Raw genomic sequence first — 57,092 nt, 5'->3', positions numbered from 1 at the left:
GATGATAAAGGCTGTGAGATTGCGCAAACTTTTACGATTAGCCAACCAACTGCTTTAGTGGTTACGCCAAGTCAAACCAATGTGATTTGCTATGGCGAAGCGAACGGCTCGGCCAAAGTGGAAGTTACAGGTGGAACAGCACCGTACACCTATACCTGGGACAATGGCGTTACATCAACAACGAATGAAGCAACCAATTTAGTTGCAGGTACTTATACGGTAACCATTACCGATGATAAAGGCTGTGAGATTGCTCATGCTTTTACGATTAGCCAACCAACTGCTTTAGAGGCAACACCAAGTCAAACCAATGTGATTTGCTATGGGGAAGCGAACGGATCGGCCAAAGTGGAAGTTACAGGTGGAACAGCACCGTACACCTACGCTTGGAATCAGGGCATTGCATCTACAACCAATGAGGCTACAGGCTTAACTGTAGGTACTTATACGGTAACCATTACCGATGATAAAGGCTGTGAGATTGCTCATGCTTTTACGATTAGCCAACCAACTGCTTTAGTTGTTCAACCAGCTCAAACCAATGTGATTTGCTATGGCGAAGCGAACGGCTCGGCCAAAGTGGAAGTTACAGGTGGAACAGCACCATACACCTACGCTTGGGATCAGGGCGTTGCATCAACAACAAATGAAGCAACCAATTTAGTTTCAGGTACTTATACGGTAACTATTACCGATGATAAAGGCTGTGAGATTGCTCATGCTTTTACGATTACCCAACCAACTGCTTTAGTGGTTACGCCAAGTCAAACCAATGTGATTTGCTATGGCGAAGCGAACGGCTCGGCCAAAGTGGAAGTTACAGGTGGAACAGCACCGTACACTTACGCTTGGAATCAGGGCGTTGCATCAACAACGAATGAAGCAACCAATTTAGTTGCAGGTACTTATACGGTAACCATTACCGATGATAAAGGCTGTGAGATTACTCAACCTTTTACGATAACCCAACCAACTGCTTTAGTGGTTACGCCAAGTCAAACCAATGTGATTTGCTATGGCGAAGCGAACGGCTCGGCCAAAGTGGAAGTCACAGGTGGAACAGCACCGTACACCTACGCTTGGAATCAGGGCGTTGCATCAACGACAAATGAAGCTACAGGCTTAGTTAAGGGAACCTATACGGTAACCATTACCGATGGCCATGGCTGTACAACAACGAAAGATTTTACGATTACCCAACCAACTGCTTTAGTGGTTACGCCAAGTCAAACCAATGTGGTTTGCTATGGCGAAGCGAACGGCTCGGCCAAAGTGGAAGTCACAGGTGGAACAGCACCGTACACCTACGCTTGGAATCAGGGCGTTGCATCAACGACAAATGAAGCTACAGGCTTAGTTAAGGGAACCTATACGGTAACCATTACCGATGGCCATGGCTGTACAACAACGAAAGATTTTACGATTACCCAACCTGCTAAGGTACTTTTGCCTCAGGTCGATACCCCTGTGGTGTATACCTATGGAGATACAGCGCTTCCTTTAACAGCAACAACACAAGGTGGAAATACACTCTTGTGGTATGCTGCTGCAACAGGAGGACAAGGAATGACCACTGCACCAACGCCAACGACAACGGCTATTGGTACTCAAACCTATTGGGTAAGTCAAATCACAACCGCAGGTTGTGAGAGCGACCGTCAACGCATTGACGTACAAATAAACAAAGCAACCCTAGAAGTAGTTGTACATCAAGGACAACGCAAAATGTATGGCAGTGCCGATGGAGTATTCACTTACCGTGTAACGGGCTTTAAGGCAGGAGATAATCATTCCTTACTGGCAGGGGCTTTAGCGCGACAAGCAGGGGAGTCGGTGGGGCTATATGCCATCACCCAAGGCACTTTAGCTGCAGGGATAAATTATGATATTCACTTTGTATCAGCGGATTATGAAATTACAGCAGCACCGTTGACTATTGTTCCGGATGCGGAACAAACCAAGGTGTACGGCAGTGCAAACCCAACCTATAGGTATACCATCTCTGGATTAACCCGCGGAGATACTCCAGCTGTGGTGACGGGCGTATTGAGCCGTCAAGGGGGAGAACATGTCGGACGCTATGGCTATCAGATGGGGACGCTTACTAGCACAGCGAATTATACTCTAACCCTTGCTCCAGCGCACTTTACAATTACCCCAGCTTCTGTTGAGGTAGTGGTCCATGCAGGACAGCGAAAAGCCTATGGCACTGCCGATCCAGTCTTGAGCTATGCGGCCACGGGATTAGTCAATGGCGATCGTGCGATTGCCGTATTCAGCGGTCGTTTAGAACGTGTGGCGGGAGAAGAGGTTGGCGTGTATGCCATTACACAAGGTACACTTCAAGCCAATGCCAACTATCAGTTGACGCGTTTTACAGGCAGTGATTTTGAAATTACTCCTGCAAAAATCACGGGACTCCAATTGAGAAATAAAACCTTTGCCTACGATGGAACCTCCAAATCCCTAGCGATAGAAGGCGACATACAAGCAGGAGCAACGGTTCGCTATACAGGAAATCATCAAGTGAATGTAGGCATTTACTCGGTTACCGCTACGGTTGATTACGGCAGTAATTACGAGGTATTAACGCTTAGTGCTACGCTTCAAATCACACAAGCGGAACAAGCTATTCACTTTGATTTGGCTTCTCCTCTTGTTTTAGAGGATACCGCATCGTTTGCGCTAAACGCCATTGCCTCTTCAGGATTAGCCGTGACCTATACCTATCAGTACATAGAACATGAACCCGTAACGATAAGCGCAGCCGGACAAGTGCAGGTACTCACCCCAGGTGTAGTAGAAATTACAGCCCATCAAAGCGGAAATGGCAATTATCGCGCGGCACCGTCGATCACGCGTACATTACTGGTGCAAAGCAAAGACAGCAGCATTTGGCTGTTAGAGGTAGATGGCGCCCGTTATGAAAAACCGTCAAGGAATACCCTAGTAGTTATCGGATGTGATGGCGCTAAAAGCGATGTTGTTGAAATAAAAATAACCACTCAACTAGGAGCTAAAGTACTTCCGTCTAATGTGATTGTATTGCCAACCCCAGATTACGGTAGGTATGAACAGGATATTGAGGTAATTTCAGCCGATGGAAAACACCGCCAGACCTATAAAGTGATTGTAGAGAAACGCCTGCCTTGGGAAGGGATTTTAATGCAGAAATACGACAATGTGGTCTTTGTCAACAACAACCCACAAACCAACGGAGGTTATAAGTTCTCCCGATATGAATGGTATAAAAACGGACAGAAAATCGCGGATGCGCAAGCCTTTTCAGCAGGACCTACCCTAGAAGATAAACTAGATCCTCAAGCGGAATATTACGCGGTACTGTACACGGCTAATGGCAAAGTATTGACTACTTGTCCGATGGGAATACAGCTGAAAAGCAAGAAGACCCTACGCGTGTATCCAAATCCGGTGCAAAAAACTCAATCGCTTTACGTTCAATTTGAAGAAGCGGTGGAGGAATTTAAAACAACAGAATACGCCGTATACAACACGGTAGGCCAATTTATAATGAAAGGCAACTTAAAAGAACCACTTTCTGTCCTTGACTTACCACTCAACCTGACGGTAGGAAGCTATGTTTTGGTACTCAAAATAGAAGGCAAACACCAATCAGTTCGATTTGTAGTGAAAGAATAATAAAAAAAACGAGGGTGGTCCAAAAGGCCACCCTCTTTCATTTTCATTTATTTTTACGTCTATCCTCCTACAGAAGGAACTCCCCCAATAAATGCCCAGGCAAGGCATTTATTGGGGGAGTTCCGCTCTTTGTGCGTACACCACTCCTGTGAGGAGATGATAACTAGAGGAGAATAGGCATAAAAAAAGCGCTTGAGATTGCTCAAGCGCTTTTAGTAAAAATTTGTGTGTTTGTATTGTGCTTAAAATTTGTATCCTACTGAAAGTTGGAATACACCGTTTTTAATTGATTTACCTTCTTTGTACACTTTATTGAAACCTAAATCATAACGCAAATCAGCAAATACACCCATTGGCAATTCATAACCTGCTCCAAGGTTTAAACCAAAATCTACTGTATTTACTCCATCTTTTACGTCAATTCCTCCAGCTTCAGCTTTAACAACAAATCCAATTTGTGGACCTGCTTGTACACTTAAACCTTCCATAACGTAATATTTTGCCATGATTGGAATATTGATATAGTCTAGGTCAAATTTTACATTGCCTTCCCCTTTGCCTTTTGCTCCTTGTGATGAGTATAAAATCTCAGGTTGAACTGCGAATTTTTCGTTGATAAAGATCTCTGCTAAAGCTCCCACGTGGAATCCCATTTTAGCTTTTGTATCATCAGCACCAGAAAGGTTAGCAACGTTTAAACCTGCTTTTGCTCCTAACTTAATGTCTGGTGTTTGTGCTAATGCAGCTCCACTGAAAGCGAAAATAGCCAATAGGCTCATTGTAATTTTTTTCATCTGTATTGTGTATTTATAAGGTTAAATAAGTGATAAATGTAGAGAATTAATTTTTAAATGAAAATAGGTATCCCTTTTATTTTGTATAATTTAGTAAAAAAGAATGTTAAATAATGGAATATAATCCTTTTCTTATTTTATATGCAAGAATAGGAGTGTATTAATTCTCTGTAAAGAGAATAGTGTAATGAAAAATAGGGGTTAACATCGCGTTTTACGGGTAAAGTAGCCTTTGATTCTGTGATTTTAGCAAAACTATAAGGGGGAGAACACCTGCCTTTTAATTTTTTAATAGCATCTTTGTAAACAAGAGAGTGAAAGCTATGCAGAAACAAGTTATCGCAGATAAAATCTGTCCGCTAGAATATGCCGTAAAAGCCATTAGTGGAAAATGGAAAGTTCCAATTATTTGGCGTATTAATGAAGGAGAAAAAAGACCAAGTGAGTTTTTGAGGGGAATTGCGACCGTAGATCGTCGTGTGCTCAATCAACAGCTCAAAGAACTAGAAGAAGCGAGTATTTTACACAAGGTACGCTTTGACGAAGTACCCCCTCGAGTGGAATATACCTTAACGCCACTGGGAATACAACTCGTTGAAGTGTTAAAACAACTCAACGCTTGGGGAGAACAACTACTGGATGAACATCAACCTGAGACAAAGAGCAATTTGTCAGCAAAGGAGTAAACGAGTAAAACTGAAATTCGAGTAGTTTTACTACTATTTACCTTCAATTTGACGATAATTACACCGAAAATAGTACGAAAAACTCAAGTAGAGTGTAATTTACATCAAAGAAAGTTATCGAAAGAATACTTATTTTTTGTTTTTATTGTGTTATATCTAATATTATGAGGATAGAGAAAGAATTATTTCATCTGTTTTTTTTATACTATTAAATTAAAACTAAAAAAGTCGAACCTTGTATTTTTTTCTTGTTTATTACGCAGATTGTTATTTCCTTTGTTGGGGAATTAAATAAATGAGTAGAAGTTCATTACTGCGTCGAATTGTCCTTTTTTTTAGTAAGGCAGAAAAGAGGATAAGGAAAAGCAAAAGGAGTGAATTTCAGGTTTTTAATTTAAAAGAAGAGAATAGGAGTTCTGTTTAATTGTTTGTTGTTTCGAAATAGTACCTTCTACTTTATAAGTTAAAAACAAGTACGAAAACAAGCTGTTTTTAGTACAAAAAAAAAGTTGTGAAAAAGAAAAAGCAGGATGTGTTGTTGTCCTGCTTTTTCTTTTTATTTTCGGGGTTTTATAACCTGCGATACTAAAATCTACGCCTCATGCCTTCATTTATTCAAACACAAACCATACAAGCTACTGCTCAAGAGATCAATTTGATTCAAGACTTTCTCCCATTGGCAGTGCCTTTCTGCGACACAACTCAAGGTGAAAATAAGGAACAAAACGAAGTGATCTGCCAATTGATTGAACAAAAACACTTCTATTTATTTTTTGTTGACGGACAACTCCACGGGTGTTTTGCCTTTTCTTCCCCCTCTTATGAAACCCAGTTAACTCAGGTGTACTATTTGCCTTCGGACCAGGAGCAAGAAGTGGGGATAGAAAACCTCCAACACCCAAAATCGCTATTCCGAATTGCCATTCAAGAAAAAGCAAGCGAGGCAGGTTTTAAGTACTTAACGGTTCTTACAACTCCTAAGCTGGCATCCTGGTATGCACCATGGGGAGCAAAACAGTCGAAAATACCTTCACCAAGCAAAAATACAGTTGCCTACTACTTAACGGTAATCAATCAACCTTGGGTGGATTTGCCCACCGCAGGATTGGTCTGTGTAAAAGAAAATCAATTGTTACTAGCCTTTAGTAAAAACAAACAAGCTTGGTATCTTCCAGGTGGTAAAATTGACGCGCAAGAAGATAGTCAAGAAGCCTTGAAACGCGAAATTGAAGAAGAGCTGTCTCTCGTTTTGCAACCGGATCGACTTTCGTACTTGACGCATATCGTTGCACCTGCTTATGGGGAAAAAAAGAATATCCTCATGCAACAAGATTGCTACAAATACGAATTGGACAATGACACCATCACCATCGCCAACGAAATTGGAGGCGTACAGTATTTTACCAAAGAAGAATATATCCAGCACCAAATTCCCGTGCCTGGCGTGTTGAAGGTATTTGAGTTTTTGTTTGGATAACAACCAGCTGAACCCTTTGTGTTGTTGATCCTTTTATTCTTCGTTCTTTCGTTTGGAAAAATCGCATGCTGCAGGGCTATAAAAATAATAATACTCTTTTTGTGAATTTTCTCTTTATAAAAAACTATTATTTGCGATTTTTTTGTACTTTTAACAGTATAAGTCAAGTGTTAATTTACTGTAATAAGTTTATTTATTTTAAATTATTTCAGTTATTAGGGAAATGTATCGTCTATAATTTTGTATTTTCCTTTATTTGCAAGGGTTTGAGTTAGTATGAAGTAAAAATATTAACATTTAATCTTATGGCCTTGATTTATACTTGTTTAATTATTAATAGGTGAAACTATGTTAGATGCAAACGACGTTATCGTAAGATTAAAGCAATTATTGGGTTTTAAAACAGATTTGGAGTTAGCCAATTTGTTGAACATCAAGCCCAATACATTATCCTCTTGGAAAGTAAGAGAGACTTTGCGTTATGACAAAGTAATTGAGGTTTGCAAGCAATACAAAATTGACTTGAATGAGTTGTTTTTAGTACATCCCAATACGGTTTATAAAGGAGCACTAGATGATCGCATTGTAAAAATGATTTCGGTCGATCACCAGATTGAGTATTTTATCAATTCAGAAAAATCCTTAGCTACTTCGCCAGTCTGTATTTTTCCAACAGAAGAAGAGGTCAGCATAGGATTTCAATTAGGAGTGGAAAATATGCATCCAACCATCAAGGTTAGTTCTTACGTCTTGTCAATGAAAATTGATGTAGCAGCAATAAAACCTTGGCACATTTATGTATTGGTGGTAGAAAATCGCGGTATTTTGTGCTATCGCTTTAAACGCATGATGGAGAGTGGTGAATTGCTGTTTGTTAGCGACAATGCCGCCTTTGAAAGTTTAACCCTACAAGCAGACGAAATTCGCGAGATCTTTGCAATTCGCGCAATCTTTTTACCTCATGTCAAAAATTTAGTAGAAGATTAAGGGGAATTGTTGTTTGTTGTTCGTTGTTCGTTGTTGGTTGTTGGTTGATTGTTGTTGGTGGTGAGAGGGTGAGGTGGTGAGATGATGAGAGGGTCTAACCGATTAACCTGTCTGTCACTCCTGTCCGTATGTCACCCCGACGGTAGGAGGGGTCGCATCCGTCAATCAACAATCAACGCTCGTCAATCAACACTCAACACTCGTCTTTCAAGGACTCGTAGGATGCGACCTCTCCTGCGTCGAGGTGACATGACGAGTGTGGGTACTGTGCGTGGGTGAGATGATGAGAGGGTTTAACCGATTAACCTGTCTGTCACTCCAGTCCGTATGTCACCCCGACGATAGGAGAAATCGTAGCGCAGCGAAGATTCATCGAACTCCAAATATTAACTTGGTGAGATAAATCGCATCCGTCAATCAACGCCAGTCAACCACTTGAAAAAAGGAGAGAAGAGAGAAGAAAAGAGTAAATTTTCTAAAGATTGAGAATCTCCACAAAAAAACGAAATAGTTATCGATTATCAGTTATCACTTATCGGTGGAAATCTTCTGAATAGCCAAATTGCTCTTTAATCGAAAGAATTACACAAAAAAGCAAAAATGGAGAGAAGATAGAAGAGAGAAGAGAGAGGTGGGAATTTTCTGAATATTGAGAATCTCTACGGTTTCACGATTTCACAACGCACAAACCTCCCAAAAAGGGAAAGAGGAGAGGAGTAAATTTTCTAAAGATTGAGAATCTCCACAAAAAAACGAAGAAGCAAAAAAACGAAAAAGCAAAAAAACGAAATAATTATCGATTATCAATTATCAATTATCGGTGGAAATCTTCTGAATAGCAAATTGCTCTTTAATCAGAAGAGTTAACAAAAAAGCAAAAAAGCAAAAAAACAAAAAAGCAAAACATTCTAAAGATTGAGAATCTCTACAAAAAAGCGAAGAAGCGAAAAAACAAAAAAGCAAAAAAACAGCTATCGATTAAAAATTTCTACTTTTTGAATTTTGCGTTTCAAGGAGTAGTAGCTCATTAAGAGTTGATCATACCAAAGGGCAAATAGCAAGAGTGCAGCTCCTAAGAAAAGGGTTTTGAATTGGAAGTGGAGATATAAGAATCCGCCAGCAACACAGCCGATAAAGAAGCAGCTAATAATGGCTAACATCAGGAAGATACTGCGAAACAGGCGAATGCGTTCTGATCGGTTTTTATAAAAGAACAGTTGAGAAAGTACAATTCCCAAATCAGTAAACAATCCCGTTAGATGGGTTGTTCGCACTACGGCACTGGAAACTCGGGTAACGAGGGAATTCTGTACGCCCATAGAAAACAGCAACACCAAAGCCGTAAAGGCACTGTATTTCAATAGAGCATTAGGAAAGGCTATATCAACCAAGCTCAAGCCAACCAATAACAAGACCTCTAATAAAATGGGAATCACATAAGAAACTTCAGGCTTGTGTTTGAGTACCCATTCCATAATCAAACTCGACACAAAAGAACCCAAGAGAAAGAAAAAAGTATAAAAAAGGTAGACAATTCCGCGGTTGTAATTTTCCTCTACTATTTCTTCAGCAAAAAAAGCAAAATGTCCCGTAACATTTGTCGTCAAAGTATGTAGCCCCAAAACCCCAACGCTATTGACAATCCCCGCCACACAGGAGAGTACAGACGCTAGTTTGAGGTTGTGTGAATACGCGCGATTTTTACCTTGGTGTCTAAGCATGATTCTTCATTTACACAAAGTTACGGAAAAAAGGAAAGAGTTGATTGTTGGTGGTGGTGGTTGGTTGATTGTTGTTGGTGGTGAGAGGGTGAGGTGGTGAGGTGGTGAGGTGGTGAGGTGGTGAGGTGGTGAGGTGGTGAGATGATGAGAGGGTCTAACCGATTAACCTGTCTGTCACTCCAGTCCGTATGTCACCCCGACGGTAGGAGGGGTCGCATCCGTCAATCAACGCTCGTCACTCAACACTCAACGCTCGTCAATCAACAATCAACACTCGTCTTTCAAGGACTCGTAGGATGCGACCTCTCCTGCGTCGAGGTGACATGACGAGTGTGGGTACTGTGCGTGGGTGAGATGATGAGAGGGTTTAACCGCTTAACCTGTCTGTCACTCCAGTCCGTATGTCACCCCGACGGTAGGAGGGGTCGCATCCGTCACTCAACGCTCGTCAACCACTTCAAAAAAGCAAAGAAGCAAAAAAACAAAAAACCAAATTCTTCTAAAGATTGAGAATCTCTACAACCAACAACCAACAACAAACAACAAACAACCGTCAACCCACAAAAAAGCAAAAAAACAAAAAAGCGAAAAAACAAAAAAGCGAAAAAACAAAAAAGCGAAAAAACAAAAAAGCGAAAAAACAAAAAAACCTATATTTACGTGCTTGTATTCACAGCGGAGGAGTAACGTATGAAATACAAGTATAATTTGTGCATTAAGCAGTCCTATGATACACCACTATGCAGTATAGACAAGACATTCAGGGATTACGTGCCTTAGCGGTACTCTTCGTTTTTATTTTTCACCTCCATCCGTCGGGGTTGGGGGGTGGATTTATAGGGGTAGATATCTTTTTTGTCATTTCGGGTTTTTTAGTGAGCAGTATCATCCTAGATAAAAAAGAAAAAGGAACCTTCAATCTCTTTGATTTTTACCTGGGGCGCATCAAGCGCATCATGCCTATTTTTCTGCTGTTTTTGGCGGCTGTTGGTTTTGCAGGTGCCATGCTCTACATTTGGGTAGATATACTCCATTTGCGCAGCAGTATGTTGATGGCAGGACTCTTTAACTCCAACAATTACTTTGCGCAGCTCGATACGTATTTTGGAGCATCAAATCAAGAAAATCCACTGCTACACACTTGGACACTTTCCATTGAAATGCAGTTTTACTTGCTTTTGCCTTTGTTTCTATTGTTTATCCGCAGGCAACTGCTGTTTCCCGTTTGTATGGCACTTGTGCTTGTGCTATTGGGGTATTCTTTTTATGCCAGTCTGTACCTCAATCAACAAAGTGAGATGTATTTCTCTTTGCTTGCGCGTATTCCCGAATTTTTAATCGGAACCATTTTTGCCCTTCGTGCAGCCACTATACAAGCGTGGATGGGCAACTACCAAAATAGCATGGCTTGGATAGCCTTAGGGGGTATTGTCATCTGTGGCATGGCATTTTCAGAACAAACGCTTTTTCCGGGGGTATGGGTGGTTATTCCCTGCCTGTGTACGGGAATCTTACTGCTTACTACATCTACCCAGGTCAATGCGTTGTTTAGTACCCGTTGGATGGTGCATGTGGGCGAATTGTCCTACGCTATTTACCTTTGGCATTGGGCCATCATGGCTTTTGTGCGGTATTACACCATGGAAACGACATTTTCGGTCTTGCAAATGATCGGCATTACCGCCCTGACGTATGCCTTGTCCTGGCTGTCCTATACCTATGTAGAAAAGAGGTACCGCACGTATTCAACCCGAGTGTTTCTACCGCGATTTGTCGGATTGGGCGTACTCTATCTAGTGGCAGGTGCGGGCATTTACCGCATCAATCAGTATGCATTTCCCATTCCCAAAGTATATGCGAGCCCCACTTTTGGCATGGAATCACACGATGATACCTATGTCAATGCAGGCCCCTATGGCGAAGTAACCCCAGCCTTAGATTCGATTGTGCTCATTGGCGATAGCCATGCCCTAGTATACAAGGCAATTTTAGATGAAATAGGAAAGAAGAATCACTTTTCCTTTTGGTCGGTGACCAATGATCGGTACCCTATTTTTCCCAATATCGCACGAGGTGATTTTGAAAGCGAATCAGACTATCAGCAATATATAGCACTCCGCCGTGCATTTGAACCCATTAAGAAAAAGAGTAAGCTCATTTTTGTTGCCAGTGCCTGGTTGGAAGAAGTTCCTTCTTTAGCAACTGCACTGACCGCTTTGGTTGAAGAGTTGACCCCAGATCAACGCCTCGTTATCTTGGGCGATTACCCCACCTTGGATCAAAACCCCATTCGCGCAACCCGCGATTTTATCTACGCAGAAGAGGACGACGATATCCAAGTGGTGGATTCCTCAGAACCCCAATACGTACTCGAAGCCATTAAAGCAAACCCCAATCAGGTGTTGTATTTTCAGTTTGATTTTAGTCAAGCTAAAACCCTCCCTTATTTCAACGATACACTGGGTTATTATGACGAAGGACACCTGAATGCGTTCGGCAGTAAAAAAATGGGAGCCCTCATGGAGGAGGAATTTATGACGTTCGTCAAGGAGAATGATTTGATTGATTAGAGGGTGAGAGGGTGTGGTGGTGAGGTGGTGAGGTGGTGAGAGGGTGAGGTGGTGAGAGGGTGAGAGGGTGAGAGGGTGAGAGGGTGAGGTGGTGAGGTGGTGAGGTGGTGAGGTGGTGAGGTGGTGAGGTGGTGAGGTGGTGAGGTGGTGAGGTGGTGAGGTGGTGAGGTGGTGAGGTGGTGAGGTGGTGAGGTGGTGAGGTGGTGAGAGGGCTAACCGATTTACCTGTCTGTCACTCCAGTCCGTATGTCACCCCGACGGTAGGAGGGGTCGCATCCGTCAATCAACGCCAGTCAATCATCCTAGCAACCAATTCCCCAATTCCCTTTCTTTTTTAAGGGGTAAAAAAGAACAAATCGCAGATTCATCGAACACTTATAAAAATAGCAACTAGGTGAGATAAAAACCCCTTCAACTAACCCAAATAAGGGTCAAATTAGCTTTCAAGACTGAAAATAAAAGAACTCGCTGCGCTCAAACACCTTTTATTTTTACAGTCTTTTCAACCATTTGACGCTCCTGATTTGGCTTGCGTTGGGTTTAGATCTTCATTTATCAACGATTATCAGTGATCAATTATCAGTGATCAGTATAAATTTTCTGAGTAATCAATCGTTCTTTAATCGATAATTTTCAGCCTCACCATCTCACCATCTCACCAAACAACCCACACCCGTCAACCAACGCTCGTCAACCAACGCTCGTCTTTCAAGGACTCGTAGGATGCGACCTATCTCATTAGGTTTATATTTTATTTTGGTATTCGATGAATCTTCGCTGCGCTACGATTTCTCCTGCGTCGAGGTGACATGACGAGTGTGGGTACTGTGCATGGGTGAGATGATGAGAGGGTCTAACCGATTAACCTGTCTGTCACTCCAGTCCGTATGTCACCCCGACGGTAGGAGGGGTCGCATCCGTCACTCAACGGGCGTCAATCACTTCAAAAAAGCGAAGAAGCAAAAAAGCAAAAAAGCAAAACCTTCTAAAGATTGAGAATCTCTACAACCAACAACAAACAACCAACAACAAACAAAAAAGCAACCAACAATAAAATAATATCAATTCTTTTCAATAAAATGCAGTAATACCGTTGTGGAGGCGTGTTTTTCTTTTGAAATTAAAGAGTTTTAACAATTATTTTACTTTAAGCTTTGTTTTTTGGCACAGAAGAGTACTCTTCTTTACGTAAAAATAATAAAATCAATGTTAGAGAAAGCGTTAAAAAATGTACCTTTGTAAGCTTAGGGAGTAGCCTAAGGCTAAAATACCTTACTTTTTTATCCAATCCCTATAAATAAGAAAGTAATAAAAAAATGGAAAAAGAAAATAAAATTGCAGTTGTAAGTCAGGGCTATGTTGGATTGCCTTTAGCGGTAGCATTCGCTAAACACGATCCTGTAGTGGAGTTTGATAGCAGTACCTTGTGTATTGAGTCTTTACAACAAGCACAAGACGAAGCCAAAGGAGCAAAGCAGTTCTTTCATTCTCTTGTTGCCGGTGTAAGGGTAAAACCCATCGTTGACGTACAGGCAATTTGTTCATTTCATATTCTTGCGACTCACAGCAATAACCCACATGCTTTTACGAGTAAAATTGCCAAAGTCACAAATAAGAGGAAGCGTACCTTATTTAATTTTAATACATTTAACCTCCAAGATTCGAGTTTGTCTTTTGGAATGGAGCATGTATGGAAGAGGAGTGTATGTTAGGTAATGAGAGATAATAAGCTTGTAAGAAATAAGATGAAAAGTATTACGAAGATTTGTTGTGTGGGTGCAGGTTATGTAGGAGGTCCTACTATGGCCGTTATTGCCCATAAAAACCCCCATATTCAAATCACGGTAGTGGACGTAAACGAGGCGCGTATCCAAGCCTGGAACCACCAAGACTTAGACCAGTTGCCTATTTATGAGCCTGGTTTAGATGCGGTGATTGCAGAAGCAAGAGGGCGCAATTTATTTTTTGATACCGACGTAGACAAAGCCATTGACGAGGCAGATATGATTTTCATTTCGGTCAATACCCCCACCAAAACCTATGGAAAAGGCAAGGGAATGGCCGCAGACTTAAAGTATATCGAACTTTGTGCCCGTCAAATTGCAAGAGTTGCCACAACCGATAAGATTGTCGTTGAAAAATCAACCCTACCCGTGCGTACCGCTCAGGCCATCAAGCGCATATTAGATCAAACAGGCAACGGCGTAGAATTTCAAATTTTATCCAACCCCGAATTTTTAGCAGAAGGAACGGCCATTGCAGATTTAATGCATCCCGATCGCGTGCTGATTGGCGGAGAAGAAACCGCTGCAGGAAAACAAGCCATCGAAGCGCTAGCAGCAATTTACGGAGCTTGGGTACCCCAGGAGCGCATCTTGCGCACCAACGTCTGGTCATCCGAACTCTCTAAACTAACAGCCAATGCCTTTTTAGCTCAACGCGTATCCTCCATCAACGCCATTTCGGAGCTCTGTGAAGTTTCTGGAGCAGACGTCAGTGAGGTGGCTCGTGCCATCGGTACCGATAGTCGCATTGGCAATAAGTTTCTCAAAGCCTCGGTAGGATTTGGAGGTTCGTGTTTTCAAAAAGACATTCTCAATTTAGTGTATATCGCCTCTTCTTACGGATTACAAGAAGTAGCCGACTATTGGGAGCAGGTCATTATCATGAACGATTACCAAAAGCGCCGTTTTGCAGAGCATATTGTCCTCACCTTATTCAATACCGTCAACGATAAAAAGATAGCCTTCTTAGGATGGGCCTTCAAAAAAGATACCAACGATACACGCGAATCCGCCGCTATTTACGTAGCCAATGATCTGATAGAAGAAGAAGCGCAAATTCACGTGTACGACCCCAAGGTAACGGGCATGCAAATGCTGTCTGATTTGGATTATTTAGCCACGCGCCAGCCCGAAGCCAACCGCCAACACCTAACGGCACACCAAGATCCGTATGACGCCCTAGCCGGAGCACACGGTATTGCGGTTTTGACCGAATGGGACGAGTTTATCACCTACGATTGGCAACGCATTTACGAACACATGCAAAAACCCGCTTTTGTATTCGACGGACGAAACATCCTCGATCGGGAAGCACTGGAACAAATAGGATTTGAAGTTTATACCATTGGTAGAGGAAAATAGGATTATGAAAAAAATATTAATTACAGGTGGAGCTGGATTTATTGGTTCCAACTTGACAGAGTACTTTTTAAATCAAGGATACTTTGTGCGTTGTTTAGATAATTTTGCAACAGGTTATCGACACAATATTGAGGAATTTATAAGCAACCCCAACTACGAACTACTAGAAGGAGATATTCGCGATTTGGCTACCTGCCAACAAGCGGTATCAGGTGTTGACTATGTACTACACCAAGCAGCTTTAGGTTCTGTACCTCGTTCAATTAACGATCCGATTACTTCCAATGAGGTAAACATCAACGGATTTTTGAATATGTTAGTGGCCGTACGCGACGGTGGAGTAAAGCGCATGGTCTATGCAGCGAGTTCATCTACCTATGGAGATTCGCCAGCACTGCCAAAAGTAGAGGATGTAATTGGTAAACCCCTATCTCCTTATGCCGTAACCAAATACGTAAACGAATTATACGCGGATGTATTTGCCAAAACCTATGGTATTGAAATTATCGGATTGCGTTATTTCAACGTATTCGGACGTCGTCAAAATACCAGAGGTGCTTATGCTGCGGTTATTCCGTTGTTTACCAAACAATTTATTCAACACGAAAGCCCAACGATTAACGGAACGGGAGAGAACTCTCGCGATTTTACCTATATCGACAACGTGATTCAGATGAATGAACGCGCCATGTTGACTACCAATAAAGAGGCTGTCAATACGGTTTACAATACAGCAGTTGGCGATCGTACCAATTTGAATCAATTGGTGGGGTATTTAAAAGAATTTTTAACGGAATACGACAGTGAAATTGCCACTATTGAAGTACAACACGGACCAAACCGCCAAGGGGATGTTGCTCATTCGCTAGCGGCTGTAGATAAAGCAAAAAACCTACTAGGCTATGAACCTACCCATGTAATCCGCGAAGGGCTAAAAGAAGCCGTAAAATGGTATTGGGAGCACAAAGAGATGCTATAGGTCAAACAGATAAAAAAGAAAAATAAAACAAGTACACAATACAACACTAAAAATTACATTATACATTTATGAGTACACAACATAAAATTGCAGTTATCGGATTAGGATACGTAGGATTGCCATTGGCTCGTTTATTCGCAACTAAATTTCCAACCGTAGGTTTTGATATCAACCAAGGGCGTATCGCTGAATTAAGAGAAGGAAAAGACAGTACACTAGAAGTGGCAAACGAAATTTTGCAAGCGGTGACTGTAACGACAAATCCCGTTTTAGCTAATGAAGCAAAAGGGTTGTACTGTTCGTATGATTTAGGAGATATTACCGATTGTAATGTATTTGTAGTAACGGTACCAACACCGGTTGACAAGCACAATCGCCCTGATTTGACGCCTTTGTATAAAGCTTCTGAAACCGTGGGGAAAGTATTGAAAAAAGGAGATATCGTCATCTATGAATCAACCGTATACCCAGGCGTAACGGAAGAGGAATGTGTACCTGTTTTAGAACGTGTTTCTGGATTAAAATTCAACGTTGACTTTTTTGGTGGATATTCACCAGAGCGCATCAACCCTGGAGACAAAGAGCACACCGTAGAAAAAATATTAAAAGTAACGGCAGGTAGTACACCCGAAATAGGCGTGGTGGTTAATGATATCTACAAAGCTGTGATTACCGCAGGTACCCACTTAGCACCAACCATCAAAGTAGCAGAAGCAGCTAAAGTAATTGAAAACTCACAACGCGATATCAACATTGCCTTTGTCAATGAGTTAGCAAAAATTTTCAACCTATTGGATATCGATACGCATGCCGTATTAGAAGCAGCAGGAACGAAATGGAACTTCTTGCCTTTCAAACCCGGATTAGTAGGTGGGCATTGTATTGGGGTAGATCCGTACTATTTAGCGCAAAAAGCCATGGAAAAGGGGTATCACCCCGAAATTATCTTGGCAGGTCGTCGTTTAAACGATTCGATGGGCGAGTATGTAGCGTCTCAAGTAATCAAAACCATGATTAAAAAGGGCATTGATGTAAGCAAAGCTGAAGTGTTGATGTTAGGAGTTACCTTCAAAGAAAACTGCCCAGACGTGCGCAACACCAAAATTGTAGACGTTATCGCGGCTTTAGAAGATTATGGCGTACAAGTAACAACGTATGATCCGTGGGCAAACCCAGCAGAGGTAAAACACGAATATGGCGTAGTGAGTCATACAACATTGCCACAAGCCAAATATGACGCAGTGGTATTAGGAGTAGCACACAAAGAACTCTTAGCTTTAGACATCGACAAGCTGAAGAAAGACACGGCTATTGTCTATGACGTAAAAGGATTGTTGAAAGCAGGGGTTGATAGTAGATTGTAAAAAGTTTAAATATGGATGCTAATTATAATTTAAAAGCAAAAATAAAGGGTGGACAAATACCTAGTGGTGTTGTTCAGGTTAGTGGAGCTAAGAATTCAGCAACGAAATTGTTAGCTGCTGCATTAATAAGTGATGAGGAGATTGTGTTACAAAATTATCCAACGGAATTAGTTGATGCAAATTATAAAATTGATTTTATTCAAAAATTAGGAGGTAAGATTGATAAATTATCGAAGGAAGAAGAGTTAATAATTAATTCAACTAATTTTGAAAATAGAGAGTTAGATAGTTATAATTATTTGTTTAGAACTACTTATTTGTTAGTTCCTGGATTATTAAAAAAATCTGGAGAGGCTATGATTCCTTATCCTGGGGGGTGTAAGATTGGTCATAGAGGGTACGATTTACATATAAGTGCATGGGAGAGTTTTGGTGCTATAGTAACCGAAAAAGAAAATTATATTCATGTTACTATAGATGGAAAATTGAAGGGAACTGAAATTGATTTTCCAATAAGTACAATAGGAGGGACTGAAACTGCATTAATTTGTGGTAGTATCGCTGAGGGAAAAACTATAATTAAGAATGCCTATATTTCTCCTGAAGTTAATGATTTAATCTCATTTTTAAAGATGATGGGAGTAAATATAAAAGTAATAGGATCAAGTTATATTGAAATTGAAGGGAAACAATATTTAAGAGGAGGGTGTTATAAGGTGATGCCTGATAGAATTGAGGCAATAACTTGGATTGTGTACGGAATTCTTAGTGGAGGAAGTATTCTTGTAAAAGATATACCTTTTAGTACATTAGAAATTCCTTTAATACATTTGAGAGAAATGGGGATTAGTATTTATAGAAATGATAATAATGTATATATAGATGGCAGTGTTATAGATAATGAGTCAATTCAACCATTTGAATTAGCTACGGGGACATATCCTGGTATTATCTCTGATATGCAACCTTTCTTTGTTTTATTAGCATTACACGCTTCTGGTAGGAGTAGAGTTTATGATTATAGGTACCCTGAAAGGATAAAATATTGTGAAGAGTTGTCTAAAATGTATAATAATTCTATTGTTGCAAAACATGGGGAAATTGTAATTTCAGGAAGTGTTGATGCTAAGCCAATTGCTAATAATGTGGTCTCTACAGATTTGAGAGGAAGTATGGCTTTATTAATTGGCGCATTATTAGCTAGTGGTGAATCTGAGATTAGTGGAATAGATATGGCTTTAAGAGGATATAATAAGCTAGAAGAAAAGTTAAAAGGATTAGGAGTTGTAATTGAATTAATTAATTAGTTTTGAAAACAAGAAGCTTTATAAAAGACTTTTTAAGTATTGGTGTCTCAAAATTATTGATAATTCTTTGTGGATTAATTTCTACCATTGTTATTGCAAGATATTTGGGGCCGATTAATAATGGAATTATTGCTACAATAGCTGTTTATCCATCTTTGTTTATGAGTTTTGGTTCTTTGGGTGTATCACAATCTGTTACATATCTTTTAGGACAAGAAATTTATTCAGAAAAAAAAATCAAAGAGGCTGTTATCCAAATTTGGTGTTTTACAAGTATTTTATCTTTAGTTATTTGTTATTTTTTAATTAAAGAATTTACGAGTATTGATAGCAAAGAGCTTTGGATACTATTAGGGATTTTACCTATTCCATTTACTTTATTTAATGTATATAATTCTGGTATCTATTTAGGAAAAAATAGAATAAAGGAATATAATAGGGTTTCATGGTTGCCGAGTTTTATAACTTTACTGTCTAATTTCGTATTAGTTTATTTTATGGAATTAGGTGTTACAGGGGTATTAATAAGTTTGATTATTGGACCTCTAACAATGTCTTTGATTTTGATATTTTACAATGGTTTTTTAGATAGCTTTAGTTTACGTATAGATAAAAAAATTCTTAGTCAAATGTTATCTTTAGGATTGATTTATGCTCTTTCTCTATTGCTTATTAATTTGAATTATAAGGTAGATGTAATTTTACTTGATAAATTGAGTACTCAAGAAGAGATTGGTCTATATTCAAAAGGTGTAGTAATAGCTGAATATCTGTGGCAAATACCTATGTTGTTTAGTACAATTGTTTTTGCAAGAAGTGCTGTTGCAAAGGACGGTCGAAGTTTTTCTATGAAAGTGGCAATGTTATTAAGATTATCATTTTTGTCAATTGGAATATTTTCACTTGTACTTTATTTTTTATCAAATGAGATTACTTCTATTCTTTTTGGAGAAGAGTTTTATAGGAGTGGGGATGTATTGAAAAGTCTTTTACCAGGAGTTTTGATTTTGACTGTTTTCAAAGTTATGAATATGGATTTAGCAGGAAAAGGAAAGCCTTGGATTGCTATTTATGCCATGTTGCCTGCGTTAATTATTAATGTGATTTTTAATTATATTTTAATTGGCGAGTATGGTGCGAAAGGATCCGCAATTGCTTCGACCATAAGTTATTCTACAGCTGGTATTATGTTTCTTTTTTTTTATAGTAAAACAGTAAAAATACCTATAAAAGAAATCATCAGGCCAAGAAAACAAGATTTTATGTATTTTAAAATATTATTCGAGTATGTTAAAAATTTTAAATTGTAATTTAAAGGAATACAATTCTTATAAAGTAGAAGCTTTTTGTAGAGTTGCTTATTTTATTGATTCTGAAGAAGATATAAAGAATATTTTCAATGTAGAGAAAGATGTTGTTATTATAGGGAGTGGTCATAATATTATTTTATCAAAAAAATATTATGATAGTGCATTTATTATAATGGCAAAAGAGTTTTCGAAAATAACAGAATTAAGTGGTGATAGATTACATGTTCAAGCAGGCGTATTTACAAAAGATCTTGCTGAGTATGCTCTAAAAAAATCATTATCTGGAGTAGAGGTTTTTTATGATATACCAAGCTCTATCGGAGGAGCAGTTGTTATGAACGCTGGCGCGAGTGGAGAAGAAATCTGTAATTTAGTTGAATTAGTTACTTGTTATAATGTCGATAAAGGAGAGTTTATTGAATTTGATAATAAGCAAAGTCAGTTTAGTTATAGAAATAGTTTCTTTCAACAAAATAAAAACCTTATAGTGCTATCTGCGGTATTGTGTTTATCTAAGGGAATTGAAGAAGAAATTAGTAAAAAAATGTCGGATATAAAAGAATTAAGGCATTCTAAACAACCAAAAGATTTTCCAAATGCAGGTAGTGTATTTAAAAGACCAGAAGGGAGGTTTGTTGGACCAATGTTAGATGAGTTGGAGTTAAAGGGATATACTATTGGAGGGGCTCAGGTTTCTAAAAAACATAGTGGATTCATCGTTAATATTGGTGATGCTGAAGGAAAAGATATTTTAAACTTGATTAGTTACATACAGAAATTGGTATACGAAAAGTTTGAGGTGATTTTGGAAGTTGAACAAAGAATTATATGAAAGTAGTTTATTTGATTTATAACGGTAGCAACGGGCTTGGAGGACATTTTAGAAGTTTGAAAGGATTATGTGTTAATTGGCCTATTGATTTTGAGTATTTTATATTTCAGTTTGGAAAGGTATCTTCCCCGGTTATAGAGAGTATTGAGAAGTCTAAATTCATCAAATCAACATTCTTAGCCTTATATGAAATCATTTATTTATCAAAATATGTAAAAAATAATGAAATTACTATCATACATTGTTATGATAGTATTTCTTTCTTTATAGGTAGAATAGTTAGTTTTTTTACAGGTGTAAAGCTATTGTATACAAAATGCGGAGGTCCAAATTTTGCATATACCCCTAAATGTAATTCTACAATATTGTTTTCATTAGAGAACTTTGATTATTTGCAAGATAATAATAAAGAGAAAATTGATTATTATCTTATTCCTAATAGAATAATTTTACCTAAATGTGATGATATCTTATTGCAAAAATTAAAAAGTGAAATTTCTTATAGTAAATCAAAAGAGTATGTTTTTAGAATAGGAAATATTAATAGTTATTATAAAGATTCGATTAGAGCTGCTTTTGAAGTAGCTAATAGTCGAAATTCGGAAAATTTTAAATCAGTTGTTGTTATAATTGGTAAAGAATATGATGATAGCTTAGTAAAAATTATTAATGATTTTGGAAATATAGAATATTATCATTTGAATGATGATGATTATACTGGCGAGGCAAGTAAATGTTTATTTGTTGCAGATATAGTTTTAGGAACAGGAAGAGGTGCTATGGAAGCAATAGGCTTAGATAAAGAGGTTTTTTTATACAGTTCAGTACTAAAGCAAGTGATTAAAGTATCAAATGAAAATTTTATGAATTGTTTATATTATAATTTCTCCGAAAGATATGAGCATCTCGAATTAGTAGGCTTAAACCAAGAAAATAATTTAGGCGATTATTATAAAGAGTATTGTGATGCGTTTATTGGAAATAAAAAAGTGTTATCACTTTATGAAAAAGTTATTTTAAGTGATAAAAAAAATAAGTTTTACTTAGTGGACTTTTTGAAAAACTACTATCGATATTTAAAATCAAATATACCTTTTAAAAAGCAAATAAGTAAATTTTTAGTATGGAGAAAGTAAAAAGGTATAATTTATTTTGGATTTTTTGTTCCTTGATGATTTATTCTTATATACCATCTATCATAGGCCTTAGTCCATTTTTTGTCACCGTTTTTTTTCAAGGTTTTGGTATTGTGCTTAGTCTAATTGTTATAAATTATGGAGTAAGAACAAATACATTCTTAGTAGACAAATATAGTAGATTATTATTTCTATTTTGGTTATTGTATTTTTTAAGAATGCTCTATTCCCTTTATTTCGATAAGACTTTAAAACATAGTGACTATTTGTATGAAGACATTAATAAGTATGTCACTTATAATTTCCAATTAGGATTACTTATCATGTCATTGTCTACCTATAAGATAAAGGACTTAGAACCATTATTATTATGGTTTTATAAGGTATTGTTTATATTTTGTTTTATTTCTTTATTTTTTAATTTAATGAAGGAAGATGCACAAAGTAGAGCTGATGCAAATTCTTATATTCCGACTTTACTTTATGGACAGTATGGTGCTTCTTTATTTTTATTATCAATTATTATAAAAATGAATAATACTGATAAAAAAGTACCTAATCTATTGCTAATAACAGGAATGGTCGTTGGTTTAATAACTGTTATAATTGCTGGTTCAAGATCAGGAATTTTAGCTGTATTGTTAGCATTTTTATTTTACTCAATTGTCAAAAAAGGTAACTCTATACTAAGCTTTTTATTTAAGATAGTTATATTGTTTTGTACATTGATTATATATTTCAATGTAAGTGCTTCAATTGAAGTTTTAGCATATTTTGCTCCAGAATTTGGGGATAGATTAGGTAAAGTTTTTTTAGCTCAACAAATAGATTTAGGACCTAGAGAAATTTTGTTTAATGATGCAGTAATACAATTTTTAGAAGCACCATTTTTTGGGAGTCATTTTGTTTTAACTTTTGGTATGGGAAAAGGATGGTATCCACATAATATTTTTTTAGAATCATTGATAAATGTAGGTGTTGTAGGTGTTGTTTTTTTGTTGTAGTTTTGATTAAAAGCTTATTTATTAGTTGGAAATTAGTTAAAAATAATAATAGTTATTTGTGGATTGGAGTCGTTTTTATTCAATTTTTATTATTTTCATTCTCTTCAATGCCAATTTTAAGACATCATTTGTTATTTGGTTTGATAAGTTTATTGTTGGTTATAAATAAAGATAAAAAAAAATTAAATGAATAGTATTATAGTTCATGCTTGGACACTGTTTAAGGTTGAGGATGAGTATTTTATACCTTATACACATTGGGTTTATCTTAATGAAATCGTCAAATATTATGATGAAGTTTGGCTAATGTCTCCTGTAAAAGTAGTAAAGGATTTAAATAAAGGGTTTATAAGCTTAAACGATTTTACTAATCTCTATATTAATGAATTACCCTATAGTAGTGGATACATTGATACAATTAAATATTTTCCTTTTTACTATAATGCCTATAAAAAATTATCTAAAACATGTAATAGAGTTTATACTAGATATCCAGGACCTTTTGGCTGGTTACAAATGTTTTTTTTTGAAAAAGAAAATAGAATTATTCATTATGTTGGAGATCCTGTAGATACGATTGTTAATAATCCCAATTTAAGTTCTTTAAAGAAGTCGTTGTACAGAATGTTTTTTAAACCTGAAGATTTTATGTTCAAATTAGCTTCAAAAAAAGCAACTGTTTATACTAATGGTCATCATATTGCTAAAAAATTGAGTAAAAAGGGGATAGTTGCAACTCCAATGATTTCTACAACGTTAAATAACGAGGATTTTTATTTTATAAATAAAACGTTAAATTTAAGTTCTCCAAAGTTTATTTATGTTGGTTATTTACGCAAAGCAAAAGGTGTAGACACTGTATTAAAGGCTTTTAATTTGATTCAAAAGAAGACAAATGGAGCAACTTTAACTATAGTTGGTACTGGTGAAAGTGAGAAAGAACTTAAGAAATTAGTCCAAGTGGAAGACATAAAAAATGTTGTTTTTACAGGTCATGTAGATCAACGAAAAGAATTAAATGAGTTATTAAGAGGACATGATGTTTTTGTTTTTGGTTCTTTATCAGAAGGTTCTCCGAGAGTTATACTTGAAGCAATGGCTAATGGGTTAGCTGTTGTTAGTACGCCTGTTGGTAGTTTACCTTCAACTTTTGTGGATAAAGAAGAAATCTTATTTGCAGAATTTAATAGTCCAAAAGATTTTGCAAATAAAATGAATGATATGTGTAATAATAAGTTTTATAATGAATTACGAGAGAATTCTTTTAATAAAGTAAAGACATATACAATAGAAAGTTTTTTAAAAAAAATATTTAAGAATGCATAAAGTTTCAATTATATATTCTTGGTTTGTAAGAAGTGTATTGTTTTTCTTTCCAAATATACCTGTCATTATGAGGTTTAGAGGATTTCTCTATTCCTTAATGATGAAAGAATGTGGGAGAAATTTTCAAGTAGCGGCAGATGTCTATTTTAGTACTTTAACTGGAATTAGGATTGGTGATAATGTTTATATTGCTCCCCGTAATACAATTATTGCATTAAACCTTGAGATTCAGAATGATGTAATTATTGGACCAAATTGTGTTATTTCTGGAGGTAATCATCAATATGATGGGCATTCATTTAGATTTGCTAAATCAAAAATTGATTCGGTTGTAATCGAGCAAGGTGCGTGGGTATCGGGTAATTGTACAATTGTTGCTGGATCTATTTTGCCAAAAGGATCTATTTTGGCAGGAGGGGCTGTGTTGACTAAAAAGTTTGATGTGCCTAATTCTATTTATGCAGGAGTACCTGCAAAATTTATAAAGAATCATATTTCATGAAAGTATCAATAATAACTCCAGTCTATAATGCAGAACGATTTCTAAGAGAAACTGCAGAATCCGTTATCAATCAAACATACCAAGATTGGGAATGGATTTTGGTAAACGATTGTTCAACTGATGATTCTTGGAGTATTATGCAAGAATTGGCCGATAAAGATAATCGTATCAAAATATTTTCAAATAGCGAGAATTTAAAGTCTGGAAAAACAAGAAACTTTGCGATAAAACAAGCAATAGGTAGGTATATTGCCTTTCTTGATGCGGATGATAAGTGGCATGTAGATAAACTTGCAATACAGATTCCGTTTATGATGCAAAATGATTATTATTTCTCTCATACATCTTATGGATATTTAGATGAATTGGGGAATAAGATAAAATCTACACTTCATGTTAGTAAAGAAGTTGATTATCAGCACTTGCTAAAACGTACGGAGATCAGTTGTTTGACAGCGGTATACGATGCAGAAAAAATAGGCAAGTTTTATATGTCTGAGCATGCAAGAAAACAAGATTATGCTTTGTGGTTATCAATTTTAAAAAGTGGTGTAAAATCTTACGGTATAGACAAAGAGTTAGCCTATTATAGACAGGTTAAAAACTCAGCGACAAGTAGTAAGCATAAACTTATTCTAAAGCATATTGATTTTTTAAAAGATACACAAGGTTTTGGAACTATTAAAGCCATGTATTATACAGGTTATTGGATGATTAATGGTTTTATACGTTATTTTATAAAATAAAAAATGGAATACATTCTACTAGTAGCAATACTATTTATTGCCGAATTAGTGTACTTTAAAATTGCAGATAAGTACAACATTATAGATAAACCCAATGAGCGAAGCTCGCATACCCAAATTACCTTAAGAGGAGGGGGCGTAGTTTTTTACTTCGGAGCTTTAGCCTTCTTTATCTATTCGGGGTTTGCGTATCCGTACTTCTTTTTGGGATTAACCGCTATTACGATTATTAGTTTTTTAGATGATATTTTTACCCTATCCAATAAAATACGCCTGCTGATTCATTTGATTTCGGTGCTCTTGATGTTTTATCAATGGGATTTATTTTCGCTGTCATGGATGTGGATTCTACCTGCGTTAATTGGCGTAATAGGAACAATCAACGCCTATAACTTCATGGACGGTATCAACGGAATTACCGCTTGGTATAGCATGGTTGTATTGGCTTTGTTAGCTTTGGTAAATACCGATGTACACTTTGTAGATGAAAACCTAATTATGTTTGTTATGCTAGGTGCTGCAGTATTTGCATTCTTTAACTTTAGAAATAAGGCAAAAGCTTTTGCAGGTGATGTAGGAAGTGTTTGTATGGCCTTTATTGTGGTATTCTTGTTAGGGCAGCTGATTATTACTACTGGAAATTTTATTTATATTCTCTTCTTAGTGGTTTATGGTATCGATACCGTTTGGACTATCGTTAGACGATTACTAAAAAAAGAAAATATCTTTCAGGCGCATCGTTCTCACTTATACCAATATTTGAGTAATGAAGCGGGCATCAATAAGTTATATGTTGCTTTTGCTTATGGAGTTATTCAATATCTAATCGGTACTTCCGTAATTTCATTAACGCAAGAATCAACAACGGTACAGATAGGAGTAAGTATTGGAATTTTAGTGGTATTAAGCGGTGGATATTTACTATTGAAGCGCAATATCATTCACAAATATGTAGAGCCTAAAAACTAGCGAAGTCTTTTATTTTTAAATAAGCAGATACAGATGAAAAAGATAATGATTTACGGAAAAGGAGGCCATGGTAAGGTTGTAGAAGATACAATCTATCAGATTAATCAAGCAATTGAGGTAGCTTATTTTGATGACACAAGTAATCCGTATCGTGCAGATTATGAACCAGAAGCCAAAGTAATTATTGGTATTGGAAATAATGAAGTACGCCAAAGAATCTCTACGGAAGTAAAACATGCCTTTGATACAGTTATTCACCCAACGGCTTATGTATCCCCTTCTGCTGAAATTGGAGAAGGCACAGTGGTATTAGCTAATGCTGTAGTACAAGCCAATGCGAAAGTAGGGAAACATTGTATCATCAATGCCAATGTAACAATCGATCACGATGCGATTATAGAAGATTTTGTATGTACGTATCCTGCATCATATGTAGCAGGATTTGCTCGTGTCACGGCCTTACAAACATTAAAACCAGGACAAGTGGTTTGGAAATCGGAAGTATTTTAGTAGAAAATATAAATAACAAAAAAAGGATTGTTCAGCGAACAATCCTTTTTTTGTTTACTTATCGGTGAACGGTTAACGGTTAACGGTTAACGGTTAACGGTTTGGGTTTTCTGAGTAGACATTTGTTCGCTAATCGAAAGAATTGAGGGTTGATTGTTGATGGTTGATTGTTGATTGTTGATGGTTGATTGTTGATTGTTGATGGTTGATGGTTGATTGACAAACAACGAACGACAAACAACGAACAACGAACAACAGTATGCACCCCAGCAAGTGCATGTTTCATAATATAATGTAAGGAAGTAAGTTTGCTTTAAATAATAAAGAGATGAGCAAACAAGAAATTATGTACTCTCATGTAGAGGATTGGCAAATAAGTGGATTAACACAATCCAAGTATTGTGAAAGTGTTGGAATTAAGTTAGCGACATTTAGTTATTGGGTAGTAAAGTTTAAGAGTGAAACAGAGCGAGAATGCTCAAGTAACTTTATAGCAATAGGTAAAACACCTAAAACAGAAGGTAAAGAATACGAAATTGTATACCCTAATGGAGTGAAACTTCATGTAGAAACAAAAGACTTAAGTGAACTCTATTCATTAGTAAACCTTGTGTAATGTTTAGTCTGAGTAGTAGTCATCAATTCTACTTGTATAAATCAGCTTGTGATATGCGCAAGAGTTTCGATAGTCTATGTGGTCTTGTTCAAAACGAGCTTAATCAAGTCGCTCATAATGGAAGTGTCTACGTGTTTATTAATCGTCGATGTAATCAGATGAAACTCTTACACTGGGAAACAGGTGGTTTTGTGTTATATCACAAGCGATTAGAACAAGGTACTTTTGCTTTTCCTATTCATAATCGGACTCAAATCAGTTGGAGTGATTTGGTACTTATGATTGAAGGAATACAAGTGATAAAAAGTAGTCAAAAAAGGCGGTTTTCCATGAGATAAAACAGCCTTAATTCTTGTATAAGTAAGGCTTTTGACGTATATTTACTTCATGGAAATAGACTTAGAAAACTTATCGAAACAAGAACTTTTGGCACTTATAAAACAGCAGTCAAAAACTATTTCCAAGCAAGAAAAAGTAAATACTAAGTTAGAGAAGAAAACTATTAGCTTAGAAGAAAAGACCTCTAAACTAGAAGAAAAAAATACAGAACTGGAATATCGTGTAAAGCTACTTGAGCGCATGAAGTTCGGTCAAAGCCGAGAACGTTTTGAGGATCCCAATCAAACTCAATTACCTTTAGATGTTGAACAAGCAGTCTTAGAGGAACAAGAAGAAGTAATCAAACAAGAGATTACCTACTCTCGTGAGAAAAAGAAACATCCAGGACGAGCTAAACTACCAGATCATTTACCCGTAGAAGAAATAGAAATACATCCTGAGGGAGATTTATCTGATATGATTTGCATTGGTAAAGAAACTACAGATGTGTTAGATTATGTTCCTGGTTACTTTAAAATCAAGCGTTACATCCGATATAAATACGCTACTAAAGGTAAAGACAACACTCAAATTAGTATTGGTGAGCTTCCTGAGCGAATTATAGATAAAGGAATCCCTTCAGAGGGATTATTATCCACAATACTTGTAGATAAATATGTTGACCACCTTCCTCTTTATAGACAAAAGCAACGCTTTTCCAGAGAAAACATCGATATAGCTTCTTCTACAATAGATGGTTGGGCGGCTCAAAGCATGGATGCTTTAAAGCCACTATACCAAAAGCTGGTGATGGACATCAAAAACGAAGGTTATCTCCAAGTTGATGAAACCACCATCAAAGTCTTAGATGAGAAAAAGAAAGACAAAACTCATCTTGGCTACTATTGGGTGTATCACGCACCTATATCCAAGCTTGTAATGTTTAATTACAGTCCTACTCGTAGCGGTAGTGCTGCACTGCCTATATTAAAAAACTTCAAAGGATATCTGCAAACTGATGGATTTAGCGGCTACCAAGCCTATGGAAATAAGTCAGATGTTACACATCTTGCTTGTTGGGCACATGCTCGACGTGAATTTGAAAAAGCTTTAGATAACGATAGAAAAAGGGCGCAGCATGTACTAGTAGAAATACAGAAGTTATATGCTATAGAGAGAAAAGCTCAAGAACAAAACTTAGCTCCTGATCAAATCAAAGAACTTCGTCTAGATGAAAGTTTACCAATCATCAACAAGCTTGGTAAATATATGATTGCTCAGATGAATCTTACCTTACCTCAAAGTAGAATAGGTAAAGCTTTTGCGTACTCTCAAAAAAGATGGAGTAATCTAAGTGATTACTTACACAATGGAAACTTGCAGATAGACAATAATCTTGTTGAAAATGTAATCAGACCTGTAGCAATTGGTCGTAAAAACTATCTCTTTGCCGGTTCTCATGATGCAGCACAAAGAGCAGCTATGGCCTATACGTTTTTTGCTAACTGCAAAAAGCATGACATTAATCCATATCAATGGCTAAAGTATGTTCTTGAAAATATTCAATCCATCAACCACAAGAATATCGCTGACTTATATCCTCATAATTACAAGAAACTTATCCTGGATAATGTAGAAGAATAATTAGATCTCACAAGATGTACTTGCTCGGGTGCATACGAACAACAAACTATTCCACCGGTTCCTTCAGTTGTTGTAAGGTAGTCACTACTTCCAGGATGTTGTGGATATCTGTGGAGGTGAGTAGTAGTTCATCTTCGTTGTCTGTACAGTGTTGTACATAGTAGTAGAACAGGTCGTTGATACTTTGAGCATAAGCTGCAAAATTGGCGTTTTGTTCATGGAGCATGTGCAATAAAGCCAAGTTGTGCTGATCATTCATCTGGGATGCTGGAAGGGCTGTACATGTAGTCATAAGCCATAGTTTTTAGAAAAATAGAAAACTCGTACGGTTTAGATGTCCTAACGTTTACATACTTTGTTTTACGCTTACGGTTGTTTCCAATACCGCCATCATGCCATACGAGTAAAATCCTTTCTTTTTATGAAAGTATGTAATTAAATAGGAGTTGTAAAATAAAGTGTTTTTATTCTGAATTACAAGTGTAAGTAATTGAAAATCTGTGTTTTATTTGTTTTGTGAACGAGATTTATAGTTTGTGTTTGTTTAGTAAACAGTTAGCTGTTATCACTTATCTGTTATGGGTTGAGATCTTCTGAATAGCAAAATTGTTCTCTAATCGAAAGAATTGAATAACGGGTGGTGAGATGATGAGATGGTTGTTGTTGAGATTTTCTGAGTAGGCATTTGTTCTTTAATCGAAAGAGTTACACAAAAAAACAACAATCAAAAAAACAAAAAAGCGAACAACAAAAAAACAAACAACAAAAAAGCAAATCGGAGATTCACCTCTCGCAGATAATCACATTAAACATTTCTCTCAACATTTTTCGGAAGCTTTTGCCGTATTTTTTTTCCAATTCATCAGGAGATAGGGGTGTTGTGATATGAAGCTTCGGATAGTTATGATCAAAGCGCTGTTCATAAAAATGTTCAACAATGTTGTAAATCACATCGCAAGGAGTGCCATAGTGTTTTGCGATAAACTCTTTGCCTAAATTATCCAAGCAAAGACTTTTGGCATTGTTTGCAAAGATGGGAGTGAAAATTTCATGGCCTTTGCACGAAAAATTTTGTGCCAATAGACGGCATACTTTGATGTCGTAATTTTTTTTGTATGGAAAAAAGGGTTGCGTTAAACGCATATAAGCCGTTTTTCCAATTCCTTCTTCGCCCATAAGTAAAAGCCCTTTATTGGGGTCTAGCTTAAAATGGGCCATGGTTTTCTGGTCTTCAATTGCGTAGGCAATAAGCATGTGATAAATGTTATATTGCTGTGGGGTGATGGTAAAATGATAACCAAAAAAAGATTTTCCGCGTTCAAGAATGAAAGCATGGCATTTGTCGAGATTGTATGTTTTTTCTCGACCTAAGAGTGTGTACGTATCCTTGAGTTGAAGTTTATAATTGCTCATAAAATTTATTTTTTTTAATGGGTTGGGTTTTTTCTTTATCTGTTTTTTGTTTTATATGTTTATATATGTGTACCACTTCTTGTTCGCTACTTGTACCACTACTTGTATCACTACTTGTATCACTACTTGTATCACTACTTGTATCACTACTTGTATCACTACTTGTATCACTACTTGTATACATAGTGGTACGAGTATTACTGCGTGTATCACTATTTTTAGTTTCGTCTAAAGGTATCCACCCGAGCAACGACATATTTCATAACCTAATGTAAGATAGTAAGTTTGTCTCAAATAATAAAGAGATGAGCAAACAAGAAATGATGTACTCTCATGTAGAGGATTACAAAGCAAGTGGATTAACCCAATCAAGATACTGTGAAAGCGTAGGAATTAAATTAGCAACATTTAGTTATTGGGTAATAAAGTATAAGAATGAAAATATTCAAAATTCATCGAGTAACTTTATCACTATAAATAAAGAGCATATTACTGAGAGCAAAGAATACGATATTATCTATCCTAATGGAGTGAAACTTCGTGTAGAAACGAAAGATTTAAATGAACTCTATTCATTAGTGAACCTTGTCTAATGTTTAGTCTGAGTAGTAGTCACCAATTCCATTTATATAAATCAGCTTGTGATATGCGTAAGAGTTTTGATAGTCTGTGTGGCATTGTTCAAAACGAGCTTAATCAAGTAGCTCACAATGGCAGTGTGTACGTCTTTATCAATCGTCGAGGTAATCAGATGAAACTTCTGCACTGGGAAACAGGAGGTTTTGTGTTATATCACAAGCGATTAGAACAAGGTACTTTTGCCTTTCCATCTCATAACAAGTCACAGATAAGTTGGAGTGATTTAGTACTTATGATAGAGGGAATTCAAGTGATAAAAAGTAGTCAAAAAAGACGATTTTCTATGAAGTAAAACCGTCTTAATTCTTGTATAAACAAGGCTTTTGACGTATATTTACTTCATGGAAATAGACTTAGAAAACTTATCGAAACAAGAACTTTTGGCACTTATAAAACAGCAGTCAAAAACTATTTCCAAGCAAGAGAAAGTAAATACTAAGTTAGAAAAGAAAGCTACTGAGTTAGAAGAAAAGACCTCTAAACTAGAAGAAAAAAATACGATACTGGAATATCGAGTAAAGCTACTTGAACGCATGAAGTTTGGTCAAAGCCGAGAACGTTTTGAGGATCCTAATCAAACTCAGTTACCTTTGGATGTTGAACAAGCAGTCTTAGAGGAACAAGAAGAAGTAATCAAACAAGAGATTACCTACACTCGTGAAAAGAAGAAACATCCAGGACGAGCGAAACTTCCTGATCATTTACCTGTAGAAGAAATAGAAATTCACCCAGAAGGGGATCTATCTGATAAGGTCTGCATTGGTAAAGAAATTACAGATGTGTTAGATTATGTTCCTGGTTACTTTAAAATCAAGCGTTACATCCGATATAAATACGCGACCAAAGACAAAGAAGATACCCAAATTAGTATTGGATTACTCCCAGAGCGAATTATAGATAAAGGAATAGCTTCAGAAGGACTTCTATCAACTATATTGGTTGACAAATATGTAGACCATCTTCCTCTATATAGACAAAAGCAACGCTTTTCAAGAGAGAATATCGATATTGCTTCCTCTACAATAGATGGTTGGGCAGCTCAAAGTATGGATGCTTTGAAGCCACTATACCAAAAGCTGGTGATGGACATCAAAAACGAAGGTTATCTTCAAGTTGATGAAACCACCATCAAAGTCTTAGATGAGAAAAAGAAAGATAAATCTCATCTTGGGTATTATTGGGTGTATCACGCACCTATATCCAAACTCGTGATGTTTAATTACAGTCCTACTCGTGCTAGTAGTGCTGCATTACCCATATTAGAAAACTTCAAAGGATACCTGCAAACTGATGGTTATAGCGGGTACAAAGCCTATGGAAATAAGTCAGATGTTACACATCTTGGCTGTTGGGCACACGCTCGTCGTGAATTTGAGAGAGCATTAGACAATGATAAAATAAGGGCTCAGCATGTACTCGTAGAAATACAGAAATTATATGCTGTAGAGAAAAAAGCAAAAGAACAAAACTTAGCTCCTGACCAAATCAAAGAACTTCGTCTAAAAGAGAGTTTACCTATTATCAATGAACTGGGTAAATATATGTTCGCTCAGATGAAACTTACATTACCTAAAAGTCAAATAGGTAAAGCTTTTGCTTACTCACAAACAAGATGGGATAACCTTAGTGCGTATTTATACAATGGAAACTTACAGATAGACAACAACCTTGTAGAAAATGTAATTAGACCTGTAGCCCTTGGACGTAAAAACTATCTCTTTGCTGGTTCTCATGATGCTGCGCAAAGAGCAGCTATGGCCTATACATTTTTCGCTAACTGTAAAAAACATGACGTTAATCCATACCAATGGTTAAAGTATGTTCTTGAAAATATTCAATCCATAAACCACAAGAATATCACAGATCTATATCCTCATAATTATAAGAAGTTAATTACAAACATTGTAGAATAATAGTTACTCCTCACAAGATGTACTTGCTCGGGTGCATACGTCTAAAGGAGTCATTATAACGTTACTCAATCCAAATTTTGAATTACTAGCTTGGTAGTGGATCAATTCCCACCGATGTAAATCGCGCATGCATTTGCTATATGTAGTGGTGCTACCAATTTTACTGCGATTCATTAGCTCGGATCGGTTAATACCAAAGCTAGAAGCAAAGTGGAGGTTGTTCCAGATTTGAAATAGAGAATAATATAGAGCAATATGCGAAGGAGTTGCCTCTGTATTTGTTCTGAAAAATTCTGATAAAGCATTTAAGTGCCTAATGTAATTTGCCATGGGCTACAAGGGTTTATGTTAATAATAATGTCAAAATTAGGATGTGTTTTTGTTATGTTAGTTTTAGTTAATGTTTGGTATATTCTTATTTTTTGTTTATTGTTTGTTAATTATATTTATTAATTAAGTGTTTGTTGATTATTTCATATTTTTAGCCGTTTTATCATTGTGATAAATAAGATGTAAATCCATAAATTGATTAATGAAAAATTTAAATGAAGCTTTAAGGAAAAAAGAAAGGATTATGAATCAATATGCTCCCCATTTTGTCATGAATGAGAGAAGTTTGATCATTAGCGCAGTGCAACTGAAAAATTTGCTAGTAGAAATGCAAGAAATTACGAGTAAGAATCAATTTCGATCTCGCAAAAAAGAAATTGTCTTCTACAGCAAAGACCTCATGGATAGCATAGCCCGTTATTTTTTTATCAATGAAATAGGCCTTTTGTGTAGCACGATGCCACTAGATCAGTCGCTAAAAACACTTTATCTCAATCAGAAATGGCAGTACTACTGTAGTTTTAAAAAGCAATATTACCAACAGTATAGCGCGTACTGCACTGAAAGTGAGGTGCTAGATTGGCAAGCAATCAAACATTATTTCCAAACCAATGATCTACAGTATGCATTTACCTTTTTTGATCCCGACCATGACTTTTTATTTTCTGCTTATTTTAAAGGGCTGCAACTTATTTTAGAACAATTAGAATACGCAATGTCTATTTCTTCAGTTTTAACCAATCACCAGCCTTTGCGGTGGACTAAATCTAAGGTAGACTTAAGCTTGTTGGTGTACGCCTTGTATGAGTTTAATAAAAATGATCAAGAAAAAGTATTGTTAATTGAATGGACAGATGCTTTTGAAAAACTATTTGATACCTCAATTAGCAAGAACTTCCATCAAACCTTAAGTGCTTTTCAGAAGCGAAAAAATATAGATCACACTATTATTTCTCAATTAGCCGACATTATTCAAACCAAATACATGGATATAGAAGTGTAAGGCAATGCATTTGTTTTCAGAAAAACCTGTTTAAAACTAAGGAGGTTCTAAACCTCCCTAGTTGTTTTGAATAATTCAGCTTGCTATTCTTCTTCTTCAGTAATTTGGCTTACCGCTGATAGGATACCTCCTGCAACTGCCATATAAGTTGCAATGGTGGTAGCAATAACGGGTAGGGCCACTGGAGCCGCGAGAATTCCTCCGCTAATAGCGACTAAACTTAAGCCAATGGTTCTTAGCGTTTTGAAGAACTTTGGTGTTGGTGCTTTGGCACGTCGAATGATTTGTTTCATAATTTCCCTCTTTTTATTAGATTAATAATTTCGTCTTCAGACGCTTCTTTAATAGTTAATTGTAGCAGTTGATCGGTGGGTATTGCTCCTGCGTGTTCTAATAACCGTTGCAGAGCTACCTTAGAACGATGTCCCCAAGTGGAGCTTATAATTCGACTAACGGGGGCAATGCATCCTTGTAATTCTAGTTGTACATTGTTGGCAGAATGAAAGAGAATGCCGTGGCGATTGGGCACCTTTTTAATTGCCATGTGATGCTTAAAATGTTCCGTATAACGCGGTTGTACAGGATAAGTTCCCTCAGGTATACAAGAGATATACGCCTTGTTTTGTAACCAGGGTAATTCTAGCGTAAAGCAGATGTTTTTATCATTAAACTGCAGTAGCCCATGGGTGGCATCAGAAAGGTAAACCCGGTGTAATGTTAATTTATTCATCGATTCATGTTTATTGATTATTGACTTCAAAGGTGAATGAATTGTAAAAAACAGAAAATAGGTAGGGGAATCGTTTGTCCTAATTTGTCCTAATTTGTCCTAATTTGGGATAAAAAAGGAGTAAATGTCCTCTTCTGGTTTACTATGCAAACAACTAGTGAACAACTAGAAAATAGGTCTGTCGTTTTCTTACCTTCAACCGCGTATTAACTTCGAGATATTAGCAAGGAATGGAACAGCGAAAACCAAAAAAAGCAAGAATGATTATTTATGCCGTTGATGTTGTAGAGATAACGGGTAAAAGCTATAAAACGGCCTTGAGACTTTTGATTGCCGTGCGGATTTTTTACGATAAACCACCTGGAACCTTTGTTTCATATCGAGAGTTTTGTGCTTTTATGGGGCTGGATGAACAAGAGGTATTGGAGATGCTAAATAAGTAAAATGAAAGCATAACGGAGAAAAAAATGCCTAAAAGAGCCTTAAATGAAAGTTTAAGGCTCTTTTATTTTGTCTAAACCCTTTGATATTCCTAGTGGTTGCTGAGCACTTTTTGTATGTACCATTAGATCTTCTTTATGGGTTTGTTTTGTCTTTCTTTTGGGTTTGTTTGGTAAAAGGCCCTCAAACCAAGCAAACACAAAGCATACCCAAAACAAACCTAAAAGGAACTATAAACTTGTTGTTGTTAGTGTGTTGATTAATAGCGTTTTGTGGTTTTTTGTGCTGGACAAAAGTGGAAGTTTGTGCCCATTTTAGGACAAAAGAGGAGGTTTATGCCCATTTTAGGACAAAAGTGGAGGTTTATGCCTATTTTAGGTCAAAAGTGGAAGTTTATGCCCATTTTAGAACAAAAGTGGAAGTTTTCACCTTTTTTAGGACAAAAGTGGACAAATACGGAAGGGGGTATTGTACGTGTTTTTTTGTTTTTTTAGTATTGCAATGAGAACATTAGTGAAGGTAGCTACGACGCATAATCTCAAAAATTAGTAGTAATCAAGTAAACGGTACAATCATGGGAAAAATGGATAATGGATTAACAGGTGGTTTTAGAGGAAAACTCGGAACACTTGTAGGAGCAAAGATGAACGGACAGTATATTGTTCGCAATGCACCCAAAAAAGGAGGAAGACAACCAACACTGGCTCAGTTGAATCATCGACAGAAATTTAGATTGGTTTCTAAATTTTTGCGTCCGATAAACAAAGTAATCAAGCGCTTTTTTGATCCAGATACGGAAGCTAAGTCTAAACTAAATGTCGCTTTAGCGTATCACCTGAAAGAAGCGGTGAAACAGGTGGAGGGGGAGTATGTGATCGACCTTGAAAAGGTAGTCATAACCAAAGGGATTCTCCTCACTATTTTTGTGGATCAGGTACTCTTAGAAAACAAAGAATTTACCATCACTTGGAGTGCAAACCCGTTGTTTAATAGAATAGGGGCAACAGACGCACTGACGCTTATTCTCTATCAAAAATCAACCAAATCTCTGTTTGTTTTTGAAAATGTAGCCAAACGAGATGCAATGGAATTTAAATTTCAATTACCAGGTAGTTTCGAAGATACTGGGTATGCACTCTGGGGGTTTATGTTAGATGAAGCAGGAGTTGAATGTAGTTCAAGTGTCTTTCTGGGAGAATATTAGATGGTTAACGGTTAACGGTGAACAGTTAACGGCTGATGAGTTAATTGGTTAGAAGGGTTAGTTGGTTAGAAGGGTTTCCGCTTAAACATTCTAACCCTTCTAATCGCTCTAACCCATCATTTAAAGTGAATAAAAAAATTGTTTAAAAATAAAAAGGCATGGCAAAATTAGAAAATGGAATTTTCGGGACGTTCAGTGGAAAAGTAGGGAATATAGTAGGGGTAAACATAGGAGGAAGGAACTATATAAGAGCTGCTCCTCGCAAATCTTCAAAAGAACCATCCGCTTCTCAGTTGAAATACCGCGAAAAGTTTAAGCTGATTTCGAGTTTTCTTCGTCCTTTTAATCCAATATTTACGCGTTATTTTGGAAATGATCAAGGCGTGAAGTCACGCGTAAATCAAGCTTTATCGTACCATATCAGAGAGGCAATGGTGGAACAAGATGAAAATTTTAGTATTGATATGGAAAAGGTGGTTTTGAGCAAAGGCACTCTTCCTCTGGTTAACGTGATTGATGTTCATACTGAAGACTGCTCAGTTACGTTAAATTGGACGCTTATTGAAGGTGCTAATTTCGGAAATGGGGATGATTTACTTACTGTGGTGGGGTACAATCTGCAAAATGGAAATCTTATGATACACGAAAAAGTGGCTACGAGAGACGCCTTAACAGCAAGCGTATTGTTGCCAATGATTTTTGAAATAAATGGGTTTGCAGTCTGGCTGTTTTTTACTAATAGGGAAGATACCGAATGTAGTACAAGTGTTGTGCTACTAGTAGATTAAAAGGGTTGATTGTTGTTTGTCGTTTGTCGTTTGTTGTTTGTTGTTCGTTGTTCGTTGTAGAGATTCTCAATCTTTAGAAAATTTACTCTTTTCTTCTTTATCTCATTAGGTTTAAATTTTATTTTGGTATTTGATGAATATATCTCACAGGGTTTATATTGGTTTTGGTGTTCGATGAATCTTCACTACGTTTCGATTTTCGTTACGCTACGATTTCTTCTTTCCTTTTTTGAAGTGATTGACGGATGCGATTTATCTCATTAGGTTTATATTTTATTTTTGTACTCGATGAATATATCTCACAGGGTTTATATTGGTTTTGGTGTTCGATGAATCTTCACTACGTTTCGATTTTCGCTGCGCTACGATGTATCCTTCGTCGAAATGACATGACAGGAATGATTGACGAGCGTTGATTGACGGATGCGATTTATCTCATTAGGTTTATATTTTATTTTTGTATTCGATGAATATATCTCACAGGGTTTATATTGGTTTTGGTGTTCGATGAATCTTCACTACGTTTCGATTTTCGCTGCGCTACGATGTATCCTTCGTCGAAATGACATGACGGGAGTGATTGACGAGCCTTAAAAAATTGTCTATAAAAGACAAACATACTTACCGCAGCAAGAACTAAACCGTTAACCGTTCACTGTTAACCGTTCACTGTTCACTGTTCACTGTTAACCGTTCACTGTTAACCGTTAACCGTTCACCGTTCACTGTTAACCACTTGCCCCCCAGCATGACGCCTCGACACAGAAGATACCCAACAAAAAAAGCTTAATCAACCGATTAAGCTTTTATATTTTCACTTTGAATACTATTTATTTTGAATCAGCTTTTCCAAGCGGTTCATCATGTCGTCTTTTTCTTTCAGCATACGCTCATACAACGCAATCTTTTCTTCGTGAAGCTGAACAATTTTATCAATAGGATTATTATTAAATACTGGACTATAATTTACCAATCCTTGTGTGTCATGAAATGTACTAGATATAATATTAATCGCTTGTTGTTCATCAAAATTCTCAATTGCTTCAACGGGTATTTTCAACACTTTTGAAATCTGTTGTAAGAGGGAATGATTAATTACTTCTTTCTGTTCCAGTAAAGAGATCTTCTTTTGATTCCAATCTTCTCCTAAATCAAAGGCAAGAACTTCTTGCTTGATTCCAAGCATTTCTCTAAAACGCTTTACATTTCTTCCTTGGTGTACTGCATGTTCCATACTTAATCGCTGAATTAAAAGGCTCAAAGATAAAGCCAATGATTTAAAAAGACTGAATGGTAAAGTTAGAAAATTATCTGGTAAAATATCCTACAACATGAATATTATAACGGATAAGCTCATCTTTTGCTTTTTTGTTTGTTGTAGAACAACCGTCAACAAACAACAATCAACCCTCAATTCTTTCGATTAGCGAACAAATGTCTACTCAGAAAACCCAAACCGTTAACAGTTAACCGTTCACTGTTAACCATTTTGAACACCCAGCACAAACCTCACAATAAAAAAAGCAACTTCCAAAGAAATTATTTGGCAGAAGAAGACCAAATAGTTCGCTTCCTACTACTAAAAATCACTGTGTTTAAGCAGACAAAGACACTCTATATTGCATATCGCAATATGAAATATATGCAACAATCAAAACGTAATTTAAAACCACAAGACATCCTAATACTCTTAAAAATCATTACTTTAGGAACACAAACTTGGTATCATCATACCATAGCACAAGAGTTAGGACTAAGCCAGTCAGAGGTTAGTCAATCGCTTAACCGTTCAAAGTATGCTGGTTTAATAGATCAAGCAAGGAAAAAAGTAAACAAAATAGCTTTTACAGCGTTTTTATTACATGGTGTGGCTTATGCTTTTCCACAACAGCCAGGTGCTATTGTGAGAGGCGTTTTGACCGCACACGCTGCTGAACCCTTGAACAAAATAATTTCTTCTACTGAAAAATACGTTTGGCCTTATGCCAAAGGTCTAGAAAGAGGACAAGCAATCGAACCATTATACCCTACTGTAGTAGAGGCAACATTAAGCGATAAAAAATTATATGAACTACTAACATTGGTAGACGCCATACGGGTAGGGAGAATTAGAGAAAAAGAAATTGCAAAAAAAGAATTAGAAAAAAGAATATTGAATGCATAATAAAGTTATTACCTAGCTTTAGTAGCACAAGTGGCTAAAGGCTTGAAAGAGTTAAATGAAAAAGTGGTATTCGTTGGTGGTGCTGTGATTAGTTTATATACCGATGACCCTGCTGCAGACTAAATTCTTCCAACGACAGATATTGACATGACGGTAGTGATTGACGGGAACAAGTACAAATTGATTCCACACACAGTACCCACGCACGGCATGTCTCCTCGACGAAGGAGAAATCGGAGATTCATCGAACTCCAAAACAAAATATAAACTCGGTGAGATAGGTCGCATCCGTTACTCAACGCCCGTTATTCAAATCTTTCGATTAGCGAACAAATGTCTACTCAGAAAATCCAAACCGTTAACAGTTAACCGTTCACTGTTAACCATTTGACCCCTAGCATGTCCTCGACACAGAAGATACCCAACAAAAAAAGCTTAATCGGTTGATTAAGCTTTTACATTTTCACTTTGAATACTATTTATTTTGAATACTATTTATTTTGAATCAGCTTTTCCAAGCGGTTCATCATGTCGTCTTTTTCTTTCAGCATACGCTCATACAACGCAATCTTTTCTTCGTGAAGCTGAACAATTTTATCTACTGGGTTAATTGTAGCATTATTAATATATAGAGCGTGCATTACTGCATTATCATTATTAGTAACTGTGTTGTTAATAATATTAATCGCTTGTTGCTCATCAAAATTCTCAATTGCTTCAACGGGTATTTTCAGCACTTTTGAAATCTGTTGTAAGAGGGAATGATCAATTACTTCTTTCTGTTCCAGTAAAGAGATCTTCTTTTGATTCCAATCTTCTCCTAAATCAAAGGCAAGAACTTCTTGCTTGATTCCAAGCATTTCTCTAAAACGCTTTACATTTCTTCCTTGGTGTACTGCATGTTCCATACTTAATCGCTGAATTAAAAGGCTCAAAGATAAAGCCAATGATTTAAAAAGACTGAATGGTAAAGTTAGAAAATTATCTGGTAAAATATCCTACAACATGAATATTATAACGGATAAGCTCATCTTTTGCTTTTTTGTTTTTTTGTTTGTTGTTGGTTGATTGTTGTTGAGATTTTCTGAGTAGACATTTGTTCGCTAATCGAAAGATTTGAATAACGGGATCTATAAGACGATGGCTATTCGTTTTTAACCATATTGTATCGTATTCAAAACTAAAAGCTTTGCGACCTTTAGCTTGATGGGCAACTAATACCCCTAATAAGATAGGATGAAGTAATCCTACCCAATCTGCGTAAACATATATAGCTGTTTTTTGTGTGGCCATTTTATAATAAATCTAAATCTTGTAATTTTCTACCAAACACATCATCTGATGCAAGCTTTAAAAAATCATCTTGTAAGCCTAACACACGCAGTACATTGAAATAAGCCCCCATAGCCACGCTAGCTTCGCCTTTTTCTATTAAATACAAGGTAGAACGAGCAATACCCGCACGTTCAGCTACTTGAACTGCAGTTAACTTTCTACGTTTACGAGCAAGCTTTATGTTTTCACCCATTTGCTCTAGTAACGTTTTAAATTTTGGTAAGACGATTGTACTCTTCATGTGAAATGATTGATATTTCATACAAATATAGCTTAAGTGTATGAAATATCAATCATTTTTGGTTTTTAAAAGAGTGAGAGAGTGAGAGGGTGAGAGGATGAGAGGATGAGATTTTCTGAATAGCCAAATTGTTCTTTAATGGAAAGAGTTACACAAAAAAACGTAGAAGTATAACAAGTGTGAGTACTGTTCACCTCATAAGTTTTATGAAATTTGAATGAGTAGTGTACTACAGTCCTAATTGATTACAAACTATAATTCGAAGATTAACTAAAAAAAAAGGGGCGTTCACTAAATTATACTTGAAAAACTGTGGATTAAAGCAGTTTTTTGCTTGCAAATATAATAGTAGATGAAAAGGATATTTATTTTTCTTGTATTACTAGTAGGAGCTTGTACGGTGTATAGTTGTAAAAAAGGAGGAAAAGTAGTTGAAAAAGTTTCTTCTTCCAAAGGTGGGAAGAAGGTAATTGAAAATTTAAGCGGTCAGTCTACGGACTTGACTAAAAAATATTCTTTTTCGAAGCCAGCAAAGCAAGCGTTAACTTATTTATCTCCAGGTCAATTAACAGAATTAACCACAGATTTAGATCGATTGAAAGGCAAGGCATTTGAAAAATATATAGTAACAAGTCCTGAGGGAATAAAAGCGTATAACGCATTATATGCTTCCCAAAATTTGAGAGTTAGAGTTCCTAGCTTAAAAGCTTATGAAAAGCAAATTGCCAAAAATCCGAAACAAATACCGACGCTTCGAGTTGGGGATTTGGAGCATCGAACTCGAGATGTTTTCGACAAGCGATTAGCTGAAGTAAATGAAAAATTCAAATCATGGGAAGTTCCTTTCTCTAAACGAATTATTGATTTGGAGAAATTTAAGGTAGAAGGGCTCTTTCCTAATTTCTTTAATCATACACTTGCTAAAATTGATCTTCCTTCTAAGTACTATCAACAATCCAATAAGAATCAGTTTGCCTATGCAACATACCAACTGAAAGAACAGTATAAAAGAGATCCCAAAGTAATAGAAACAAAGTTGATTCAACTTAATAAAGGGAAAAGTTATAGCTATACTGCGGATGGAGTTACAAAGGAACTCAAAGATAAGGAGCTGTTAGCTAAACAAATAGAAGATCTTAAAAGTCCGCATGGAGATAAAATATTTGGTTTCACTTGGCATCATCATGAAGACGTAGGTAAGTTAGAATTGGTGTCGCAGCAGGTACATAATGCAGTGAGTCATACAGGGGGTAATCTTATTTGGGGAGGTCTTCGATAGATTAATTAATAGATATAGAACAATGAAAAGAATTCATTTCGTACTGATCAGTATGTTCGTTTTTTTTATTTCTTGTGGAGATAAGGACGCGGAGGCGACGTCAAGCGAATCAATTGATGTAAACGAAAATAGGGAGTTAAAAACGTATTATGAATCATTAATTAAACTCGATCCATATTATTCGAATATCAATATTTGGTTTCAGGAGATTGGAACCCGATTATTGAATGTAGAGAAAGGGGAGTTATATACGATTTTTGAAAGAAAGATTATCGAAGACAAAAACATTGCAAAAAGAGAGGCTTTAGTCCATTTACAATATTTATTGATTACCAAAGAAGCATATTATATATTAGTTTTTAAACAAGTGGGGCAGGATGTTGAGCTTACTGATATTCTGCGAATTAATCGAGGAGGTTTTTTTAGTAGTGATCAAATGGAAAAGGTTTTTTATGAGAATAATCTCATAGCTAATGTTGAAAGTTTAGGTAAAGTTAAAACTAAATTTTATGTAGAAAACAAAATACAATATTTCGTTTATACAAGTGAAAATTTAGACGAAACAGAGATAATTACTGTATTAGATTTAGGAAAAGAAAGAAAATTTTAATATGAGAAAAATAATAATTGCCTTAGCTTTTTTTTCTTTGATAGGATGTAAAAAAGAGAATTCCGCAGAAAATGAAAGGATTATAAATGAGATTTTAAATCATCAATCTTCAGAAGTTCAGGTAGACGAGAGTTATTCGCTTGATAATTATGAAAATAATTTTGATTTATTAATCAAAAAATATGATTCAAAAATGCGTGTTGTTTTAGCGAAGCAAATTGACAACCAATTGACAATGTACAATAGTTTATTGGTAGATTTATCCAAAGTTAAAAAAACATCAATCTCGGATGAAGAGTTCAAGTCTAATGTAGAAAAATTACAACAACAAGTTTTAAAGGATTTAGTTGAGAGTGAAATTGTTGTTAATGTGGATTATTTTGAGTTTTTGAACGAATTACATGAATTGACACAGCAGTATAAAAAACTTAATCCAGGTGCAAAGTTAAAGCGATATGATGCATTAGATCGAATCGAATTAAGTGAAGGAGTTAGACAAAAAATAGAAGAACTGGCTCAGGATGAAAAATTAAAAGCGGATACGAATGTAGGAGAAAAAGTTTTGGAGGGATTGAGCTTTTTAGCTTATGTACCCAAAATACCTGTCCTAGTAGTTGGTTCTGCTGCAGATTTAGCTTTGCAGTTTAGAGAAGAATTACATATAGCGAAGAAGAAAGAAGCGTCGGGATATCATGCACAGATAGATAAAGAAGAGTTGATTGATCGAATTAAACAAAATTTGCCAACAGATATTTATGATGTAAAGTCTAATTCTTTCTCGACTAAGGCTTCAACTAAAGATCGTAATAAAGCAATTGCAACTACTTTAAATCAAATTAATCGCGCTAATTTAGATTTAGAGCGAGATTTTAAACTTTACCACAATATTCGCAATAATCCAAAAGGAAGAATAGGAGATTATAGTGATGGAATATGGACTGTACATTATCAAAATATGCTTAAAATTAAAAATGAAAATTTAAAAGCATTGAGTGCTAAATAATACAATAAATGAGAAAAAGGATGTTCAAATGAGCATCCTTTTTTTTGTTTGGTTGTGGGTGAACAGTTATCATTGATTGGTAGATTTTCTGAATAGCCAAATTGTTCTTTAACCGAAAGAATTGCGCAAAAAAGCGAAAGCAAATCTAACTTATCGGTGGGGACTTCTAACGATTGAGAATTTCTACACCAAACACCAAACAATCATCAACCATCAAAAAAATAAACGGCACTTTGTTCATCGTAGTAGAAAGAGGGTGAGTTCTCTGGGTGAATTGTATTAATGGCAATTGGTCTAGGTTATTACCCATAGCGCTCGTAGGGGCTAAGCGAATTATAATCAGCCGTATGGCTAGGTGTAGCTATTTTATAACAAAAATATAAAAAATACCTTTGTTGTGATAGTTTTAACAAATAAAGGAGTGTACACAGGAACAATAAAAATAGGAGGTGTTTTCGGGGTGGTTTTCTTGTTATGTACTCAAAGTCTAAAAACACAAACGCATGGGGACTCTGTTAGTGCCACATAAAAATGGAACGTAGGGTATGATTATAGACTCAAGCTAGTCGGTTATTGTATCAACCATCATTAGTTGTACGGGAAACACAACTACCTATACGGCTAAGGATGATAAAATTACTTCGTATAAATCTAAAATTAAACTTTAAACTCACTATCTCATGAAACCGTATTACGTCTTATTAGCACTGTTTTGTGGTTCTGTTTTACATGCACAGGATATTCCACAAACAAAAACTGAAACCGATAGCATGGCTCATCCCGTAAAGGGAAATCTGATAAAATTCAACCCCGTTCCATTGGCATGGGGAACAGGTTCTCTAACCTATGAACGCAAAGTAAAAGGCAGATTGGTTGCTGGCGCAACCGTAAATTATCGTCCGCAAAGTGGAGCGCCGTTTAAAAGCACCCTGCAAAAAGTGTTTGAGCGTGACGACAGTGAAGGTGATGCTACTTTTGAAATTGAGAAACTAAAGTATTCAAACTTTTCCTTTGCGCCGGAAATCAAATTGTATTTGGGCAAAAAAGGAGCTTTTCAAGGATTTTATATCGCCGCTTTTGCCAAGATTGAAACCACTAAAATAAAGTATGAGTACCAGTTTGAGGAATTGATACTGTTAGGGGAGGATCCGAATCTTCCGTTGACTGGTAATATCAAGGCTTTTTCGGGTGGAATTTACTTTGGCGTTCAATGGCATTTGGGCAAAAATATTTATCTGGACTGGCAGATTATAGGTGGAAATTATGGCTCGGCAAATATCGATATCAAGGCCAATAAAAACTTATCGGCAGAAGAGCAGGCAGAGCTACAGGGGTTTGCAGAAGATTTGAAAGACAGCTTTGACAAGATTGATTATGAAATCAATGACAAGGGGATTAGGCTCAAAGGAAAAATGCCTTGGGCAGGTTTGCGTACTGGATTGAGTGTAGCCTATCGATTTTAAGGAGGCGTCTTAGCACAGCTAAACATAAGAGAAACAACCAAGTAGAAAATCTCATCAGGTATATGCTATTCATCAGGAATGACAATAGTTAAGCCTTTAAAAAAAAAATAGGGATTAATCCGTTTTTTAGGATGGATAATTACGGCTTGTAGCAGTAGTGATGATAGCACAAGGCTTGTATTACACAAGAAGACATCAGCAGGTTTTAAAGTAAAACAGAGGCTTTTTCTTCCAATCTCACATCACCCTCTCCTTGCGATACTGCAGCTTGTAATACACATCCAATTTCGAATTAGGTATGGTAGATGGGATCTATGGAATCAATTAAAACTAAAACAAACGGCGAAGCCGAAAACCGGACAGAGTAGGCAAAGTTAAATTTAGCGTAGTATGAAAACAGTTAAAATTTTAAAAAACATGGGGTTAGTTCTTTTTTTAGGACTACTAATTACGGCTTGTAGCAGTGATGATAACAAGGGCAGTGGTGAAAATGCGGAACATTTTAAAAATGTGCCTAAAGGAGAAATTGTACCAACAGCAAAACGCTTTGTTACCTTAACTGGATACGAAGAAAACACCGGAAGGGGAACCGCTGTAGCGACACTGAATACGAACACTCAAAAGTGGTGGAAGTACACGGATGGAAAAATAATATACCATTGCGACGGAATAGATGAGGTTGATGATGCGGGTGAATCAGGTGATTATTTTGCCTTTTCGCCAGATGGAATACTTTATTACAAATATGGAGCAAACGGAACTCCTGAAGGTGATAGCAATTGGAGATGGACGGATAGCTCAAAATCAAAAATTATAGTGAGTGCCGAGGGAGAGGACAGCATGGTGTATGAATTTACTGCGCTCAATCCCAATCTTGTGGTTTACGCAACGTATCTAACGGAAGGAAATTGTAGTTTATTGGCCTGGGTACGCCTAGGAAGCAATTAATATTCGGTATTGGAACGAAGCAATAGAAAGAAGAACATAGAGGAAGTCAAATTAAAATGGAATTTATTATGAATCAAATACTGAAATTTTCAAAAACAGTGGGGCTAATTCTTCTTTTAGGATTAACAATCGTTGCATGCAGCAGCAGTGATGACAATGGGGGGAGCGAGGACGTTAAATTTTTAGAAAACGTGCCTAAAGGAGAAATTGTACCAACAGCACAACGCTTTATGACCTTAACGGGCTATGACGAAAATGCAACTACAAAAGCAATGGCTACAACGGCATTCAATGCAGGTGCGCAAAAATGGTGGTCTAAGGTAAAAATTGGAGCGGTATACGGAACGGAAAAAACGGAACATCAAGCCGATTATTTGTTTTGGGCATTTTATCCCAATGGGAAAATATATTTTAAATACCTACCCGGAGATACACCCATAGAATATGCTGATTGGAGATGGACAGATAGTTCGAAATCCAAAGTTACACTTAGCTTTTCTACCCATGATGAAGAATTAGAATATAAATTCACAGAACTGAATAGCTCTGGATTTATATATGCTCATATAGTTTCTAAAGACGGATTCACTTCAGTTTTATGGGAACAATACAAAGCAGGCAAGTAAAATAGAAGCATAACTAATGCAAAAGGCGAAGCCAAAAACCGAATAGTGTAGGTACAATTAAAATGATAAGAAAATGAAAATACGTAAACTAGTAAAGAGCATGGGATTAATTCTTTTTTTGGGATTAACAATAACAGCTTGTAGCAGCAGTGATGATAATAAAGACGACGATCCTGATAAAATCGGGTTTTTCAATCCGAAAGGAGATTGGAAATTAACGTTAGAATACGAAAACAAGACGAGAGTCTATACTTTTAGCACAAATGAAGAGGGTATTTCTACTGATGCTTATGGTCCATTTACCAAAACGACAGTATCGCATAGTAATAAAGCACTAAAAATGAATGCGGATTGGAAATGGGAGTACAACGGAGAGGATACCATGGATATCGATCTGAGGTCCAAGTTTACCATTTTATATTTTGATGCTGATAATCCAGAAGCCAATACGTTTAAAACCAAAGTTCATTATAATTATGTGAATGGTAACAGCTCAACTTGCTACATTACTTTAGAAAGAACGTCAAAATCAGATAACCCTAATCCTAACCCCAATCCTAAAAAATCCATTGAGGGAATTTGGGAACACAGCAATTCAAAATATCAACTAAAGATAGAAGCAAGCAAAGCGATTATCTATAATTTGGATCATGCGCCTGTTTATTTTCCCAAAAAATTAGTAGGGGATACCTTTTATGATAGAATTACAAAAACAGGAGAAAAAACATGGAGTGCAGATGCGTATCAGTGGAGATTTACCGATGATGATTACGAAAATGGAAGATGGGTAAACGAAGGAAATGTAACACTGGAATTAAGCACAGATGGGAATCAGCTTTATCAAGGAACAAGAATGTTTAAACGAATTAAATAAGAATTTGTAAATTTTAAATTATGAAAAAAGTAGTTTTAGTAGGTGCCGCTCTTTTTGCTTGTGTTTTAGGAGCAAAAGCTCAGGAGATTAAATGGGGAGCAAAAGCCGGAATTGATTTTGCAACTGTAAAAGTTAAAATGAATGGAGGCTTTTTTGGCGAAACAGTCGAAGCTTCTGAATCTGAAACCGGTTTTTTTGTAGGTGGTTTTGCCGAAATCGGATTTTCTGAGAAATGGTCTGTACAGCCCGAAGTGCTTTACGTAGCTATAAAAGATGCCAGTATGCTGAGCGTACCCGTTTTAGCTAAATACAAGGTAGCTGAAAAGTTTAATTTGTTAGCCGGACCAAGTTTAAATTACAATTTAGACTGGGAAGACGAAAAGTTTAAAGTAAATCTTGACTTTGGGGCAGCCTATACTATCACAGAGAATATTGGAGTAAGTGCTAAATATTCTATGGGATTTGGGGATATCAAGCTAAATGGTGTGTTTATGGCAGTTGAATACAAATTTTAAAATGGCGCTTTAATAAAATACCCTCAAAAGGGTATTTTATTTTAGTACAGATTAACGGGTATCGGTTAACTGTTAACTGTTAACTGTTAACTGTTAACTGTTAACTGTTAACGGCTGCGATCTTCTGAATAGCCAACTTGTTCTTTAATGGAAAGAATTACACAAACCTCAACGGGGGTGAAATCGTGAAGTTGTGAAATCGTGAAGTTGTGAAATCGTGAAGTTATAGATTCTCTACAAAGAGCAACCCTCACAAAGAGCAACCCTCAAAATAAATCACCATATTATGAAAAAACTACATCTTATTTACGCTGCCTTTATCCTAGGTAGTGCAATTTTTTGGAGCGGATGTTCCAAAAATGACAACGACAACCCTGATTCCGATCCTAAACAGGAAATTACAATGCCCAAAGAAGCTTTTCAGCTTCAAATTGTAGAAGCGCAATTTTCACAACCGCTTTTGCAGGAAGAATACGATGCCGATTTGGGTGGAGTTCCGCTTAAGCTGGTTCGTGCAGAAGACAATACCTTAGTGTTTTACGTTCCGGGAACAACTGCCCTAGGAACAACGACGTTACATATTCCAAATCTGGATGTCAATACCAAATTTGAGGTAAAAGAAAGCTTGCTAAATGGCAGTGAAGATGTGGTTTTAAAACCTTTGTTTGAAGATCTTAGCCTTATCAAAAGCGCAATAACCGATGAGGAATATTCCGCTTATTTAGCCAATACCCTAACGGCATTTGAGGAGTATTACAAATCCCTTTCTAACGACGACAAAAACCAAATGGCGTTGTTTTATCAAGTAAACGAAAGCTGGTTTAACGAGATTTTAAATGTCAATCAACCTCAGGGTTTTACTACATTGGGTGTCGCTTCTACATTGGTTAAAACAAAAAAACTTTTGGCTTCTGTAATAATTTTTGCCGGAAGTGGGTACATTTTAGCGCTGCCAGGCACTGGGATAGAGAAATCTCTAGTAACTGTTGCTGGGGTAACCGCCGGTGTATTAGCTTGGAAATATGCCACTGAACTCGTGAATGAAATCAATATTGTAGATCGTGTAGTCAATCAAATTCAAGGCAATCAAATAACCAAAACTACGTTTGAAACACAGGGAATTAGCTTTACACATAACAAAGCTCAAAATGTACATTTGTACACCGGAAACAGAAGTGTAACTGCTTCTGATCAGTCGAATACCGCTGAAGGAACGGGAATCTTTTTTGACGCTTACGGACGTTTGACAAAGGCAACCGAAAAAATAAACAACCTTATTCAATTTGTAAACGACCATGTATTCTTTGCTAATATTCGAAAATACCCGTTCACGAAATACCTGATTCTGCCGAAATACAAAGCACTGCTTTAACCACCGAAGACTACAAAAACCTACAGTTTACTGTATCTGATGCCAATGTACAACTGTCTGACCTAGCATTTGAAAACGGAGCAATACGCATGAAAATGACTGTTAAAAATCCGGATACCGCAACGGGAAACAGTCTGAAAACTACTTTAAATTACACGTATCAAAACGAGTTTAGCAATACTACGGGAAATATGCCGATAGAAATAAAGCTAAACAAAGAGGGAACGTTTGACCTTGTTGGAAATTGGAAGTTAACCATACGCATTAATAATAATCCTCCAAAAATATACAATATGGAAATGGATGAAAGCGGCATCTGGGTTATAGATCAGGTACAAAACCCCTCTGCAGACTACCAAATCGAGATGAGATATAACGAAGGAGTGATATACCTCTCTTTTGATGGCGGAGAACCTTACGAACTAGAAGTAAACGATGTAAATGATACTGTTTTTGAAACTCAAGGAGAAGATAATGACCGAGGACAGATTTTTTATTATTACGTAAAATTAGAACGTTTGTAACTTGATGGAGAGAGGAGAGAGGAGTGAATTCTTCTGAGTATTGAGAATTAGTGGCACTGTCTCTTAAAGTGTGTAAGTTCAAAAATAAAGCTTGGGTTAGGTTTTTCTTGTAAAACCTAACCCTTTTGTGATATAGGATTAGAAATTGATCAATCATATTTCTTGAAATTTTACGTCTTGAAGCGATTGTGCTAATTTCTATTTGATTCCTCTTTTTATAGGTTATGCCTTAGTTTTTTAAAAACGTTTCAATCGATACATAGTTGCTATCTGCTTTGAATTCTTCTGGAATAGTCTGAAGTAGCAATTGTAATTTTTCTTTTGAAATTTTGTCTTTAATGTAGTTCAATGTTGATACTGCGCTAGCACATGTTGGATATCGTTCTATTAAAATTACATTTTTATCTACAAAGTAAAGTTTACCAATGCTGTCTATTCCTTCAAGTAATTTTTCAGCTGGTAGTTTATCTGAATTATCTTTGGTATATTGTTCAAAGGTGCGTTTCCACTCGTTTCCAAATTTTTTAGCATCAGAGTCAAATAACCGGCAATTAGACTGGTTACATGATGTAAGTGCTGCAAAAACAATAAGTATTAGATGGTGTTTTTTCACTTTGTGAGTTTTAGGTTGTACATGCTATTTGAGTGCTAGGCGATAGTGACTAAGAATGGAAACGGATGTCTTCGATTCAGGGGACATGAAGTTGATTCATCATGCCATTTCACCACTTTATTTTACTTTGATTACAGGAGATATTTTGAAATTCTCATTGTTTGGTTCGTTATACGCATCTTCCTTTTTTTCTAAATAAATAATATTAGCGGATTCACTTTGAGATACAACATTTTTTACCTTCATATCCAAGATAAAAAATTGCTCAATTTTTGTTTTTTATTTATTGTGATTGTTCGTAAGTCATCGCATTCAAATAATTGAAGACTTTTTAGGTTCACAAGAGGTTCTATATTGAGTTTTTTTATTGGATTTCCTTGAATATACAACGAAGTTAAATAGGGAAATGGGGTTGTAAATCTCAGTTCTTTTAATTCATTTCTAAAGGCATAGAGTCCCTTTAAATTGGGCATATGCTCAAGTGTTAATCGAGGTCCTAGTTGATTGTCGCCAATGAAAATTTCCTCTATAACACTATTGCCATTTAAAACACTCATATCCGAAATGCGATTGGTATTGGCATATAGTATTCGCAGTTTTTTAAAGTGCTTTAGATCATCAAGGGATTCAATATTTTTATTCGAGATTTTTAATTCTTCTATAGATTCAATTTCACTTCTTTCAATTTGTCCGTTATGGTTAGTATCGAAGCCCAATTCAAGCAGCGCGTTTTTAAAATTAGGGTCTTTAAAATCAATGCTTTGTGCGTAAGTCGTTGATAAGGCAAGGAATAGAGCAAGTGCGCTTATTTTTTTCATAGGGTGTAAGGTGATTAATATAGGAGGTTAAATATAAGAGGAATTTGATGATGAACAAAAAAGGATGAATGAATAAGTGTTGATTGTTGTTGGTTATTGGTTGTTGAGGGGGTGAGATGATGAGGTGGTGAGAGGGTTGACTGTTGATGAACGATCGCTGCTCAACAAAATTAAAAATTATACCCTTGTACAAGTAGAATACAACTGATTGGCTAATGCTGCAATATCCTCTTTTCTTTTGAGGGGTTCAATCCAATGGGAAGGAATGCTGTCATACCCATATAAAAATCCCGCTAAAGCCCCGGTGATAGCGGCATTAGTATCCGTATCTTTACCTAGTGAAATTGCTTTTAAAATAGCCTCTTCATAACTTGTTGTCGTAAGCAAGGTATGCAAAGCAATTTCTAAACTTCCCACCACAAAACCTTGACTATTGAAAACAGTAGGAGAAAGGGATAAAAAATCCTCAGAAAAAAGACGTTCGAATGCAGGGTTTTGGGCGTACTTAGTTCCTAATTCTTCCTTCATTTTTACAAAAGCCAAAGCTACATCTTTCGCATAGTACAACTGTTTTGCATACATCAGGTAGATAAAACAACTATCTACGGATATGGGATGCGCGTGGGTTAAACTGCTAAAATCGCGTATATAGGGATAAGGATCTGTAATCGTTTGATCATATAAAAGAGGGAGGAGTAGAGGTGCTATGCGCATTAAGGAACCATTGCCATTGTCGCGCTCCGTGTTGAGTCCAGCCGTTCTCCAATTGTAATCCCTTGCAAAGTTTTCAATAGCCAATAAGGTCGTTCTCCCCACGTCAAAAGTATGTCCGTCTGTAGTCCAATACCCCTTTCTCAACCACTGTTTAAAGCGATCCATCAGATCGTTTAAGTCTGTTTCACCAGCTGCTAGATATTCAGCCGTACAAAAAGTTAGCGAAGAATCATCGCTAAAAGTGCCAACGGGTTTGTTCCAAGAACCAAAAGGAGAAAAGCGGTTGAATATATCCTGGTAATTTGATTGTACAGAAGCTAGATTAATTTCTGCAGGACTTTTAAATTCAACCGGTACTCCCAGTGCATCCGCTACGGCGAGACCAAATAAAAGATCTTTTGCGAGGTTTGACATGATTTAATTTTTGATTGGATTCTTTTCAAAAATAGAGAATTTAATCGGCAACCCCAAACGGAAAAAGACATATGAAATTTTTCACGGTAACCCTGCTTGTGTGGTTCCATTAAAAGAGTGGTTGCCTGATGAGATCCTGTTACTGGCTCTGCTCACTGTTTCCTTATTCTATTTTGGTCGTTTAAATGGGGTAAAGAGCCCTTTTTTATGCGTCAAATATCAGAGAGAAGAGCTTTATTGTCAAAATAAAGGAGAAAGAGTAATTGTGGCTGGTAAAGCGAGAACCTTCGCTAAGGCACAAATCTAGATCGATTAAGCCTTTGGATTTCATCCTCCAACACGAATATGTATTGGAGGATGTATCTAAAATTGTCAGGTTTGTAGCTGTTTATAGCTTGTAGTGAAAATGCTTTTTTATTACTTGATCGTCAAGGGGGAAAGTTCCCAATTTTGAACGATAAAAACACGGGTATCGCGCTCTTTGAAGGTGTTGTTTTTTCAGCGAATCTTCGTTAATAAGTATATGGGTTAACTTAGGATTGTCCTTCCATTTTTTTAAGGTATTTCTCAGTTTCGTTTTTAAAAATGAGGGAGCTACATTAAACGCTTCTCCTTCATAGTCTTCGCCCTGAAGTGAAATGGTGAAATCACCATGTCCTTTGTGATCTGTTATACCTAAACGCAAAGTAAATGTCGCTTTTTGTATTGACTTACTAGGCAAAGTATTGGAACTGATACGATTTTAAACTTTAAGTGAACAAGAGGGAAAACGAAATACTATATTTTTGAAAACTTTAAGATAGTAATACGTTGAAATAATGTACTTCTAAGTGATATAAGTTGAATTCTAAATTTTTCAAGGTACTTATATTTGATTTTAACTTTGCTTAATTCATTGCGATTTAAATTATAGCCTATGATAAGAAAAGTATTGTCTATTGTACTAGTAGGTACAACGATTAGTTTAATTGGATGTAATCTAACGGTAGTGAATCAGCAGATTTGATCTATTACAATGGTGATATTATTACCATGAGTGAAGACACGCCAAACTATGTAGAGGCGGTTGCTGTAAAAGACGGAAAAATTCTATCTGTAGGAACAGTAGAAGAGGTCAACAAATACAAAAGTAAGGAGACCAAGTTGGGCGTCAGTTGGTCAAACTGTTTATTCTATTTCCGGACTGATGCCGATAAACGATATAATTTACTGTGTTTAGTATATATTTTTTACCTTTGGGTAAAACGAATTTCTTATGAACTTACACTGTTATATCGAATAAGCTTTTTTGCGATGCTATCATTCTTGTTTGTGTCTTGTAAGACCAACCCAATACCAGAAAAGGCAAAAGCAGTTGAAAATTTTGATGTTAATCGTTATTTTGGGAACTTGGTATGAAATTGCGCGGTTTGATTTTTATTTTGAAAAAGATTTAAATAATACCACCGCTCAATACAGCTTGGATGAAAAGGGAAATCTCAAAGTTTTAAATCGAGGTTTTCACGTTAAGGATAAAGAATGGAAACAAGCTGAAGGCATAGCTAAGTTTAGGGGAGAGCCAAACGTAGGAGCATTAAAAGTTAGCTTTTTTGGTCCTTTTTATTCCGGTTATAATGTAATTGCATTAGATTCAGCGTATCAGTATGCCTTAGTAGCAGGAAAGAATTTAGATTATGTATGGATCTTGTCCAGAGAAAAAAGCATACCGGAAGATATTAAACAACAGTACTTGACCCTAGCGAAAGAGATTGGGTATGATGTATCTCGTTTCATTTGGGTTGAACATGACCAGAACGATAGTTCATCGGTCAAGCAGGAAGAGCAAGCGAAATAGTGATAATTAAAACAGGAAATACCCAAGCAATGCACCTGTTAAAACAATAAAAGCACTATTAACTTTTTTAAATGTAAAAACGAGGATACCACTAGTAAAGCGACAACAAGTGATTGCCAATCTGTTATTACTTCTTTTGTCATTGTTAAACATACAGCTATAATTAGTGCAACTGAGGCAATGTTTACAGCATCAAAAAAAATAGATAACCCTTTAGAGTTGCGTAGTTTTTTCATCAGAGGATTTAGTAGGGCTACTAGAATAAAGGACGGTAAAAAAATTGCTAGGGTTGATAGGATAGCTCCTGTTACGTCATTAATTTGGAAACCAATAAAGTGACGGAAGAAAAAACGGGGCCTGGTGTGAATTGTCCTACAGCAATAGCATCTATGAGTTGTTCTTTAGATAGTAAGCCTGTTTGTACTAGTTCTGTGTCTAAAAAAGCAAATAGCACATAACCACTTCCATAAAGTATAGCGCCTATTTTAAGAAAAATCCAAAATAGCTGCATATTGGTGGTATTGTAAAAAACATTTTGAATGATAAGTAACCAAGGTAAGGGAAGAAAACTTTGTAAGGTATTTCGTGTAGTATTGATATAAAACACGGCATAAGCTAAAATTCCAGCCCCAAACATCAAAATGATTTCACTAATGCCCATTAAAGAAGCAAGTAAGACTATAAGACCTAAACAGGCTAAGAATGAGGATTTAATAGATTTTTTTTGCTAACGGAAAAACAGCTCCCAGAATAATAGCGATAATTGCAGGTTGGACTCCATAGATAAAGGGTTGAACTTGGGGTAGTTTTCCATAACTTTTATAAAAATAGGCCACTAAACCTGTAAGTATAACAGCAGGAAGAATAAAGCATAGTCCTGCGATTATAAGTCCTTTCCAACCCGCTTTATCATAACCAATGTGAATAGCCATTTCTGTACTGTTAGGACCAGGGATTAAATTCGTAGCTCCAAGGAGATCTAAGAAGTGTTGGTCATCCATCCATTCTTTTTTACAACTATTTCTTCTCTCACATTGCAATATGAGCTGCTGGCCCTCCAAAACCAATATCCCCTAGTTTAGTGAAAACTTTCGCTATTTCTTTGAGACTTACTTCACCTTGTTTGGTATTCATATCTTAAAACTTTTTAATGATACAAATGTGATATAATTAGAAGCTAAAATTGGGTGAATTTGAAAAAAGAGTGGCACTTTACATTTCTCGAAATGATTTAGGAGTAATACCCACGTAGCGCTTGAAGTATTTTGTGAAGTAAGAAGAATCATTAAAGTTTAGGTTGAAAGCAATTTCACTAATACTATTTTCAGTGGTATAGCAGTTGTCTTTTTGCTTCACCAATAATATGTTCTGCCAATATTTCAGATGTGGGTTGTTGGAGTTTTTACGACAGATAGCATTTAGATTTTGTGGTGACATTTTAAGTTTTTTAGCATATAGGCAACACTGTTGGTGTAAATTATTTGTTTGCTTTAAAAGATCTTGAAACAAGGTAATCGTATCGCTTTGACTGATGGAAGTAGAAAAAGAAGTAGCTGTTGCTATATCTTAGCCAATAATGCTTTTAGAATACCTTCTGTTACAGTGAAATCTTTCTCTGATACAAGTAGTTGAAATAATGCATCGATATTTTTGAGTTTCATTTATTTTTATGCAAGTAAA

At 36.4% G+C, this 57,092-nt stretch carries 59 protein-coding genes and 2 pseudogenes (1 of these 61 running past the window's edge); 43 read left to right on the top strand and 18 right to left on the bottom strand.

The features are described from left to right. Positions 1 to 3,660, top strand: partial view of an MBG domain-containing protein gene (locus FBR08_RS00305; protein WP_158960422.1) — the 3' end only. It extends 4,377 nt beyond the left edge of the window; the window shows 3,660 of its 8,037 coding nt (coding positions 4,378–8,037); the start codon falls outside the window, past its left edge; its stop codon occupies positions 3,658 to 3,660. Between the two features lie 242 nt (positions 3,661 to 3,902). Here the strand turns inward: FBR08_RS00305 and FBR08_RS00300 are convergent, their stop codons facing one another. Beyond that, positions 3,903 to 4,454 carry a porin family protein gene (locus FBR08_RS00300; RefSeq protein WP_158960419.1) on the bottom strand — a complete coding sequence of 184 codons (552 nt, stop codon included), beginning with the start codon at positions 4,452 to 4,454 and terminating at the stop codon, positions 3,903 to 3,905. Between the two features lie 323 nt (positions 4,455 to 4,777). On the opposite strand from FBR08_RS00300, the gene FBR08_RS00295 reads away from it, so the two are divergent. The 3 genes from FBR08_RS00295 to FBR08_RS00285 all read left to right on the top strand — a co-directional run bounded on the left by FBR08_RS00295 (position 4,778) and on the right by FBR08_RS00285 (position 7,604). After that, positions 4,778 to 5,140, top strand: a complete 363-nt coding sequence (locus FBR08_RS00295; protein WP_158960416.1) for a winged helix-turn-helix transcriptional regulator — start codon at positions 4,778 to 4,780, stop codon at positions 5,138 to 5,140. A 601-nt stretch (positions 5,141 to 5,741) separates the two neighbouring features. Further along, on the top strand, positions 5,742 to 6,617 hold the full coding sequence (locus tag FBR08_RS00290) for an NUDIX hydrolase (protein ID WP_158960413.1): 876 nt from the start codon (positions 5,742 to 5,744) through the stop codon (positions 6,615 to 6,617). Between the two features lie 348 nt (positions 6,618 to 6,965). Further along, positions 6,966 to 7,604, top strand: coding sequence for a helix-turn-helix domain-containing protein (locus FBR08_RS00285; RefSeq protein ID WP_158960409.1), 639 nt, complete (start codon positions 6,966 to 6,968; stop codon positions 7,602 to 7,604). A gap of 971 nt (positions 7,605 to 8,575) precedes the next feature. On the opposite strand, the gene FBR08_RS00280 is transcribed toward FBR08_RS00285, so the two are convergent. Then, positions 8,576 to 9,325 carry a YoaK family protein gene (locus FBR08_RS00280; RefSeq protein ID WP_158960406.1) on the bottom strand — a complete coding sequence of 250 codons (750 nt, stop codon included), beginning with the start codon at positions 9,323 to 9,325 and terminating at the stop codon, positions 8,576 to 8,578. Between the two features lie 740 nt (positions 9,326 to 10,065). Between FBR08_RS00280 and FBR08_RS00275 the strand changes: the two genes are divergently transcribed. From FBR08_RS00275 to FBR08_RS00205, 15 genes are all read left to right on the top strand, one after another. Beyond that, complete coding sequence (locus FBR08_RS00275) at positions 10,066 to 11,895, top strand: acyltransferase family protein (RefSeq protein WP_158960403.1); 1,830 nt, start codon at positions 10,066 to 10,068, stop codon at positions 11,893 to 11,895. 1,316 nt (positions 11,896 to 13,211) lie between these two features. Next, the gene (locus tag FBR08_RS16700; RefSeq protein WP_199268679.1) at positions 13,212 to 13,607 is read left to right on the top strand and encodes a hypothetical protein; all 396 of its coding nucleotides are present in this window, start codon (positions 13,212 to 13,214) and stop codon (positions 13,605 to 13,607) included. A 33-nt stretch (positions 13,608 to 13,640) separates the two neighbouring features. Further along, positions 13,641 to 15,041: a UDP-glucose 6-dehydrogenase gene (locus FBR08_RS00265; protein WP_158960399.1), complete on the top strand. Its 1,401-nt coding sequence runs from the start codon at positions 13,641 to 13,643 to the stop codon at positions 15,039 to 15,041. A 4-nt stretch (positions 15,042 to 15,045) separates the two neighbouring features. Further along, complete coding sequence (locus FBR08_RS00260) at positions 15,046 to 16,020, top strand: SDR family oxidoreductase (protein WP_158960396.1); 975 nt, start codon at positions 15,046 to 15,048, stop codon at positions 16,018 to 16,020. Between the two features lie 68 nt (positions 16,021 to 16,088). Beyond that, positions 16,089 to 17,384, top strand: a complete 1,296-nt coding sequence (locus FBR08_RS00255; RefSeq protein ID WP_158960393.1) for a nucleotide sugar dehydrogenase — start codon at positions 16,089 to 16,091, stop codon at positions 17,382 to 17,384. 11 nt (positions 17,385 to 17,395) lie between these two features. Then, positions 17,396 to 18,691, top strand: coding sequence for a UDP-N-acetylglucosamine 1-carboxyvinyltransferase (locus FBR08_RS00250; protein ID WP_158960390.1), 1,296 nt, complete (start codon positions 17,396 to 17,398; stop codon positions 18,689 to 18,691). A gap of 2 nt (positions 18,692 to 18,693) precedes the next feature. Beyond that, entirely contained in the window at positions 18,694 to 20,001 is a 1,308-nt protein-coding gene (locus FBR08_RS00245) for an oligosaccharide flippase family protein (RefSeq protein ID WP_158960388.1), read from the top strand. Then, a complete protein-coding gene (gene murB, locus FBR08_RS00240) occupies positions 19,979 to 20,833 on the top strand; it encodes a UDP-N-acetylmuramate dehydrogenase (protein ID WP_158960385.1) in 855 nt (284 codons plus the stop codon). The genes FBR08_RS00245 and murB overlap by 23 nt, the downstream gene beginning before the upstream one ends. After that, positions 20,830 to 21,969: a glycosyltransferase family protein gene (locus FBR08_RS00235; RefSeq protein ID WP_158960382.1), complete on the top strand. Its 1,140-nt coding sequence runs from the start codon at positions 20,830 to 20,832 to the stop codon at positions 21,967 to 21,969. Before murB ends, FBR08_RS00235 begins: the two co-directional genes overlap by 4 nt. Continuing rightward, on the top strand, positions 21,957 to 22,973 hold the full coding sequence (locus tag FBR08_RS00230; protein ID WP_158960379.1) for an O-antigen ligase family protein: 1,017 nt from the start codon (positions 21,957 to 21,959) through the stop codon (positions 22,971 to 22,973). The genes FBR08_RS00235 and FBR08_RS00230 overlap by 13 nt, the downstream gene beginning before the upstream one ends. Before the next feature lie 186 nt (positions 22,974 to 23,159). Next, a complete protein-coding gene (locus FBR08_RS00225) occupies positions 23,160 to 24,299 on the top strand; it encodes a glycosyltransferase family 4 protein (protein ID WP_158960376.1) in 1,140 nt (379 codons plus the stop codon). Continuing rightward, positions 24,292 to 24,801 carry an acyltransferase gene (locus tag FBR08_RS00220; protein WP_158960373.1) on the top strand — a complete coding sequence of 170 codons (510 nt, stop codon included), beginning with the start codon at positions 24,292 to 24,294 and terminating at the stop codon, positions 24,799 to 24,801. The genes FBR08_RS00225 and FBR08_RS00220 overlap by 8 nt, the downstream gene beginning before the upstream one ends. After that, entirely contained in the window at positions 24,798 to 25,547 is a 750-nt protein-coding gene (locus tag FBR08_RS00215; protein ID WP_158960370.1) for a glycosyltransferase family 2 protein, read from the top strand. Before FBR08_RS00220 ends, FBR08_RS00215 begins: the two co-directional genes overlap by 4 nt. Positions 25,548 to 25,550: 3 nt before the next feature. Continuing rightward, a complete protein-coding gene (locus FBR08_RS00210) occupies positions 25,551 to 26,516 on the top strand; it encodes an MraY family glycosyltransferase (RefSeq protein WP_158960367.1) in 966 nt (321 codons plus the stop codon). 33 nt (positions 26,517 to 26,549) lie between these two features. After that, positions 26,550 to 27,026 (top strand): PglD-related sugar-binding protein, encoded by a 477-nt coding sequence (locus tag FBR08_RS00205; RefSeq protein ID WP_158960365.1) that lies wholly within the window; start codon positions 26,550 to 26,552, stop codon positions 27,024 to 27,026. Between the two features lie 79 nt (positions 27,027 to 27,105). Here FBR08_RS00205 and FBR08_RS00200 read toward each other — a convergent pair whose 3' ends face one another. Continuing rightward, a complete protein-coding gene (locus FBR08_RS00200) occupies positions 27,106 to 27,312 on the bottom strand; it encodes a hypothetical protein (protein WP_158960362.1) in 207 nt (68 codons plus the stop codon). A 42-nt stretch (positions 27,313 to 27,354) separates the two neighbouring features. On the opposite strand from FBR08_RS00200, the gene tnpA (FBR08_RS00195) reads away from it, so the two are divergent. Genes tnpA (FBR08_RS00195) through tnpC (FBR08_RS00185) form a run of 3 tightly spaced genes read left to right on the top strand, consistent with a single transcriptional unit; the run spans position 27,355 to position 29,604 of the window. After that, positions 27,355 to 27,642, top strand: coding sequence for an IS66 family insertion sequence element accessory protein TnpA (gene tnpA / locus FBR08_RS00195; RefSeq protein WP_158960359.1), 288 nt, complete (start codon positions 27,355 to 27,357; stop codon positions 27,640 to 27,642). Then, complete coding sequence (gene tnpB, locus FBR08_RS17090; RefSeq protein WP_071307249.1) at positions 27,642 to 27,980, top strand: IS66 family insertion sequence element accessory protein TnpB; 339 nt, start codon at positions 27,642 to 27,644, stop codon at positions 27,978 to 27,980. The genes tnpA (FBR08_RS00195) and tnpB (FBR08_RS17090) overlap by 1 nt, the downstream gene beginning before the upstream one ends. A gap of 49 nt (positions 27,981 to 28,029) precedes the next feature. Next, positions 28,030 to 29,604, top strand: coding sequence for an IS66 family transposase (tnpC, locus tag FBR08_RS00185; protein ID WP_158964101.1), 1,575 nt, complete (start codon positions 28,030 to 28,032; stop codon positions 29,602 to 29,604). Between the two features lie 46 nt (positions 29,605 to 29,650). Here the strand turns inward: tnpC (FBR08_RS00185) and FBR08_RS00180 are convergent, their stop codons facing one another. From FBR08_RS00180 to FBR08_RS00170, 3 genes are all read right to left on the bottom strand, one after another. Next, positions 29,651 to 29,896, bottom strand: a complete 246-nt coding sequence (locus tag FBR08_RS00180; protein ID WP_158960356.1) for a hypothetical protein — start codon at positions 29,894 to 29,896, stop codon at positions 29,651 to 29,653. Positions 29,897 to 30,387: 491 nt separating this feature from the next. Then, a complete protein-coding gene (locus tag FBR08_RS00175; protein WP_158960354.1) occupies positions 30,388 to 31,017 on the bottom strand; it encodes a hypothetical protein in 630 nt (209 codons plus the stop codon). Further along, positions 31,004 to 31,201 carry a hypothetical protein gene (locus FBR08_RS00170; protein WP_158960352.1) on the bottom strand — a complete coding sequence of 66 codons (198 nt, stop codon included), beginning with the start codon at positions 31,199 to 31,201 and terminating at the stop codon, positions 31,004 to 31,006. Before FBR08_RS00170 ends, FBR08_RS00175 begins: the two co-directional genes overlap by 14 nt. Before the next feature lie 121 nt (positions 31,202 to 31,322). On the opposite strand from FBR08_RS00170, the gene tnpA (FBR08_RS00165) reads away from it, so the two are divergent. The 4 genes from tnpA (FBR08_RS00165) to FBR08_RS00150 all read left to right on the top strand — a co-directional run bounded on the left by tnpA (FBR08_RS00165) (position 31,323) and on the right by FBR08_RS00150 (position 34,902). Next, positions 31,323 to 31,610, top strand: coding sequence for an IS66 family insertion sequence element accessory protein TnpA (gene tnpA, locus FBR08_RS00165; protein ID WP_131540868.1), 288 nt, complete (start codon positions 31,323 to 31,325; stop codon positions 31,608 to 31,610). Then, positions 31,610 to 31,948 (top strand): IS66 family insertion sequence element accessory protein TnpB, encoded by a 339-nt coding sequence (tnpB, locus tag FBR08_RS00160; protein ID WP_115660758.1) that lies wholly within the window; start codon positions 31,610 to 31,612, stop codon positions 31,946 to 31,948. The genes tnpA (FBR08_RS00165) and tnpB (FBR08_RS00160) overlap by 1 nt, the downstream gene beginning before the upstream one ends. A gap of 49 nt (positions 31,949 to 31,997) precedes the next feature. After that, positions 31,998 to 33,569, top strand: a complete 1,572-nt coding sequence (gene tnpC / locus FBR08_RS00155; protein ID WP_158964099.1) for an IS66 family transposase — start codon at positions 31,998 to 32,000, stop codon at positions 33,567 to 33,569. Positions 33,570 to 34,143: 574 nt separating this feature from the next. Further along, positions 34,144 to 34,902, top strand: a complete 759-nt coding sequence (locus FBR08_RS00150; RefSeq protein WP_158960349.1) for a hypothetical protein — start codon at positions 34,144 to 34,146, stop codon at positions 34,900 to 34,902. Positions 34,903 to 34,985: 83 nt separating this feature from the next. Here the strand turns inward: FBR08_RS00150 and FBR08_RS00145 are convergent, their stop codons facing one another. Together FBR08_RS00145 and FBR08_RS00140 are read right to left on the bottom strand one after the other, a co-directional pair. Then, complete coding sequence (locus FBR08_RS00145) at positions 34,986 to 35,195, bottom strand: hypothetical protein (RefSeq protein ID WP_158960346.1); 210 nt, start codon at positions 35,193 to 35,195, stop codon at positions 34,986 to 34,988. Next, positions 35,192 to 35,632 (bottom strand): DUF5675 family protein, encoded by a 441-nt coding sequence (locus FBR08_RS00140; RefSeq protein WP_158960344.1) that lies wholly within the window; start codon positions 35,630 to 35,632, stop codon positions 35,192 to 35,194. The genes FBR08_RS00145 and FBR08_RS00140 overlap by 4 nt, the downstream gene beginning before the upstream one ends. Positions 35,633 to 35,862: 230 nt before the next feature. Here FBR08_RS00140 and FBR08_RS00135 point away from each other — a divergent pair, with 230 nt between their 5' ends. The 4 genes from FBR08_RS00135 (at position 35,863) to FBR08_RS00120 (ending at position 38,065) form a co-directional block, all read left to right on the top strand. After that, positions 35,863 to 36,075: a hypothetical protein gene (locus tag FBR08_RS00135; protein WP_158960341.1), complete on the top strand. Its 213-nt coding sequence runs from the start codon at positions 35,863 to 35,865 to the stop codon at positions 36,073 to 36,075. A 333-nt stretch (positions 36,076 to 36,408) separates the two neighbouring features. Further along, a complete protein-coding gene (locus FBR08_RS00130; protein ID WP_158960339.1) occupies positions 36,409 to 36,567 on the top strand; it encodes a hypothetical protein in 159 nt (52 codons plus the stop codon). A gap of 80 nt (positions 36,568 to 36,647) precedes the next feature. Beyond that, positions 36,648 to 37,277, top strand: a complete 630-nt coding sequence (locus tag FBR08_RS00125) for a DUF6266 family protein (RefSeq protein WP_158960336.1) — start codon at positions 36,648 to 36,650, stop codon at positions 37,275 to 37,277. 158 nt (positions 37,278 to 37,435) lie between these two features. After that, positions 37,436 to 38,065: a DUF6266 family protein gene (locus FBR08_RS00120; protein WP_158960333.1), complete on the top strand. Its 630-nt coding sequence runs from the start codon at positions 37,436 to 37,438 to the stop codon at positions 38,063 to 38,065. Between the two features lie 826 nt (positions 38,066 to 38,891). Here the strand turns inward: FBR08_RS00120 and FBR08_RS00115 are convergent. Continuing rightward, positions 38,892 to 39,299: a helix-turn-helix domain-containing protein gene (locus FBR08_RS00115; RefSeq protein ID WP_158960331.1), complete on the bottom strand. Its 408-nt coding sequence runs from the start codon at positions 39,297 to 39,299 to the stop codon at positions 38,892 to 38,894. Between the two features lie 309 nt (positions 39,300 to 39,608). Here FBR08_RS00115 and FBR08_RS00110 point away from each other — a divergent pair, with 309 nt between their 5' ends. Beyond that, on the top strand, positions 39,609 to 40,229 hold the full coding sequence (locus tag FBR08_RS00110) for a hypothetical protein (protein ID WP_233266152.1): 621 nt from the start codon (positions 39,609 to 39,611) through the stop codon (positions 40,227 to 40,229). A 491-nt stretch (positions 40,230 to 40,720) separates the two neighbouring features. Here FBR08_RS00110 and FBR08_RS00105 read toward each other — a convergent pair whose 3' ends face one another. The 3 genes from FBR08_RS00105 to FBR08_RS00095 all read right to left on the bottom strand — a co-directional run bounded on the left by FBR08_RS00105 (position 40,721) and on the right by FBR08_RS00095 (position 41,826). Next, a complete protein-coding gene (locus tag FBR08_RS00105) occupies positions 40,721 to 41,137 on the bottom strand; it encodes a helix-turn-helix domain-containing protein (protein ID WP_158960328.1) in 417 nt (138 codons plus the stop codon). Positions 41,138 to 41,210: 73 nt separating this feature from the next. Then, on the bottom strand, positions 41,211 to 41,522 hold the full coding sequence (locus tag FBR08_RS16695; RefSeq protein WP_199268614.1) for a hypothetical protein: 312 nt from the start codon (positions 41,520 to 41,522) through the stop codon (positions 41,211 to 41,213). 1 nt (position 41,523) lies between these two features. After that, positions 41,524 to 41,826 carry a helix-turn-helix domain-containing protein gene (locus tag FBR08_RS00095; protein ID WP_233266151.1) on the bottom strand — a complete coding sequence of 101 codons (303 nt, stop codon included), beginning with the start codon at positions 41,824 to 41,826 and terminating at the stop codon, positions 41,524 to 41,526. A 331-nt stretch (positions 41,827 to 42,157) separates the two neighbouring features. On the opposite strand from FBR08_RS00095, the gene FBR08_RS00090 reads away from it, so the two are divergent. The 10 genes from FBR08_RS00090 to FBR08_RS00045 all read left to right on the top strand — a co-directional run bounded on the left by FBR08_RS00090 (position 42,158) and on the right by FBR08_RS00045 (position 51,019). Further along, a complete protein-coding gene (locus FBR08_RS00090) occupies positions 42,158 to 43,084 on the top strand; it encodes an HNH endonuclease (RefSeq protein ID WP_158960325.1) in 927 nt (308 codons plus the stop codon). Positions 43,085 to 43,106: 22 nt separating this feature from the next. Continuing rightward, positions 43,107 to 43,694 (top strand): hypothetical protein, encoded by a 588-nt coding sequence (locus tag FBR08_RS00085; protein ID WP_158960322.1) that lies wholly within the window; start codon positions 43,107 to 43,109, stop codon positions 43,692 to 43,694. Between the two features lies 1 nt (position 43,695). Then, on the top strand, positions 43,696 to 44,697 hold the full coding sequence (locus FBR08_RS00080) for a hypothetical protein (RefSeq protein WP_158960320.1): 1,002 nt from the start codon (positions 43,696 to 43,698) through the stop codon (positions 44,695 to 44,697). Between the two features lie 680 nt (positions 44,698 to 45,377). Next, positions 45,378 to 46,160, top strand: a complete 783-nt coding sequence (locus FBR08_RS00075; RefSeq protein WP_158960317.1) for a hypothetical protein — start codon at positions 45,378 to 45,380, stop codon at positions 46,158 to 46,160. Between the two features lie 390 nt (positions 46,161 to 46,550). After that, positions 46,551 to 47,108, top strand: a complete 558-nt coding sequence (locus FBR08_RS00070) for a hypothetical protein (protein ID WP_158960314.1) — start codon at positions 46,551 to 46,553, stop codon at positions 47,106 to 47,108. Positions 47,109 to 47,176: 68 nt separating this feature from the next. Then, complete coding sequence (locus FBR08_RS00065; RefSeq protein ID WP_158960311.1) at positions 47,177 to 47,734, top strand: hypothetical protein; 558 nt, start codon at positions 47,177 to 47,179, stop codon at positions 47,732 to 47,734. A gap of 73 nt (positions 47,735 to 47,807) precedes the next feature. After that, positions 47,808 to 48,608: a hypothetical protein gene (locus tag FBR08_RS00060; RefSeq protein ID WP_158960308.1), complete on the top strand. Its 801-nt coding sequence runs from the start codon at positions 47,808 to 47,810 to the stop codon at positions 48,606 to 48,608. A 20-nt stretch (positions 48,609 to 48,628) separates the two neighbouring features. Next, a complete protein-coding gene (locus FBR08_RS00055; RefSeq protein ID WP_158960304.1) occupies positions 48,629 to 49,123 on the top strand; it encodes a porin family protein in 495 nt (164 codons plus the stop codon). Between the two features lie 286 nt (positions 49,124 to 49,409). Continuing rightward, positions 49,410 to 50,495: a hypothetical protein gene (locus tag FBR08_RS00050; protein ID WP_158960301.1), complete on the top strand. Its 1,086-nt coding sequence runs from the start codon at positions 49,410 to 49,412 to the stop codon at positions 50,493 to 50,495. 89 nt (positions 50,496 to 50,584) lie between these two features. Next, the gene (locus FBR08_RS00045) at positions 50,585 to 51,019 is read left to right on the top strand and encodes a hypothetical protein (protein WP_158960298.1); all 435 of its coding nucleotides are present in this window, start codon (positions 50,585 to 50,587) and stop codon (positions 51,017 to 51,019) included. A gap of 229 nt (positions 51,020 to 51,248) precedes the next feature. On the opposite strand, the gene FBR08_RS00040 is transcribed toward FBR08_RS00045, so the two are convergent. The 3 genes from FBR08_RS00040 to FBR08_RS00030 form a co-directional block, all read right to left on the bottom strand. Then, the gene (locus tag FBR08_RS00040) at positions 51,249 to 51,632 is read right to left on the bottom strand and encodes a hypothetical protein (RefSeq protein ID WP_158960295.1); all 384 of its coding nucleotides are present in this window, start codon (positions 51,630 to 51,632) and stop codon (positions 51,249 to 51,251) included. Positions 51,633 to 51,874: 242 nt separating this feature from the next. After that, a complete protein-coding gene (locus tag FBR08_RS00035; protein WP_158960292.1) occupies positions 51,875 to 52,450 on the bottom strand; it encodes a leucine-rich repeat domain-containing protein in 576 nt (191 codons plus the stop codon). Between the two features lie 177 nt (positions 52,451 to 52,627). Next, positions 52,628 to 53,578 (bottom strand): ADP-ribosylglycohydrolase family protein, encoded by a 951-nt coding sequence (locus tag FBR08_RS00030; protein ID WP_158960290.1) that lies wholly within the window; start codon positions 53,576 to 53,578, stop codon positions 52,628 to 52,630. A gap of 10 nt (positions 53,579 to 53,588) precedes the next feature. On the opposite strand from FBR08_RS00030, the gene FBR08_RS16805 reads away from it, so the two are divergent. Then, positions 53,589 to 53,885: a hypothetical protein gene (locus FBR08_RS16805; protein WP_233266164.1), complete on the top strand. Its 297-nt coding sequence runs from the start codon at positions 53,589 to 53,591 to the stop codon at positions 53,883 to 53,885. Positions 53,886 to 53,966: 81 nt separating this feature from the next. On the opposite strand, the gene FBR08_RS00020 is transcribed toward FBR08_RS16805, so the two are convergent. Continuing rightward, positions 53,967 to 54,299, bottom strand: a complete 333-nt coding sequence (locus tag FBR08_RS00020) for a hypothetical protein (protein ID WP_158960287.1) — start codon at positions 54,297 to 54,299, stop codon at positions 53,967 to 53,969. A 572-nt stretch (positions 54,300 to 54,871) separates the two neighbouring features. Between FBR08_RS00020 and FBR08_RS00015 the strand changes: the two are divergent. Further along, positions 54,872 to 55,412: pseudogene (locus FBR08_RS00015) on the top strand (lipocalin family protein). Between the two features lie 6 nt (positions 55,413 to 55,418). Here FBR08_RS00015 and chrA read toward each other — a convergent pair. Both chrA and FBR08_RS16800 read right to left on the bottom strand, forming a co-directional pair. Then, positions 55,419 to 56,546 (bottom strand): annotated as a pseudogene (gene chrA / locus FBR08_RS00010) (chromate efflux transporter). A gap of 78 nt (positions 56,547 to 56,624) precedes the next feature. Continuing rightward, on the bottom strand, positions 56,625 to 56,921 hold the full coding sequence (locus tag FBR08_RS16800) for a helix-turn-helix domain-containing protein (protein WP_262885171.1): 297 nt from the start codon (positions 56,919 to 56,921) through the stop codon (positions 56,625 to 56,627). Positions 56,922 to 57,092: the final 171 nt, after the last annotated feature.

Source organism: Myroides fluvii, from assembly GCF_009792295.1.
GTDB classification, from domain to species: domain Bacteria; phylum Bacteroidota; class Bacteroidia; order Flavobacteriales; family Flavobacteriaceae; genus Flavobacterium; species Flavobacterium fluvii_A.
This window is presented reverse-complemented; position numbering and strand designations above follow the sequence as displayed.

What these genes read in the sequence shown, in the direction of transcription:
- FBR08_RS00300 (WP_158960419.1), bottom strand. Translation starts at nt 4,454, where the DNA reads ATGAAAAAAATTACAATGAGCCTATTGGCTATTTTCGCTTTCAGTGGA.
- FBR08_RS00295 (WP_158960416.1), top strand. Translation starts at nt 4,778, where the DNA reads ATGCAGAAACAAGTTATCGCAGATAAAATCTGTCCGCTAGAATATGCC.
- FBR08_RS00290 (WP_158960413.1), top strand. Translation starts at nt 5,742, where the DNA reads ATGCCTTCATTTATTCAAACACAAACCATACAAGCTACTGCTCAAGAG.
- FBR08_RS00285 (WP_158960409.1), top strand. Translation starts at nt 6,966, where the DNA reads ATGTTAGATGCAAACGACGTTATCGTAAGATTAAAGCAATTATTGGGT.
- FBR08_RS00280 (WP_158960406.1), bottom strand. Translation starts at nt 9,325, where the DNA reads ATGCTTAGACACCAAGGTAAAAATCGCGCGTATTCACACAACCTCAAA.
- FBR08_RS00275 (WP_158960403.1), top strand. Translation starts at nt 10,066, where the DNA reads ATGCAGTATAGACAAGACATTCAGGGATTACGTGCCTTAGCGGTACTC.
- FBR08_RS16700 (WP_199268679.1), top strand. Translation starts at nt 13,212, where the DNA reads ATGGAAAAAGAAAATAAAATTGCAGTTGTAAGTCAGGGCTATGTTGGA.
- FBR08_RS00265 (WP_158960399.1), top strand. Translation starts at nt 13,641, where the DNA reads ATGAAAAGTATTACGAAGATTTGTTGTGTGGGTGCAGGTTATGTAGGA.
- FBR08_RS00260 (WP_158960396.1), top strand. Translation starts at nt 15,046, where the DNA reads ATGAAAAAAATATTAATTACAGGTGGAGCTGGATTTATTGGTTCCAAC.
- FBR08_RS00255 (WP_158960393.1), top strand. Translation starts at nt 16,089, where the DNA reads ATGAGTACACAACATAAAATTGCAGTTATCGGATTAGGATACGTAGGA.
- FBR08_RS00250 (WP_158960390.1), top strand. Translation starts at nt 17,396, where the DNA reads ATGGATGCTAATTATAATTTAAAAGCAAAAATAAAGGGTGGACAAATA.
- murB (WP_158960385.1), top strand. Translation starts at nt 19,979, where the DNA reads ATGTTAAAAATTTTAAATTGTAATTTAAAGGAATACAATTCTTATAAA.
- FBR08_RS00235 (WP_158960382.1), top strand. Translation starts at nt 20,830, where the DNA reads ATGAAAGTAGTTTATTTGATTTATAACGGTAGCAACGGGCTTGGAGGA.
- FBR08_RS00230 (WP_158960379.1), top strand. Translation starts at nt 21,957, where the DNA reads ATGGAGAAAGTAAAAAGGTATAATTTATTTTGGATTTTTTGTTCCTTG.
- FBR08_RS00225 (WP_158960376.1), top strand. Translation starts at nt 23,160, where the DNA reads ATGAATAGTATTATAGTTCATGCTTGGACACTGTTTAAGGTTGAGGAT.
- FBR08_RS00220 (WP_158960373.1), top strand. Translation starts at nt 24,292, where the DNA reads ATGCATAAAGTTTCAATTATATATTCTTGGTTTGTAAGAAGTGTATTG.
- FBR08_RS00215 (WP_158960370.1), top strand. Translation starts at nt 24,798, where the DNA reads ATGAAAGTATCAATAATAACTCCAGTCTATAATGCAGAACGATTTCTA.
- FBR08_RS00210 (WP_158960367.1), top strand. Translation starts at nt 25,551, where the DNA reads ATGGAATACATTCTACTAGTAGCAATACTATTTATTGCCGAATTAGTG.
- FBR08_RS00205 (WP_158960365.1), top strand. Translation starts at nt 26,550, where the DNA reads ATGAAAAAGATAATGATTTACGGAAAAGGAGGCCATGGTAAGGTTGTA.
- FBR08_RS00200 (WP_158960362.1), bottom strand. Translation starts at nt 27,312, where the DNA reads ATGAAACATGCACTTGCTGGGGTGCATACTGTTGTTCGTTGTTCGTTG.
- tnpA (WP_158960359.1), top strand. Translation starts at nt 27,355, where the DNA reads ATGAGCAAACAAGAAATTATGTACTCTCATGTAGAGGATTGGCAAATA.
- tnpB (WP_071307249.1), top strand. Translation starts at nt 27,642, where the DNA reads ATGTTTAGTCTGAGTAGTAGTCATCAATTCTACTTGTATAAATCAGCT.
- tnpC (WP_158964101.1), top strand. Translation starts at nt 28,030, where the DNA reads ATGGAAATAGACTTAGAAAACTTATCGAAACAAGAACTTTTGGCACTT.
- FBR08_RS00180 (WP_158960356.1), bottom strand. Translation starts at nt 29,896, where the DNA reads ATGACTACATGTACAGCCCTTCCAGCATCCCAGATGAATGATCAGCAC.
- FBR08_RS00175 (WP_158960354.1), bottom strand. Translation starts at nt 31,017, where the DNA reads ATGAGCAATTATAAACTTCAACTCAAGGATACGTACACACTCTTAGGT.
- FBR08_RS00170 (WP_158960352.1), bottom strand. Translation starts at nt 31,201, where the DNA reads ATGTATACAAGTAGTGATACAAGTAGTGATACAAGTAGTGATACAAGT.
- tnpA (WP_131540868.1), top strand. Translation starts at nt 31,323, where the DNA reads ATGAGCAAACAAGAAATGATGTACTCTCATGTAGAGGATTACAAAGCA.
- tnpB (WP_115660758.1), top strand. Translation starts at nt 31,610, where the DNA reads ATGTTTAGTCTGAGTAGTAGTCACCAATTCCATTTATATAAATCAGCT.
- tnpC (WP_158964099.1), top strand. Translation starts at nt 31,998, where the DNA reads ATGGAAATAGACTTAGAAAACTTATCGAAACAAGAACTTTTGGCACTT.
- FBR08_RS00150 (WP_158960349.1), top strand. Translation starts at nt 34,144, where the DNA reads ATGAATCAATATGCTCCCCATTTTGTCATGAATGAGAGAAGTTTGATC.
- FBR08_RS00145 (WP_158960346.1), bottom strand. Translation starts at nt 35,195, where the DNA reads ATGAAACAAATCATTCGACGTGCCAAAGCACCAACACCAAAGTTCTTC.
- FBR08_RS00140 (WP_158960344.1), bottom strand. Translation starts at nt 35,632, where the DNA reads ATGAATAAATTAACATTACACCGGGTTTACCTTTCTGATGCCACCCAT.
- FBR08_RS00135 (WP_158960341.1), top strand. Translation starts at nt 35,863, where the DNA reads ATGGAACAGCGAAAACCAAAAAAAGCAAGAATGATTATTTATGCCGTT.
- FBR08_RS00130 (WP_158960339.1), top strand. Translation starts at nt 36,409, where the DNA reads ATGCCCATTTTAGGACAAAAGTGGAGGTTTATGCCTATTTTAGGTCAA.
- FBR08_RS00125 (WP_158960336.1), top strand. Translation starts at nt 36,648, where the DNA reads ATGGGAAAAATGGATAATGGATTAACAGGTGGTTTTAGAGGAAAACTC.
- FBR08_RS00120 (WP_158960333.1), top strand. Translation starts at nt 37,436, where the DNA reads ATGGCAAAATTAGAAAATGGAATTTTCGGGACGTTCAGTGGAAAAGTA.
- FBR08_RS00115 (WP_158960331.1), bottom strand. Translation starts at nt 39,299, where the DNA reads ATGGAACATGCAGTACACCAAGGAAGAAATGTAAAGCGTTTTAGAGAA.
- FBR08_RS00105 (WP_158960328.1), bottom strand. Translation starts at nt 41,137, where the DNA reads ATGGAACATGCAGTACACCAAGGAAGAAATGTAAAGCGTTTTAGAGAA.
- FBR08_RS16695 (WP_199268614.1), bottom strand. Translation starts at nt 41,522, where the DNA reads ATGGCCACACAAAAAACAGCTATATATGTTTACGCAGATTGGGTAGGA.
- FBR08_RS00095 (WP_233266151.1), bottom strand. Translation starts at nt 41,826, where the DNA reads ATGAAATATCAATCATTTCACATGAAGAGTACAATCGTCTTACCAAAA.
- FBR08_RS00090 (WP_158960325.1), top strand. Translation starts at nt 42,158, where the DNA reads ATGAAAAGGATATTTATTTTTCTTGTATTACTAGTAGGAGCTTGTACG.
- FBR08_RS00085 (WP_158960322.1), top strand. Translation starts at nt 43,107, where the DNA reads ATGAAAAGAATTCATTTCGTACTGATCAGTATGTTCGTTTTTTTTATT.
- FBR08_RS00080 (WP_158960320.1), top strand. Translation starts at nt 43,696, where the DNA reads ATGAGAAAAATAATAATTGCCTTAGCTTTTTTTTCTTTGATAGGATGT.
- FBR08_RS00075 (WP_158960317.1), top strand. Translation starts at nt 45,378, where the DNA reads ATGAAACCGTATTACGTCTTATTAGCACTGTTTTGTGGTTCTGTTTTA.
- FBR08_RS00070 (WP_158960314.1), top strand. Translation starts at nt 46,551, where the DNA reads ATGAAAACAGTTAAAATTTTAAAAAACATGGGGTTAGTTCTTTTTTTA.
- FBR08_RS00065 (WP_158960311.1), top strand. Translation starts at nt 47,177, where the DNA reads ATGAATCAAATACTGAAATTTTCAAAAACAGTGGGGCTAATTCTTCTT.
- FBR08_RS00060 (WP_158960308.1), top strand. Translation starts at nt 47,808, where the DNA reads ATGAAAATACGTAAACTAGTAAAGAGCATGGGATTAATTCTTTTTTTG.
- FBR08_RS00055 (WP_158960304.1), top strand. Translation starts at nt 48,629, where the DNA reads ATGAAAAAAGTAGTTTTAGTAGGTGCCGCTCTTTTTGCTTGTGTTTTA.
- FBR08_RS00050 (WP_158960301.1), top strand. Translation starts at nt 49,410, where the DNA reads ATGAAAAAACTACATCTTATTTACGCTGCCTTTATCCTAGGTAGTGCA.
- FBR08_RS00045 (WP_158960298.1), top strand. Translation starts at nt 50,585, where the DNA reads ATGAAAATGACTGTTAAAAATCCGGATACCGCAACGGGAAACAGTCTG.
- FBR08_RS00035 (WP_158960292.1), bottom strand. Translation starts at nt 52,450, where the DNA reads ATGAAAAAAATAAGCGCACTTGCTCTATTCCTTGCCTTATCAACGACT.
- FBR08_RS00030 (WP_158960290.1), bottom strand. Translation starts at nt 53,578, where the DNA reads ATGTCAAACCTCGCAAAAGATCTTTTATTTGGTCTCGCCGTAGCGGAT.